At 44.5% G+C, this 55,200-nt stretch carries 66 protein-coding genes, 1 pseudogene, 2 riboswitches and 1 other annotated feature (2 of these 70 cut by a window edge); of the genes and pseudogenes, 47 read left to right on the forward strand and 20 right to left on the reverse strand.

What is annotated here, in order from left to right; translation table 11 throughout:
• Positions 1–20: the end of a galactonate dehydratase gene (gene dgoD, locus AS030_RS01525; protein WP_061967609.1), read on the forward strand. 1,129 nt of this gene lie to the left of the window's left edge; the window shows 20 of its 1,149 coding nt (coding positions 1,130–1,149); its start codon lies beyond the left edge, outside the window; it ends in the stop codon at positions 18–20.
• A gap of 59 nt (positions 21–79) precedes the next feature.
• Entirely contained in the window at positions 80–1,414 is a 1,335-nt protein-coding gene (locus AS030_RS01530) for an MFS transporter (protein ID WP_061967611.1), read from the forward strand.
• Positions 1,415–1,457: 43 nt separating this feature from the next.
• On the opposite strand, the gene AS030_RS01535 is transcribed toward AS030_RS01530, so the two are convergent.
• Complete coding sequence (locus AS030_RS01535; RefSeq protein WP_061967612.1) at positions 1,458–2,609, reverse strand: amidohydrolase; 1,152 nt, start codon at positions 2,607–2,609, stop codon at positions 1,458–1,460.
• A 190-nt stretch (positions 2,610–2,799) separates the two neighbouring features.
• Here AS030_RS01535 and AS030_RS01540 point away from each other — a divergent pair, with 190 nt between their 5' ends.
• From AS030_RS01540 to AS030_RS01575, 10 genes are all read left to right on the forward strand, one after another.
• Positions 2,800–3,252: an Lrp/AsnC family transcriptional regulator gene (locus AS030_RS01540; protein ID WP_061967614.1), complete on the forward strand. Its 453-nt coding sequence runs from the start codon at positions 2,800–2,802 to the stop codon at positions 3,250–3,252.
• A 56-nt stretch (positions 3,253–3,308) separates the two neighbouring features.
• The gene (locus AS030_RS23345) at positions 3,309–3,464 is read left to right on the forward strand and encodes a hypothetical protein (RefSeq protein ID WP_156412542.1); all 156 of its coding nucleotides are present in this window, start codon (positions 3,309–3,311) and stop codon (positions 3,462–3,464) included.
• 25 nt (positions 3,465–3,489) lie between these two features.
• The gene (locus tag AS030_RS01545) at positions 3,490–5,493 is read left to right on the forward strand and encodes a S9 family peptidase (RefSeq protein WP_061967617.1); all 2,004 of its coding nucleotides are present in this window, start codon (positions 3,490–3,492) and stop codon (positions 5,491–5,493) included.
• On the forward strand, positions 5,465–6,115 hold the full coding sequence (locus tag AS030_RS01550) for a pyroglutamyl-peptidase I (RefSeq protein ID WP_061967619.1): 651 nt from the start codon (positions 5,465–5,467) through the stop codon (positions 6,113–6,115). The genes AS030_RS01545 and AS030_RS01550 overlap by 29 nt, the downstream gene beginning before the upstream one ends.
• Entirely contained in the window at positions 6,091–7,296 is a 1,206-nt protein-coding gene (locus AS030_RS01555) for a M20 family metallopeptidase (RefSeq protein WP_061967621.1), read from the forward strand. Before AS030_RS01550 ends, AS030_RS01555 begins: the two co-directional genes overlap by 25 nt.
• 162 nt (positions 7,297–7,458) lie before the next feature.
• Positions 7,459–8,301, forward strand: coding sequence for an STAS domain-containing protein (locus AS030_RS01560; protein WP_061967623.1), 843 nt, complete (start codon positions 7,459–7,461; stop codon positions 8,299–8,301).
• Positions 8,302–8,319: 18 nt separating this feature from the next.
• Positions 8,320–8,490, forward strand: coding sequence for a hypothetical protein (locus AS030_RS23350; RefSeq protein WP_156412543.1), 171 nt, complete (start codon positions 8,320–8,322; stop codon positions 8,488–8,490).
• A gap of 155 nt (positions 8,491–8,645) precedes the next feature.
• Positions 8,646–9,269, forward strand: coding sequence for a YhbD family protein (locus tag AS030_RS01565; protein WP_061967625.1), 624 nt, complete (start codon positions 8,646–8,648; stop codon positions 9,267–9,269).
• Between the two features lie 13 nt (positions 9,270–9,282).
• On the forward strand, positions 9,283–10,005 hold the full coding sequence (locus AS030_RS01570) for a bactofilin family protein (protein WP_240482187.1): 723 nt from the start codon (positions 9,283–9,285) through the stop codon (positions 10,003–10,005).
• 20 nt (positions 10,006–10,025) lie between these two features.
• Entirely contained in the window at positions 10,026–10,739 is a 714-nt protein-coding gene (locus tag AS030_RS01575) for a hypothetical protein (RefSeq protein WP_061967627.1), read from the forward strand.
• 46 nt (positions 10,740–10,785) lie between these two features.
• Here AS030_RS01575 and AS030_RS01580 read toward each other — a convergent pair whose 3' ends face one another.
• Positions 10,786–11,616: a PP2C family serine/threonine-protein phosphatase gene (locus tag AS030_RS01580; protein WP_240482258.1), complete on the reverse strand. Its 831-nt coding sequence runs from the start codon at positions 11,614–11,616 to the stop codon at positions 10,786–10,788.
• Entirely contained in the window at positions 11,606–11,752 is a 147-nt protein-coding gene (locus AS030_RS23355) for a hypothetical protein (protein WP_156412544.1), read from the reverse strand. The genes AS030_RS01580 and AS030_RS23355 overlap by 11 nt, the downstream gene beginning before the upstream one ends.
• A 92-nt stretch (positions 11,753–11,844) precedes the next feature.
• Here AS030_RS23355 and AS030_RS01585 point away from each other — a divergent pair, with 92 nt between their 5' ends.
• Entirely contained in the window at positions 11,845–12,528 is a 684-nt protein-coding gene (locus AS030_RS01585; RefSeq protein ID WP_061967632.1) for a Dph6-related ATP pyrophosphatase, read from the forward strand.
• Here AS030_RS01585 and AS030_RS23360 read toward each other — a convergent pair.
• From AS030_RS23360 to AS030_RS01595, 3 genes are all read right to left on the reverse strand, one after another.
• Positions 12,515–12,766: a hypothetical protein gene (locus tag AS030_RS23360; protein ID WP_141687005.1), complete on the reverse strand. Its 252-nt coding sequence runs from the start codon at positions 12,764–12,766 to the stop codon at positions 12,515–12,517. The genes AS030_RS01585 and AS030_RS23360 overlap by 14 nt on opposite strands.
• 94 nt (positions 12,767–12,860) lie before the next feature.
• Positions 12,861–13,682, reverse strand: a complete 822-nt coding sequence (locus AS030_RS01590; protein WP_061967634.1) for a serine/threonine protein kinase — start codon at positions 13,680–13,682, stop codon at positions 12,861–12,863.
• A gap of 5 nt (positions 13,683–13,687) precedes the next feature.
• A complete protein-coding gene (locus tag AS030_RS01595; protein WP_061967637.1) occupies positions 13,688–13,876 on the reverse strand; it encodes a hypothetical protein in 189 nt (62 codons plus the stop codon).
• A 148-nt stretch (positions 13,877–14,024) separates the two neighbouring features.
• On the opposite strand from AS030_RS01595, the pseudogene AS030_RS01600 reads away from it, so the two are divergent.
• Positions 14,025–14,279: pseudogene (locus AS030_RS01600) on the forward strand (DUF3949 domain-containing protein); the annotation flags it as partial.
• A gap of 59 nt (positions 14,280–14,338) precedes the next feature.
• On the forward strand, positions 14,339–14,872 hold the full coding sequence (locus AS030_RS01605) for a GNAT family N-acetyltransferase (protein ID WP_061967638.1): 534 nt from the start codon (positions 14,339–14,341) through the stop codon (positions 14,870–14,872).
• Positions 14,873–14,917: 45 nt separating this feature from the next.
• Here AS030_RS01605 and AS030_RS01610 read toward each other — a convergent pair whose 3' ends face one another.
• Positions 14,918–16,276, reverse strand: coding sequence for an alkaline phosphatase (locus AS030_RS01610; RefSeq protein ID WP_061967640.1), 1,359 nt, complete (start codon positions 16,274–16,276; stop codon positions 14,918–14,920).
• A 331-nt stretch (positions 16,277–16,607) separates the two neighbouring features.
• On the opposite strand from AS030_RS01610, the gene helD reads away from it, so the two are divergent.
• Positions 16,608–18,944 carry an RNA polymerase recycling motor HelD gene (helD, locus tag AS030_RS01615; RefSeq protein WP_061967642.1) on the forward strand — a complete coding sequence of 779 codons (2,337 nt, stop codon included), beginning with the start codon at positions 16,608–16,610 and terminating at the stop codon, positions 18,942–18,944.
• Between the two features lie 78 nt (positions 18,945–19,022).
• Here the strand turns inward: helD and AS030_RS01620 are convergent, their stop codons facing one another.
• A complete protein-coding gene (locus tag AS030_RS01620; RefSeq protein WP_061967645.1) occupies positions 19,023–19,244 on the reverse strand; it encodes a hypothetical protein in 222 nt (73 codons plus the stop codon).
• 229 nt (positions 19,245–19,473) lie between these two features.
• Between AS030_RS01620 and AS030_RS01625 the strand changes: the two genes are divergently transcribed.
• The 8 genes from AS030_RS01625 to AS030_RS01655 all read left to right on the forward strand — a co-directional run bounded on the left by AS030_RS01625 (position 19,474) and on the right by AS030_RS01655 (position 25,534).
• A complete protein-coding gene (locus AS030_RS01625; RefSeq protein WP_061967647.1) occupies positions 19,474–20,106 on the forward strand; it encodes an SDR family oxidoreductase in 633 nt (210 codons plus the stop codon).
• A gap of 125 nt (positions 20,107–20,231) precedes the next feature.
• The gene (locus AS030_RS01630) at positions 20,232–20,687 is read left to right on the forward strand and encodes a DinB family protein (RefSeq protein WP_061967649.1); all 456 of its coding nucleotides are present in this window, start codon (positions 20,232–20,234) and stop codon (positions 20,685–20,687) included.
• Positions 20,688–21,128: 441 nt separating this feature from the next.
• Positions 21,129–21,239: riboswitch (TPP riboswitch) on the forward strand.
• A 137-nt stretch (positions 21,240–21,376) separates the two neighbouring features.
• Positions 21,377–23,134 carry a phosphomethylpyrimidine synthase ThiC gene (thiC, locus tag AS030_RS01635; protein ID WP_061967651.1) on the forward strand — a complete coding sequence of 586 codons (1,758 nt, stop codon included), beginning with the start codon at positions 21,377–21,379 and terminating at the stop codon, positions 23,132–23,134.
• A gap of 277 nt (positions 23,135–23,411) precedes the next feature.
• Positions 23,412–23,789 (forward strand): hypothetical protein, encoded by a 378-nt coding sequence (locus AS030_RS01640; RefSeq protein ID WP_061967653.1) that lies wholly within the window; start codon positions 23,412–23,414, stop codon positions 23,787–23,789.
• 277 nt (positions 23,790–24,066) lie between these two features.
• The gene (locus tag AS030_RS24180) at positions 24,067–24,159 is read left to right on the forward strand and encodes a beta-galactosidase (RefSeq protein WP_218061144.1); all 93 of its coding nucleotides are present in this window, start codon (positions 24,067–24,069) and stop codon (positions 24,157–24,159) included.
• An 11-nt stretch (positions 24,160–24,170) separates the two neighbouring features.
• On the forward strand, positions 24,171–24,383 hold the full coding sequence (locus AS030_RS01645) for a hypothetical protein (RefSeq protein ID WP_061967655.1): 213 nt from the start codon (positions 24,171–24,173) through the stop codon (positions 24,381–24,383).
• Between the two features lie 12 nt (positions 24,384–24,395).
• The gene (locus tag AS030_RS01650; RefSeq protein WP_061967658.1) at positions 24,396–25,160 is read left to right on the forward strand and encodes a sugar phosphate isomerase/epimerase family protein; all 765 of its coding nucleotides are present in this window, start codon (positions 24,396–24,398) and stop codon (positions 25,158–25,160) included.
• A 47-nt stretch (positions 25,161–25,207) separates the two neighbouring features.
• The gene (locus AS030_RS01655) at positions 25,208–25,534 is read left to right on the forward strand and encodes a Gfo/Idh/MocA family protein (protein ID WP_162264535.1); all 327 of its coding nucleotides are present in this window, start codon (positions 25,208–25,210) and stop codon (positions 25,532–25,534) included.
• 268 nt (positions 25,535–25,802) lie between these two features.
• Here AS030_RS01655 and AS030_RS01660 read toward each other — a convergent pair whose 3' ends face one another.
• Positions 25,803–26,288: a glucoamylase family protein gene (locus tag AS030_RS01660; protein ID WP_082635669.1), complete on the reverse strand. Its 486-nt coding sequence runs from the start codon at positions 26,286–26,288 to the stop codon at positions 25,803–25,805.
• Between the two features lie 90 nt (positions 26,289–26,378).
• Between AS030_RS01660 and AS030_RS01665 the strand changes: the two genes are divergently transcribed.
• From AS030_RS01665 to AS030_RS01700, 8 genes are all read left to right on the forward strand, one after another.
• Complete coding sequence (locus AS030_RS01665; protein ID WP_061967664.1) at positions 26,379–27,170, forward strand: SDR family oxidoreductase; 792 nt, start codon at positions 26,379–26,381, stop codon at positions 27,168–27,170.
• A gap of 401 nt (positions 27,171–27,571) precedes the next feature.
• Positions 27,572–28,429 carry a DUF1028 domain-containing protein gene (locus tag AS030_RS01670; protein ID WP_061967666.1) on the forward strand — a complete coding sequence of 286 codons (858 nt, stop codon included), beginning with the start codon at positions 27,572–27,574 and terminating at the stop codon, positions 28,427–28,429.
• 115 nt (positions 28,430–28,544) lie between these two features.
• Positions 28,545–28,991 (forward strand): hypothetical protein, encoded by a 447-nt coding sequence (locus AS030_RS01675; protein ID WP_141687006.1) that lies wholly within the window; start codon positions 28,545–28,547, stop codon positions 28,989–28,991.
• A gap of 87 nt (positions 28,992–29,078) precedes the next feature.
• Entirely contained in the window at positions 29,079–29,537 is a 459-nt protein-coding gene (locus AS030_RS01680; RefSeq protein ID WP_061967671.1) for a GNAT family N-acetyltransferase, read from the forward strand.
• 54 nt (positions 29,538–29,591) lie between these two features.
• Positions 29,592–30,257, forward strand: a complete 666-nt coding sequence (locus AS030_RS01685; RefSeq protein WP_420889629.1) for a GntR family transcriptional regulator — start codon at positions 29,592–29,594, stop codon at positions 30,255–30,257.
• Between the two features lie 15 nt (positions 30,258–30,272).
• Positions 30,273–31,244 (forward strand): DMT family transporter, encoded by a 972-nt coding sequence (locus AS030_RS01690; RefSeq protein ID WP_061967673.1) that lies wholly within the window; start codon positions 30,273–30,275, stop codon positions 31,242–31,244.
• 78 nt (positions 31,245–31,322) lie between these two features.
• Positions 31,323–31,742: a hypothetical protein gene (locus AS030_RS01695; RefSeq protein WP_061967675.1), complete on the forward strand. Its 420-nt coding sequence runs from the start codon at positions 31,323–31,325 to the stop codon at positions 31,740–31,742.
• Between the two features lie 123 nt (positions 31,743–31,865).
• Positions 31,866–32,480 (forward strand): DUF2238 domain-containing protein, encoded by a 615-nt coding sequence (locus AS030_RS01700; protein WP_061967677.1) that lies wholly within the window; start codon positions 31,866–31,868, stop codon positions 32,478–32,480.
• A 34-nt stretch (positions 32,481–32,514) separates the two neighbouring features.
• On the opposite strand, the gene AS030_RS01705 is transcribed toward AS030_RS01700, so the two are convergent.
• Entirely contained in the window at positions 32,515–33,021 is a 507-nt protein-coding gene (locus AS030_RS01705; protein ID WP_061967679.1) for a cupin domain-containing protein, read from the reverse strand.
• 172 nt (positions 33,022–33,193) lie between these two features.
• On the opposite strand from AS030_RS01705, the gene AS030_RS01710 reads away from it, so the two are divergent.
• Complete coding sequence (locus AS030_RS01710) at positions 33,194–33,793, forward strand: nitroreductase family protein (protein WP_061967681.1); 600 nt, start codon at positions 33,194–33,196, stop codon at positions 33,791–33,793.
• Positions 33,794–33,838: 45 nt separating this feature from the next.
• On the opposite strand, the gene AS030_RS01715 is transcribed toward AS030_RS01710, so the two are convergent.
• The 3 genes from AS030_RS01715 to AS030_RS01725 all read right to left on the reverse strand — a co-directional run bounded on the left by AS030_RS01715 (position 33,839) and on the right by AS030_RS01725 (position 35,718).
• Complete coding sequence (locus AS030_RS01715; protein ID WP_061967683.1) at positions 33,839–34,831, reverse strand: LLM class flavin-dependent oxidoreductase; 993 nt, start codon at positions 34,829–34,831, stop codon at positions 33,839–33,841.
• Between the two features lie 51 nt (positions 34,832–34,882).
• Positions 34,883–35,173 (reverse strand): putative quinol monooxygenase, encoded by a 291-nt coding sequence (locus AS030_RS01720; RefSeq protein ID WP_061967685.1) that lies wholly within the window; start codon positions 35,171–35,173, stop codon positions 34,883–34,885.
• A 119-nt stretch (positions 35,174–35,292) separates the two neighbouring features.
• On the reverse strand, positions 35,293–35,718 hold the full coding sequence (locus AS030_RS01725; protein WP_061967687.1) for an organic hydroperoxide resistance protein: 426 nt from the start codon (positions 35,716–35,718) through the stop codon (positions 35,293–35,295).
• 174 nt (positions 35,719–35,892) lie between these two features.
• On the opposite strand from AS030_RS01725, the gene AS030_RS01730 reads away from it, so the two are divergent.
• Positions 35,893–36,327: a MarR family winged helix-turn-helix transcriptional regulator gene (locus AS030_RS01730; RefSeq protein ID WP_061967690.1), complete on the forward strand. Its 435-nt coding sequence runs from the start codon at positions 35,893–35,895 to the stop codon at positions 36,325–36,327.
• Positions 36,328–36,357: 30 nt separating this feature from the next.
• Here the strand turns inward: AS030_RS01730 and AS030_RS01735 are convergent, their stop codons facing one another.
• The gene (locus AS030_RS01735) at positions 36,358–37,254 is read right to left on the reverse strand and encodes an AraC family transcriptional regulator (protein ID WP_061967692.1); all 897 of its coding nucleotides are present in this window, start codon (positions 37,252–37,254) and stop codon (positions 36,358–36,360) included.
• Positions 37,255–37,388: 134 nt separating this feature from the next.
• On the opposite strand from AS030_RS01735, the gene melA reads away from it, so the two are divergent.
• Positions 37,389–38,717 carry an alpha-glucosidase/alpha-galactosidase gene (gene melA / locus AS030_RS01740; protein WP_061967695.1) on the forward strand — a complete coding sequence of 443 codons (1,329 nt, stop codon included), beginning with the start codon at positions 37,389–37,391 and terminating at the stop codon, positions 38,715–38,717.
• 258 nt (positions 38,718–38,975) lie between these two features.
• On the opposite strand, the gene metG is transcribed toward melA, so the two are convergent.
• A complete protein-coding gene (gene metG / locus AS030_RS01745; protein ID WP_061967698.1) occupies positions 38,976–40,610 on the reverse strand; it encodes a methionine--tRNA ligase in 1,635 nt (544 codons plus the stop codon).
• Between the two features lie 104 nt (positions 40,611–40,714).
• Positions 40,715–40,988, reverse strand: a binding site (T-box leader).
• 224 nt (positions 40,989–41,212) lie between these two features.
• Between metG and AS030_RS01750 the strand changes: the two genes are divergently transcribed.
• On the forward strand, positions 41,213–42,730 hold the full coding sequence (locus AS030_RS01750) for a M36 family metallopeptidase (RefSeq protein ID WP_061967704.1): 1,518 nt from the start codon (positions 41,213–41,215) through the stop codon (positions 42,728–42,730).
• Between the two features lie 41 nt (positions 42,731–42,771).
• Here the strand turns inward: AS030_RS01750 and AS030_RS24505 are convergent, their stop codons facing one another.
• Positions 42,772–42,897, reverse strand: a complete 126-nt coding sequence (locus AS030_RS24505) for a hypothetical protein (protein ID WP_276203830.1) — start codon at positions 42,895–42,897, stop codon at positions 42,772–42,774.
• Positions 42,894–43,988, reverse strand: a complete 1,095-nt coding sequence (locus AS030_RS01755) for a tetratricopeptide repeat protein (protein ID WP_061967706.1) — start codon at positions 43,986–43,988, stop codon at positions 42,894–42,896. Before AS030_RS01755 ends, AS030_RS24505 begins: the two co-directional genes overlap by 4 nt.
• Before the next feature lie 208 nt (positions 43,989–44,196).
• On the opposite strand from AS030_RS01755, the gene AS030_RS01760 reads away from it, so the two are divergent.
• From AS030_RS01760 to AS030_RS01780, 5 genes are all read left to right on the forward strand, one after another.
• Positions 44,197–44,922: a hypothetical protein gene (locus AS030_RS01760; protein ID WP_061967709.1), complete on the forward strand. Its 726-nt coding sequence runs from the start codon at positions 44,197–44,199 to the stop codon at positions 44,920–44,922.
• Positions 44,923–45,003: 81 nt separating this feature from the next.
• Positions 45,004–46,437, forward strand: coding sequence for a bifunctional ADP-dependent NAD(P)H-hydrate dehydratase/NAD(P)H-hydrate epimerase (locus AS030_RS22830; RefSeq protein ID WP_074440442.1), 1,434 nt, complete (start codon positions 45,004–45,006; stop codon positions 46,435–46,437).
• A gap of 133 nt (positions 46,438–46,570) precedes the next feature.
• The gene (locus tag AS030_RS01770; protein WP_061967711.1) at positions 46,571–48,181 is read left to right on the forward strand and encodes an APC family permease; all 1,611 of its coding nucleotides are present in this window, start codon (positions 46,571–46,573) and stop codon (positions 48,179–48,181) included.
• A 140-nt stretch (positions 48,182–48,321) separates the two neighbouring features.
• Entirely contained in the window at positions 48,322–48,945 is a 624-nt protein-coding gene (locus AS030_RS01775) for a nitroreductase family protein (RefSeq protein WP_061967713.1), read from the forward strand.
• A gap of 159 nt (positions 48,946–49,104) precedes the next feature.
• A complete protein-coding gene (locus AS030_RS01780; RefSeq protein WP_061967715.1) occupies positions 49,105–49,518 on the forward strand; it encodes a DoxX family protein in 414 nt (137 codons plus the stop codon).
• A gap of 40 nt (positions 49,519–49,558) precedes the next feature.
• Here the strand turns inward: AS030_RS01780 and AS030_RS01785 are convergent, their stop codons facing one another.
• Positions 49,559–50,494: a M15 family metallopeptidase gene (locus AS030_RS01785; RefSeq protein WP_061967717.1), complete on the reverse strand. Its 936-nt coding sequence runs from the start codon at positions 50,492–50,494 to the stop codon at positions 49,559–49,561.
• 262 nt (positions 50,495–50,756) lie between these two features.
• On the opposite strand from AS030_RS01785, the gene AS030_RS23365 reads away from it, so the two are divergent.
• From AS030_RS23365 to AS030_RS01810, 6 genes are all read left to right on the forward strand, one after another.
• Complete coding sequence (locus AS030_RS23365; RefSeq protein ID WP_156412545.1) at positions 50,757–50,906, forward strand: hypothetical protein; 150 nt, start codon at positions 50,757–50,759, stop codon at positions 50,904–50,906.
• A gap of 153 nt (positions 50,907–51,059) precedes the next feature.
• Positions 51,060–51,695 (forward strand): pyridoxamine 5'-phosphate oxidase family protein, encoded by a 636-nt coding sequence (locus AS030_RS01790; RefSeq protein WP_420889630.1) that lies wholly within the window; start codon positions 51,060–51,062, stop codon positions 51,693–51,695.
• Positions 51,696–51,944: 249 nt separating this feature from the next.
• Positions 51,945–52,439, forward strand: coding sequence for a DinB family protein (locus AS030_RS01795; RefSeq protein ID WP_061967722.1), 495 nt, complete (start codon positions 51,945–51,947; stop codon positions 52,437–52,439).
• A gap of 211 nt (positions 52,440–52,650) precedes the next feature.
• Positions 52,651–53,877, forward strand: a complete 1,227-nt coding sequence (locus AS030_RS01800) for a threonine synthase (protein ID WP_061967725.1) — start codon at positions 52,651–52,653, stop codon at positions 53,875–53,877.
• A 30-nt stretch (positions 53,878–53,907) separates the two neighbouring features.
• A riboswitch (SAM riboswitch) is annotated at positions 53,908–54,011 on the forward strand.
• 148 nt (positions 54,012–54,159) lie between these two features.
• Positions 54,160–54,351, forward strand: a complete 192-nt coding sequence (locus AS030_RS01805) for a Fur-regulated basic protein FbpA (RefSeq protein WP_061967728.1) — start codon at positions 54,160–54,162, stop codon at positions 54,349–54,351.
• 126 nt (positions 54,352–54,477) lie between these two features.
• Positions 54,478–54,678, forward strand: a complete 201-nt coding sequence (locus tag AS030_RS01810; RefSeq protein WP_061967730.1) for a hypothetical protein — start codon at positions 54,478–54,480, stop codon at positions 54,676–54,678.
• 34 nt (positions 54,679–54,712) lie between these two features.
• On the opposite strand, the gene AS030_RS01815 is transcribed toward AS030_RS01810, so the two are convergent.
• Positions 54,713–55,132, reverse strand: coding sequence for a universal stress protein (locus AS030_RS01815; protein WP_061967732.1), 420 nt, complete (start codon positions 55,130–55,132; stop codon positions 54,713–54,715).
• A gap of 21 nt (positions 55,133–55,153) precedes the next feature.
• Positions 55,154–55,200 carry the 3' portion of an MFS transporter gene (locus AS030_RS01820; protein WP_061967733.1) on the reverse strand. It continues 1,144 nt past the right edge of the window, so only the last 47 of its 1,191 coding nucleotides appear in the window; the start codon falls outside the window, past its right edge; its stop codon occupies positions 55,154–55,156.

Raw genomic sequence — 55,200 nt, forward strand, 5'->3', positions numbered from 1 at the left:
GCAGTATTGCAGAATGGTGAGAATCTCACCATTCTTTGCCTGATCTGTAAGCGCTTCATCAAAGAAAGGGGTTTGCATCATGTACGAACAAAAGAAGGAAAGGCGTACAAGGGCGAGGTACGGGGTTCTTGCTCTTGTTTTTATAAATGTCATCATTAACTATATGGACAGAAGCAATATCTCGGTTGCCGCGACTTCTATGGGAAAAGACCTTGCGTTAAGTTCAGTGCAATTAGGCTTGATTTTTTCAGCGTTTGGCTGGGCCTATTCCGCCCTTCAAATCCCGGGAGGATGGATGGTTGACCGTTTTGGCCCGAGAGTAATGTATGCTTTAAGTTTATGTACATGGTCAATCGCCACCTTATTTCAGGGATTCACGAAGGGGTTTGCCGGTCTGTTCGGCCTCAGGCTTGCGACAGGAGCGTTTGAAGCCCCGGCATTTCCGACGAATAACCGGATCGTCACCAGCTGGTTTCCGGACAAAGAACGTGCTTCAGCCGTTGCCATGTATACGTCCGGCCAATTTGTGGGTCTGGCATTTCTGACACCGGTACTTGCCACCATCCAGCATTATACAGGATGGAGAGGGCTGTTCATCATTACCGGGATCATCGGTATTGTCTGGTCCCTCGTCTGGTATGCGGTTTATCGGGATCCCAATAAAAGCAGAAAAGTAAACAAGGAAGAACTGTCTTATATAGAACAAGGCGGAGGACTGGTCAATCCAAAAGGCAAAGAGAATCAGGAAAAAGAGAAGCTGAAATGGAGCGATTTGAAAGAAACCTTATCCCACCGAAAGCTTTGGGGCATTTATCTCGGCCAGTTTGCTGTCAATTCCACCCTCTGGTTTTTTCTGACCTGGTTCCCTACTTATCTGGTGGAATACAGGGGATTGGATTTTATTAAATCTGGTTTTCTGGCTTCTCTTCCGTTCCTTGCCGCATTTGTCGGTGTTCTGATCTCAGGATTTGTTTCGGATTACATGGCCAAGCGGGGAGTATCCATGGGTGTTGCGCGGAAAACACCGATTATTACAGGGCTTCTTTTATCCATCGCCATTATTGGAGCAAATTATGTCGACAATACAGCGATGATCATCTTTTTCATGACCATTGCCTTCTTCGGAAACGGTCTGGCATCCATTACATGGTCGCTTGTTTCCCAGATCGCGCCTCAGCGTCTGGTCGGGCTGACTGGCGGGGTTTTCAACTTTATCGGAAGTCTCGCATCCATCATTGTTCCGATTGCCATCGGATACTTGGCGAAAGGCGGAAACTTTGCGCCGGCACTGGTCTTCATTGGCGTTCTGGCGCTGTTTGGCGCGTTATCTTATATTCTTTTGGTTGGAAAAGTGGAGAGAATCGCAGAAAAAGGCGATGGTGGGAAACGTCCAAATCTATCTCATCAAGCATAGATAGAAAAAAGGCAGCGGTCATCGCTGCCTTTTTTCTATGATTCTACTTTTCTTTTGAACGATCATAAACAATAGTACCATTGATAATGGTCATTTCTACCATGCTCCGGGCATCAAACGGATCGCCATCCCAAATGACCACATCGGCGTCCTTTCCTTTCTCAAGGGAACCCACCCGGTCCTCCACCCCGAGATGTTTGGCAGCATTCAAGGTAATGGCCAACCAGGCGGTTTCCAGATCCAGACCGTGTTTAACAGCACTGATCGCGCTCAAAATCAAGCTGTCGATTCCCACTACTGGATGATCGGTGGTGATGGATACCGTCACCCCGGCTTCGTTCAGCTCTTTGAGCGTATGCCATCCTTTGTCAGCCAGTTCAATCTTGCTTCGTGTGGAAAGGGTCGGGCCGACAGAAACACGCACATCATGTTCTGCGATATAGGATGCAATCTGATGGCCCTCAGTACAATGCTCAATCGTCAGGTCAAATCCAAATTCCCTTGCCAGCCGGAGAATCGTGGCGATGTCATCTGCACGGTGGGCATGTGCCCGAATAGGTATTTCCTTTTTCAGGACTTTGATGAGCTGTTCGGTTCCTAAATCAGGTGTGAGCTCTTCACCCTGCTCAAGCTTTTTTAAAGCATGGTGCGCCGCTTTCATCTCCTTGCGAAACAGAGCTGCAATGCCCATTCGGGTAACCGGCGCTTTACCTTTTCCTCCATAAAAACGTTTGGGGTTTTCCCCGAATGCCGCCTTCATACCGGAAGGATTGCGGATGACCATTTGATCAATAACCGTTCCGGCCGTTTTAAGGACCACCATTTCTCCCCCGATAACATTGGCGCTGCCCGGCATCACCTGAACAGTAGTCACACCGGCTTTCCGGGCGTCTTCAAATCCTTGCTCGTTAGGATTAATTCCGTCGATTGCCCGCACATACGGAGTTACAGGATTGCTCGTCTCATTGTAATCGTGCCCCGCTGGGCCGATACCCTCTTCATGAATTCCCAGATGTGTATGTACATCGATCAAGCCAGGCGTTACAAATTTCCCTTCTGCATCGAGAACAGTTCCTGTTTCTGGAAGGTCGATGACTTTACCGATGCCGGCGATTTTTCCTTGATCCAGCAGAACATCCCCTTTATAAATCATTCCTGTACCGGTCATGAGCATTCCATTTTTGATCAAAAGCATGACAAAAATCCTCTCTTTTCAATTTTTTTCAAGAAATACTTGAATAAATATTCTGAAAAAATTATACTATTTAAAAATTACTCATTTCAATACAATTTTCTGAAAAAAGTATAGTTTTTAGGTAATGAATACTAATAATAGTACTAAATTAGTGATCTTTTGAAGTTTTTTATTACTGAAGGGTGGAAATATGGTGTCGGTGGAAATTATTGATACTCTGGATAAGGGAATTATTAAACTTTTATCCAAGGATGGAAGAATGTCATTTACAGAGATTTCGAATCGTTTAAATGTAACCGAGAAGACCGTTCGTTCCCGGTACAACAACCTTGTGGAAAATAACATACTCGAGGTCGTTGGAGTGGTTAACCCGATTTCTCTGGGTGTTAAGGTAGGAGCGATCATTCAGATCAGTGTGGTTCCACCAAATATGGATCAAACCATTCAGCAATTGAGCGACATTACCGGCATCCGGTTTATTACATTAACGTCTGGTGAGTATCAATTGCTCGTTCAGGCAAACGTCAGGGATTATGAGGAGATTACCGAGATTGTAAAAAGCATTCATCAACTTCCGGGTATCAACAAAAGCAATGTGATTTTACAGATGGATGTGTATAAAAATTCATTTGAATATATTTAAGGCCTCCGGGTCTTTTTTATATCAGCATCAGGTTCAGAAAACCTGGAATTCGTCGTATGAAAAAGCAACACGCACATTCAGCGGTACGGGCGGCTCAACTGGATATGGAAGCTTCGCTGGCCGAAAGAAAGCCATTCTTTGCCTCTATTTTGCTTGGAATAGGAACAGGATTCAGTACGGTATCCATACTCTTGCTTATGATTCAACACTAGAACGATACAGAGAGAAGGAGTAAACATGAAACAGGGAGTAAAGGCTGAAGATCTATACCGTTTGCGGTTTGTGAGCGATCCACAAATTTCACCAGATGGGGATAGGGTTGCTTATGTTGCAAAACGGATCAATCAGGACAAAGACTATGAATCTCATCTTTATATTTGCGGGTTTAATTCCGGTGCTTCTCTTCAGTGGACGAACGGTTGCCAAAAGGATTCCAGTCCCCGATGGTCTCCGGATGGCAAAACGCTGGCTTTTGTATCGGACAGGAGCGGCAAGAACCAAGTTTGGCTTATCTCTTCGGAAGGCGGCGAAGCAGTTCAGCTGACCAGCAGTACTCAAGGAGCGGGGAGCCCGGTATGGTCTCCGGATGGAAAGTCCCTCCTGGTGACAGTGACGGTGGGAGAGGAAATAGAAGAGGAAAACGCACTAAAGCCATTGGAAGTCACACACCTGAAATATAAAGCGGATGGAAAAGTCTTGCTTAACGAAGCATACAGCCAGCTTGTGCACATTAATCTGGAGACAAAGGAAGAATTACAGCTGACTGATGGTGCCCATCAACATTTTGACGCAGCATGGTCGCCCGATGGACAAAAAATCGCATATTGTAAAAGCCGGGGGCAGAGGGAAACGATTTCGTATGCTTCAGATCTTTTTGTTCGAACAATGAACGGAAAAGAAGCACGGATTAATCAAGAAACAGGCTCCTTTACCGATCCGGTCTGGTCAACAGACGGAGAACACCTGGCGTTTTTGGGGCAAACGTTTGAATATGGCAGTGCAACACTAGGAGATGTTTACACAGCTGAGGTGGAGAGCGGGAAGGTCTTGTGCCTGACCGGGGAATTCGATGATCATGCCGGAGATGCGATGGTTGGTGATATGCACTTTGGACATCCTTCGCCAAAACCATTCTGGTCAAAGGACGGAAAAGGGCTTTATTTCATTGCAAGCTGTGAAGGCAATGCTTCTCTTCATTATGTCTCGATGGAAGGAGAAGTCTCACAGATTACTCAGCAAAAATGCCATCTGTATGGCTACAGCATGGATGTAGAAAATGATTATGCCGTTTTCGCGGCAAGCTCTCCGACTGTGCCGGGAGATTTGTTTTATGCTTCGCTGTCCAATTTGAGCGAAGAAGTAAGACTGACGGATGTGAATGAGGAGCTGCTCTCAAGTATTTCCCTTTCACAGCCTGAGGAATTTACATTTATTAATGATGAGGGCTTTAGGGTGCAAAGCTGGCTTTTGAAGCCGCCTCACTACACAGAGGGTAGCAAGTATCCGATGGTGCTCGAAATTCACGGCGGCCCTCATGCCATGTACGGCAATACCTTTTTTCATGAACTGCAGCTGTTGGCAGCTTCCGGCTATGTGGTGCTGTACAGCAATCCGAGGGGGAGCTATGGCTACGGCCAGCAGTTTGTAAAAGCGTGCATGGAGGATTATGGAGGCGGTGACTACCGCGATTTAATGGCAGCCGTAGACCATGTGATAACGCACTGTGATTTTGTGGATCCTGATCAGCTTGTGGTTACCGGCGGCAGCTACGGCGGTTATATGACCAACTGGATCGTGGGGCATACCTCCCGGTTTAAGGCTGCTGTCACCCAGCGCTCCATCTCCAACTGGCTGAGCTTTTACGGTGTCAGCGATATTGGCTACTATTTTACAAAATGGGAGATTGGAAATCATCTGTGGGAAGACCCTGAGAAGCTGTGGCAGCATTCTCCTTTACGCCTGAGCAGCAAGGTGGAAACCCCACTTCTCATTTTGCATGGTGAAGAAGATTTCCGATGTCCGATCGAACAGGGTGAGCAATTATTCATTGCCTTAAAACAGCAGGGAAAACCTGTTAAATTTGTCCGGTTTCCAAAGTCCGACCATAATCTTTCACGAAACGGAGACCCGGGATTAAGGGTGAACCGCCTCCAGTATATTGTAAGCTGGTTTGATGATCATCTTGGCCAGGCGGAGCAAGGGGGGAGTTTGCATGAAAACATTGCTGCTGACAGGATTTGAGCCTTTTTTGGAGCACCCGTTCAATCCGGCGGAATATATTGTCCGCCAACTGAACCGAAAACAAATCGGCTCCTATCAAGTTGCGGGAAAAGTGTTGCCCGTAGATTACAGAAGGTCGGCTCTTGAGCTGCTCGATCACTATGAAGCGCTGCAGCCGGATGCTGTTATGATGCTCGGTCTGGCGGCAGGGCGAAACCGGATTACGCCTGAACGGATTGCGATCAATATCAATGACGGGCCAAACGATAATTCGGGCGCAGAGATGACGGATGTTCCGATTGCGGGGGATGGGCCAGCGGCGTATTTTTCAACACTTCCTGTCAGAAAATTTGTAAACCTGTTAAATGAAAGAGGATTTCCTGCTGAATTATCGAATACAGCAGGTGCCTACCTTTGTAATAATGTCATGTACAGTATGCTTCATCACATACATAAGGTGAAGCACAGTATTCCTGCAGGGTTTATACATGTTCCTCCGTCAAACGAGCTGGCGGTGAATGATCGCCGGTTGTCCGGTTGGCCGAAGGAAAACTTGCAAAAAGGCATTGAAATTCTCATTGAATCCTTGGATCAAAAAATAGCGGGAGATGAACGCACATGGAAAAGCTATACGACAGACTGAAGGAATGCTATCCGGAAATGGTGGAAATACGAAGACATCTGCATGAACATCCGGAGCTTTCGTTTGAGGAAGTGGAAACCCCGAAATACATTGCCGCTTATCATGAAAAATTAGGCCATGAAGTTCGCACGGAGGTTGGCGGAAGAGGAGTAGTCGCTGTCTTAAGAGGCGGGAAACCGGGAAAAACCGTTGCACTCCGGGCAGATTTCGATGCACTTCCCATTCAGGAAGAAAATGACGTAGAATACAAATCCAAAGTGGACGGAATAATGCACGCCTGCGGCCATGACGGGCATACGGCTACGCTTCTGGTCCTCGCAAAGGTGCTGAATGGCATGAGGGACGAGCTTGAAGGCAACATTGTGTTCATCCATCAGCATGCCGAGGAGCTCGCTCCCGGAGGGGCCATTGCCATGATTGAAGATGGCTGCCTTGATGGCGTGGATGTCATTTTTGGCACCCACCTTTGGGCGGTTACGCCGTATGGCCATATTCAGCACAGGACAGGTCCTTTTATGGCTGCCGCTGATAAGTTTGATTTTGTGATCCAGGGCAAAGGAGGACACGGGGCGCAACCTCACCTCACAAAGGATGCGGTTGTGATCGGTTCGCAGCTGGTAATGAATCTGCAGCAGCTGGTCAGCCGCCGGGTAAATCCGCTGGATTCCGCTGTATTGTCCATTGGCCGGTTTGAAGCAATTAATGCGTTTAACGTAATTGCCGATACGGCCAAGATCACCGGAACCGTACGTACCTTTAAAGAGAATGTGCGGGATTTGATGGAACGGGAAATTGAGCGGGTGGGAAAAGGAACCTGCCTAACAGCTGATGCAGAGTATACGTTATCGTATCAGCGGGGTTATCCGCCGGTTGTGAATCATAAGGATGAGACCGATTTTGTAGCGAGAGTGGCCGGGGATGTGCCGGGAGTAACCGCCGTCGTGGAATGTGAACCTGATATGGGCGGCGAGGATTTTGCTTACTATCTTCAGCATGTGAAGGGCACCTTTTTTTACACCGGCGCACAGGATGCAAGCCGTGATGAAATGTATCCGCACCACCATCCAAAGTTTAACATTGATGAGCGTGCGATGCTTGTGGCAGCCAACACCCTTGGAGCAGCTGCGGTGACATTTTTAAAAGAAGCTGCCATTAAGGAAGAAACAACCGTAAAAAAGTAAGACAGCAGGAAGCTGGAATGCATCAGGGGAGTTTAATATGCATTCCAGCTTTTTCTTGCTTGCTTTGTACCCATTCATCGTCTTTAATAAAACTATAGGAATGCTTTTAGTACCAAAGGAAATAGCGACGTCTTGTAAAATACAAAGTAAGGAGCATATCCCATGGAAAAAATATATAAAGATGAAATTACTTCATATATTGTCGGAAACAGGGAAGATTTTCACAGCAAATTGTTAAGCAAGGCAGACGGAGTAGCCTCCAAAATCAGTGAAATCTTGCAAAAAGGCAATATTGATTTGCTGAAGAATGCGGAGAAGCTTGTTCAGTTTGTGGTGGAAAACAGGGAAGCGGAGCTGACCGCTTTTGCCAGGCAAGAAGGAATTGCATGGGCCGAGCATTCGTTGACGCTTCAATTTAAACTGGAATGGGTCCATGCTATCCGCAGGACGATCTGGGGTTATTTAAAGGATTACGATGAAGAAGAAAATGCCCATCTTTCCATTTCTGAATTCAGAAAGCTCATTTATCAGATGGAAAAGCAAATCAATGACAGCCTGGACCAATTTCTCAATAGCTTTTTTATCAGTTATTCCGAATATAAAGACGAATTGATTAACTCCCAGCGTAAAACGGTTGAGCATTTGTCGGTTCCCATTATTCCGCTCAGCGCTCATGTCGCTGTTCTTCCTCTTATCGGGATTATTGACGTATACCGTATGTATACGATTGAAGAAAAAGTATTAACCGACATCGCCAGGCTGAAGATCAAGACACTTATACTTGATCTCTCCGGGATTACCGATATGGATATGGAAGTGATTCATCACTTCCAAAAGGTGCTTGATGGCACTTCGCTTATGGGATGCAAAGCAGTGATTACCGGGTTGCGGCCCGAGCTGGTGAGAAAAATGATACAGCTGGGTGTAACCTTTGATGACAAGGCAGAAATGAAGGGGACACTGCAGCAAACACTTCCTGAATATTACAAACCCGAACTATTCTAGGAAAGACGGAGGCAGCTAATGAAAGCAACAAAGCTGCCGATGCCGGCAGGGCTGAGGATTGAACTAGCCAGGGCGGCCGGATGGTGGATGATGAGACTCTTTTTCAGGCATGAAGAACAGAGATCGAGCCCTTGGCTTGTGAACTGGCAAGTTTCCGGTTCTTTTGCAAACGTGCAGATCAGCCCTTAAAATAAATGAATAGACTAAGAGTTTCAACGGCAGGAGCAGGCTCCTGCCGTTTTTTTCATGCTTTTGGAACAAGAAGAAGAGAAATCCATAACATGTGTTTACAAACGTAACAGTGTTATGTTACATTCTATTCATAAAAGAAAGGAGCATTTACCTTGAGCAATGAACTGATATCGAAAAAAGATCTGCTGGATCTGACTGGAATCTCATACGGACAGCTGTACCGCTGGAAAAGGAAGAATCTTATTCCTGAAGAGTGGTTTATCCGCAAGTCCACGTTTACCGGGCAGGAGACGTTCTTTCCAAAGGAAAAAGTGCTTGAACGTATTGATAAAATTCAATCGATGAAAGAGACGCTCTCGCTTGATGAGCTTGCGGAACTGCTTTCACCCTTATCAGCAGCAGGAGTGGAATTATCAAAGAATGAATTATTGAAACGAAACATTGTTACGAATAAATCTCTTGAACTGTATGTTACTGAAAATGGGATGACTGAGTCGTTCCCGTTCGATCAGCTTCTGAAAGTATTTATTCTGGATAAACTGTTGTCTTCCGGGGATATCAGTCTGGATGAAGGAAGGATGCTTCTCCAGGTTCTGAAAGAGGCCAGTGGAACACTGGGACAAAGCAAACATGAACTTTTACTGATCCGAAAGCTGGGTGTCACATCATGCCTGCTGGTGAACGGTGCAGAAAATATTATAGTGGATCAAGGTTCGAAAGTAACAGTCAGACTGTCTGTAATGAGCTGCATAGAAGAACTGAAAACAAATCTGTAGTGGAGGAAAAGTTATGGAAAACGGAATGAAAGGAAACCTTACGATCAATGGATACGGTTCGTCAAATGGCGGTCATTTTAATCAAGTTAAGCTGAATGGACGTGGCATAGTGAACGGAAACCTGGAATGCGTTTTGTTTGAATGCAACGGGTCAGGTGCTGTTCATGGTGATTTAAAGGTGGATAACGGAAAGATCAGCGGAAGCGGTAAAGTAAAAGGCGCAGTGGAAGGAAACAATTTTACCATTGAAGGGCATGGATCGGTGTCTGAAGGAGTGAGCCTGTTGAACAAAATGAATATTTCGGGCTCGAGTAAAATCGGAGGCAACCTTCGGGCGGATGAGATCCAAATCAAAGGGAAGGCAACAATTGCAACTGATTGCGAAGCAGAAAACTTTCGGTCGGACGGTCAATTTGCCATCGGCGGGCTGCTGAGTGCCGATCATATTGACGTCAGGCTTTATGGGGAGAGCACTGCTGCTGAAATAGGCGGACAGACCATTAAGATAAAAGGCAAAAAGCGGGGCTTTTTTCAATTGTTTAAACCCTTTTTTCAAACTAAGCTGACGGTAAGTGTCATTGAAGGCGATGAACTTCAACTTGAAAGCACAAAGGCGGAAGTTGTCCGTGGGAAAAATGTGAACATAGGACCTGATTGTGAAATCGATCTGGTGGAATACAAGGAAAGCTTTCTTTGCGACGATGACGCGAAAGTACGGGAGTTTAAAAAAATTTAACCATTGAAAGGAGGATGGAAATGACGAAAGCAAATAATTTAATGATGAATGGGTCCGGAAGTGCAGCGGGCGGTTTGTATAATAAAGTGAAAATTATGGGTGAGGGAACCATCACGGATGATTTTGAATGTACTCTTTTTAAGACGTACGGATCAAGTGAAGCGTCTGGAAATGTTAAAGGCGGAGATATAGAGATCTTTGGCGAAACCGAAGTGAAAAGAAATGTGCAGGCAAGTAATCTGAAGGTATATGGAACGCTCTCAATTGGACAATCAGCAACGATTGAAAACACGAAAATCCGTGGATCTGTGGACGTCGCCAAAAAATTTACCGGCGATAAAGTGGACCTTAAAGGAAGTATTACGGTGAAAGGCGATTTGGAGGCGGAGGAATTTATCTCCAGCGGGCTTTTTGAAGTTTCCGGCCTGCTGAATGCGGATGTTATTGATGTAAAGCTGAGGTTCAGTACGAGTCAAGTTCAGGAGATGGGCGGACAGACCATCCGTGTTCAAAAGAAGAAGGGGGCATTCCTGCCGTTCGTGAAGAATGAAGGCTTTCTGGAAGCCAAGGTAATTGAGGGAGATGATGTCTTCTTGGAGAATACCACAGCTGATATCGTGCGGGGGAAATCTGTACGAATCGGTGCAGGCTGTGAGATCCAGCTGGTCGAGTATTACGATGAGTTCAAGGCTCTTTCGGGATCGATTGTGAAAGAACACCGAAAAATTGGTTAAATAAAAAACGCGATGCAGGCCGATACGGCATCGCGTTTTTCGTTGTTTATTCTTCCCTGAGCTCCGGGGGAATACGTCCATCGCTTGGCTCACTGCCTTCAACCGAACAATCTATCTGCCATGCTATTAATGTTGCACTGTCACGGCCGCGGTTTTCTTCGACAGTTTTGAGCAGATGGTGCACACTGGCGTTGGCGTTTTCAGCTTGCTTAATCACTTGATATACGCTTTCTGCATTCTCATATCCGGCTCTAGGACATTCGATCATGCCATCAGTTGCCAGGAGGAGGATGGTTTTGCCTTTTCTCAGTTCACGGGTGCCTGAACTGAAACAGGGTACCGGTTTTTCAAACGTATTCACCTTTCCGATCCATTCATAAAAGTTCCGCTGGTTTAACTGGTATTGATCAAAAGCGGCAAGTTCCGGGTGAAAGAGATAGAGGACGCAGTCCCCGATGGAAAGCCACCATACATAGTTTTCTTTTCGAAAAACGAGCAGGCAGGCGGTCTCGCCTTTTACCTTCTGACACTCGTTACGAAACTCAGCACTTCTAAAAAATGAAAGTATACGGGTTTCCAGTTCTTTAAAACTCTCAGGGACATCCAGATGGATTGCTTTTAATAAATCCGCTTTGACTCCCTTAAGTCCTTTAATGATCAACTCGGCACTCTCTGCACTATGATGGGCGTCAAGAATGGCTGCAAACTCCCAATCTGCTTTTTCGCATGCCCAAACAAGGCAGCCATCTTCGTTTTTCTTTGCTCCTGAACGAGAATGGCCTCCATACCTTCCGACCATGATATGATAGAGAGCAGAAACATGGGGATGATCGATAAAGGGCTCCTGCCTTCCAACCCAGCTCATTTCATTCATCACCGCTCGCAAGATTGGCCTCCATATGAACTTTCAGCCTTTCGCATCCGATGTAAACATACTCATCTTCGTAGACCATCTTGCCTGTAGTATGTATTGTGCCATTATGCTTGCTGCAAATAAAACAGGAATCAGACATAGTTGGACAACCCCTTTTATTGGTATTTTAGAAAGTATATAGGAATTATTAATAAAAAGGAATAGTTATCCATGCGAAAAGGAGGAAACGAAATGAGTAAACGATGGGCGCTCTCATGGAGCGGAGGAAAGGACGCCTGCATGGTGCTTGATCAGCTGATTAAACAAGGAGATGAGGTAGCTTGCCTTATCACAACCCTTCCAAAAGAGATTGGACGGACATTTGGGCATGGTGAAAGAACAGAGCTTATCCAGGCCCAGGGAGAAGCAACCGGCATCCCGCTTGAATGGATCTCTTGTTCGTTTGATACGTATACGTTGGATTTCCTATCAACCTTCAAATCTTTGAAAAATAAATATGAACTGGAAGGGGTGGCGTTTGGCGATCTGTATCTGGACGAGCATAGAGAGTGGGGAGAAAACGTGGCTGAACAGGCAGGACTCATGTCATCATATCCACTTTGGATGGAAAAGGAAGATGCAGCTGCGGCCTTAAAGGTTTTTGTTGACTCAGGATACAAAGCAAAGGTGATCCGGATTTCAAACAGCCGGCTTGATGAAAAATGGCTGGGAAGAGAAGTGGATGCTTCGTTCTTGAATGGGATTCAGGAAACAGGTATCTGTCCGATGGGTGAAGCGGGGGAGTACCACACCTATGTGTATGATGGCCCTCTGTTCAGGTTTCAGGTTCCGGTAGAAAAAGGCGATATTGTGGAACTGGAAACAACAAAACGTATGGAGCTCACATTGCTAGAAGAGCGTGTTAATAAGGAATAAACCAGCCGGGATAAGAGTAGTAGGGATAAGAAGAAAAGGGATAGGATACAGAGTAGGATAAGTGATAGGGAGATGAATAGTAAGGAAGAGAGTAGGGGGAACCAAATGCTAACGGAACGGGTGGATGGGGAGCGGGAGTGAAAGGGACCGCCGGTACGGCAGGCACAGCTGGTACAGCTGGGACGGATACAACACGTCCGGTTGAATGATCATGAATTTGCCGTTGAAAAAGATACATAATAAATCCTCCGTAATCAGACTTTAACGTAATTTATTCATTATCCAAAAAAAGAGTGAAACAAAAAAAGAGAACTGAAAGCCAGTTCTCTTTTTTACATAATTTTGGTTGTCTCTCTGCGGTCACTGATCGACTGTATATGCGCAATAATTTCTTCTGCAGAAATGAAGCTTTCATCGATTTGCAGCAGGCGCCTCAGCATTCCGTGGACTTCCTGGGATAAAGAAAGCTCTTCCTCCCAGCTGTTTTCCTTTTTCGATTGAGGTTCATAACCTGAGTACAGAAGAAAAAGAAGGAAGTGGCCGAGTGCATAAAAGTCACTTGTTACCGATACCTCCCGCATGAGGTTCCGATGCTGTTCTGTTGGTTTGTCCTGACCCTCGGCGGAAAGTTTGCAGGCAAGACCGAAATCGATGATATGCAGCCTGCCGCCAGAAGAGATAATATTGGGAATCCGGAGATCTCGGTGAACGATGCCTTTTTCATGGATCTTTTGAACGATTTTCATTACTTGAGTAAAAATGGCCATCGCATCCTGTTCTGAGTAAACCATACCTTCTGCAAAAATCAAATCCTCAAAATTTTTCCCAGGCACATAATCCATAACAAGGAACCGGTCTTGTTCATTCAGGGATGGGTGATGAACAGCAGGAACTTCGGATAAGGAAAGCTGCTGAAGAATTTGCTTTTCCTTCTCAAAGGATTTTTTTCCATCCTCGGTCCAGGATTTCGTTCTTCGAAGTTGCTTTATTGCCACGTGGTTACCGGTCATGTAGTCGATCGCACGGTACGTAATACCGTAACTTCCCATACCGAGTATCTCTTTAATGGTATACCGCTCAAATAGGAGAGATCCTTTACGGAGCGGCCGGTCTATGATGAACCGGTAAATTGTTTTTGCCCAATGAAAATTCATGTTCTTTAGCTGCTGAAGAATCCGCTTTTTCGACGCTTCCCTTTGTAGTAGGAGTGGCCGTGGCTTTTTCCGTAATGATGCTTTTTGTAGCCGCTGCTGCTGCTGTATTTTCGGTAGGAATGTCTGCGGTGATCACTGCTGCTGTATCGTCTGTGGCTGCTTCCAAGTATGGATTTCAATAATTTTTTAATCATATCGATCAACTCCTTTTTTAACTATACGTGTTCTTGTGCATTTAGTTTCATTTTGACCAAAATCGAAAACAGGCAATCCATAGAAGGGAAGGAAAAAGAAAGCGGGTTTCAGTCATGAATGTTATAATATGGTAAAGGAGGAAGAGATATGATAACGGTTTACTGCTTTTTCGGAGGCATCGCCCTTTTATATTTCTTAGTCATGATTCCTGTACAGTATGCTTATATTACCGGCTTGAAGGAAAGAAGCAAAAGCACCGTACTGAATCAGCAAGAGATGTATTACGCGATGCCGGTTCAGGAACAACAGCTTCATTATCACGTACAAGGCAACCTTTTCAATCTTCCATCGGCTCTTGTCGCACGCTTGATATATAAAGTAAAAACGGAAAGTCGCAGTAGTTGTCTTTGGAGCAGATCCTTGATAGTTTTAATAAGAGAGAAGAACAGAGGAGGATCAGCTTGGGTACTTTTACCATTGTTAAACGAGAAGTAAGTAAGGATGTAGTTGCATCTCAGGCTGTTGCAGCAGAGACCGATGAAATTATGGGGCTCCTTGTTCGGACCGCTCAATGGCTTCAAAGCAAAGGATCATCTCAATGGAGTGAGCTGCTTGAAGGCAAAGATGTCCACGGAATGGCCCAATCCATTGCAGACGGAGATGTATTTGTTTTTAAAAAAGCCGGCAGGATTGCCGGAGTGGTGATGCTTCCGCTAAGTGCCAGAGAATGGGATATCCAACTATGGGGTAATGAACAGCCTGAAGCCATTTATCTGCATCGCCTCGCCATTGACCGGAGTGTTGCGGGGAAGAACCTAGGGAAAGAAATTCTTAACTGGGTGACAGAAGGAATTGTTTTTGAAGGGAAAAACGTGATTCGTTTAGACTGTATTGCCACAAATGAGAGCTTGAATACGTTTTACCGTGAAGCAGGTTTTACATATAGAGGTACAAGTGATACCGGATTTAACATCTATGACAAACCGAAAAAATAAGAAAAAGCAACCTTCGGGAACTCCCGTTGGTTGCTTTTTTTCTGGTTATTTCCCGGTGTGAACAATCTTGAAGACCTTTTTCGCCTGGTCTGTGTTGTTGATTAATCCCGCAAACTTTTCTTTGCCTGGTCCGTATGCATATACGTTCACATCCTCGCCGGTATGGCCGGTCGTTGTCCATCCGGTATTGGAACGAAGGTCGGCAATTTTCTCGATGGTGGCGTCGATTTTTGTTACATCTTTTGATTTAGCCGCTTCCTTTACACTGTTGATTTCTTCCGGTGTCAGGCTGAGGTCGACATACTTTCCGAGTGTTGCTTCAACATCTGCTCCGGAAGCAATGGTTTCTGAGAGAAAATCGGGAGTACGCTTGAACGCTTTGATCGGCTCAGTGAACCAGTTATATTTTCCGTTGGCCCCGACCGATATTCCGCCTGTCGCATGGTCTGCTGTAGCCACGACAAGAGTATGCTTGTCTTTTTTTGCGAACTGAACCGCAGCCTGGAACGCCTTTTCAAAGTCCTGCATCTCGCTCATGGTGCTGACGATATCATTGTCGTGTTCTCCCCAGTCAATCTGGCTTCCTTCCACCATGAGGAAGAAACCATCTTTGTCTTTATCAAGCTGTTTAATGGCGGAGGTCGTCATGTTCTTGAGTGAGGGCAAGTCATGATTACGGTCAATCATTTTCGGCATTCCGCCTTTTGCAAACAGTCCCAGTACTTGCTCGTTTTTGTTGCGGAGCAATTGATCCTTTGTGGTCACATAGCTGTATCCTGCATTCTTAAATTCATTCACCAGGTTTCTGTCATTGCGAATAAAATTGGATGAGCCACCTCCGAGAAGGACATCGACCTTATGCTTATGGCTGATTTTTTCATCGAAATAATCGTTGGCAATCTCATTCATGTTCTTACGGTTGGGATCGTGTGCGCCGAAAGAAGCAGGGGTGGCGTGAGCGAGCTCAGAAGTGGCAACAAGCCCGGTAGATTTTCCTCGGGCTTTGGCAGCCTCAAGCACTGTTTTTAATTCCTTTTGATTTTTGTCCACGGCAATGGCGGCATTGTATGTTTTTTCTCCGGTGGACATTGCTGTGGCGGCGGAAGCAGAGTCAGTGATATTCTCATCGGGATCATCAGCATAGGTCATTTGTTTTCCAACGAAATAACGGTCAAAAGCGGTTTTTTCCATTTCCATTGTATCTGGATCATCTTTCCAATACCGTAATGCTGTGGTGGCCGAAGGGCCCATCCCGTCCCCGATCATGAAAATAACATTCTTTATTTTAGGTTCTTTCTTGGTGAGGTTCTTTGCATCGCCATGCATCGACATGGAAACGGCTCCGAGCCCGACGGCGGTACTAAGGGCAATAGGAAGCCATTTTTTAAAGCGGTCCTTTTTCAATGTCGTTCCCTCCTGTAAAATTTTATATTTATCTGTCAATTTAAGTATATGCCATCCTTAAGAGTTCCCTCAATGGACCATAGGTATTGCATAGAATGTACTAGAGAGACAAATGGAGTGAAAAGAGGACATAAAAAAAGAGCCGAACAGGCTTCGGCTCTGGGGTTTATATGTAAATAAAAGGTTGCTTTGTTTATGATAGCTGTGCTAAAATAAAGGTTGTGGCTTACGAGTTTAAATAATATTATAACTATCCAAATTTATTATACTATGTAAGCTGATCTGTTGTCAAGTGATATACGAAAAAATTTTTAGATAAAGGAGAGGGGCCATGAACCAGTGGGAAAAAGAATGGCAGACAGAGCAAGAGCGTGTGAATTCCGTTGTTGAGAAGGCTGCTCATAAGATCCGGAGGCTGGAGGCACATCTCGGCGGTAAAAAAGTAGACGTGGTTGACATCCGGAAAAACTTCTGGGAAGACGTGACCGTCAATTTAGAAGATGCCGATGAAGCGATCGAGACTGCGGCGAGCATTAAACAGCAGGCGGAATTGCTTTCAGAACTTGAACGCAGCCACAAAAATGCAGAAGATCAAATGAAAAGCCTGGTGCGCTTGAGTGATTCTCCCTACTTTGGAAGAATCGACTTTAAAGAGAAGAGTGATTCCGATTCTCAGCCGATTTACCTGGGCATTGCCTCTTTTTATGATGAAGAAAAGGATCAATTTTTGGTATATGACTGGCGGGCGCCCATTTCAAGCCTGTATTATGACTATTCTCTGGGCAAGGCGGAATACGAAGCTCCTGGCGGTGTTATTTCAGGTGAGATGGAGCTTAAGCGCCAATATATCATTCGAAACGCTATCATCAAAAGCATGTTTGATACGGGTGTAACCATTGGTGATGAATTGCTTCAGGAAGTATTGAGCCGTCAGGCGAACCCGCAGATGAAAAGTATTGTGGCGACCATTCAGAAAGAGCAGAACCAGATTATTCGAAACACGAAGGGGTCCCTGTTGATCGTCCAGGGTGCTGCGGGATGCGGAAAAACCTCCGCCGCCCTTCAGCGTGTGGCCTACCTGCTATACCGTTACAGAGAAACGCTGACAGCCAACCAAATCGTTCTTTTTTCTCCAAACAACGTATTTAACAGTTATGTATCCAATGTCCTTCCTGAGCTCGGTGAGGAAAATATGATGCAAACGACGTTTCAGCAGTATATTCACCATCATTTGGGAAGCTCCTTTCACCTTGAGGATCCGCTCGAACAAATGGAAGCGGTGCTGACAGCTGGAGAGGGTCCACAGGATCAGACAAGGCTGGCCAGTATCCAATACAAAGCGTCTCTGGACTTTATGGATATGATTGAAAAGCTCATTTCTCGTCTTCGTAAAGAGGGAATAATCTTCAAACCGATCAAATTCAGGGGGAAAGTACTCATCCCGGCTGAGGAGATTAAAGAAAAGTTTTATTCCTACGCTCCATCGGTCTCGATTCCGAACCGGATGAAACTTGTATCCGAATGGCTAGTCCGTGAGTTGCGCAAATTCGAAAAAGCCGAAAGAAATGAACCGTGGGTAGAGGAAAAAATACAGCTGCTCGAAAAGGATGTATACGTAAAGCTGTATCAAAAACTGCAAAAGAAAAAGCAGTACTCAGAAAATACATTCAACGATTTTGAAAGAGAGCAAAAGCTGTTATCGGCTTATGTCGTATCAAGAGCATTTAAGCCGCTGAAGAAAAGGATTAAAGCTTTAACTTTCATTAATTTAAAAGCACTCTATATGGCGTTGTTCAAAGAGGATGGATTGGTTTCACCTGCAGAAGTCCCGTCCAGATGGAAACAAATATGCCTGCTTACTGCAAAAACTCTTGCCCAGGGAGAATTGTATTATGAAGATGCTACTCCATTTTTATATTTAAAAGAACGGATGGAAGGCTTTCAGACTAATACTGCTGTAAGACATGTATTCATTGATGAAGCCCAGGATTATTCACCGTTTCAGTTTGCCTTCATACAACGGCTGTTTCCGCGGAGCAAAATGACAGTACTGGGGGATTTAAACCAATCCATCTATGCGCATTCCACAGGAGCCGCTTTTCAAATGCTGTACGACCGTTTTGGCAGGGAGAATACAGAGCAGATTATTCTGACCAGAAGCTACCGGTCAACAAGGCAGATTGTAGAGTTTACAAGAGAACTGCTGGATGAACCGGATAAGGTGGTTCCATTCAACAGGGATGGAGAAAAGCCGGTACTGAAGCAATTTTCCGCTTCTAAAGACCATTCCCGCTCAGTTGCAGATACGATTGCGCATCTTCAAAACGAGAAGGTTAAAACGATTGCCGTCATTTGCAAAACCGAACAGGAGTGCAAAGAGGCCTATGAAGCATTGAAGGAACAGGTAGAGGTAGAATTGATGCTGAAAGAATCGTCCGCGTTTAAGCAAGGAACGCTGATCATCCCGTCCTATCTCGCCAAAGGGATTGAGTTTGATGCTGTTCTTGTTTATGACGCGTCAAACGAAGTGTATGGAAAAGAAAGCGAACGAAAATTGTTTTATACCGTTTGCACCCGTGCTATGCATGAATTACATCTTTTCGCCAAAGGAGACCTATCGCCGTTTTTTGAACGAATTCCTGAGGATACCTTTCATGCTGAAAACTAAATGATCAGTTTGTCGAAGCTTGCCGAAATGGCAAGCTTCTGTTATTTTGCAAAAAAAAAACACACCCGAATGGGTGTGTTAATTGGCGGCTAGGACTTTATAGCCAATTTCCTCTAACTCCTGAATATCCTCTTTGCTGGTTACGCAAACGGAATCATCATTAACTCTGCAAACAACTGCTTCATTTTCGTGACAATTCTGTAAGGCGCCTACCACCGATTCGTATTCTTTTCCTTGTATCTCTTTTTGTCCAACTGACCAGGAACGCTGCCGGCAAACGTGATTGACTAACGAAACCATGACGGGACCACCTCCGTATTGGTTTATATAAGGGTAATACCACAATTTTAGCATTTTACTCTTGTACAGGCAAAAAGAAATTTAATTGTAACAATTTATCTTTTTATGGCGAAAATTCAGTTATTATGCAACTGAGCATAACGCAGAGATGAGAAGACAAAAGCAGACTAGGAAAAGGTTTAAGAGGGTATGAAAAGGTAATAGCTAGAGTAGAAGGGAGTTTTGAAAAATGATAGTAGCAGTTGCAGGAGCAAATGGAACAACCGGCAGGCTGATTCTGCAGGAGTTGGCCAGAGCAGGACATGAAGCAAAGGCGATCATACGAAAAAAAGAACAGGCCTCAGAACTCGAAAAGCTGGGAGCAGAAACCAGGCTGGCCGATCTGGAAGGGGATCTTTCAGATGCGATCAGAGGGTGTGATGCGATCATATTTGCGGCAGGCTCAGGTTCCAAAACAGGTCCAGATAAAACTATGGCGGTTGACCGGGACGGGGCCATCAAGCTGATGGAAGAAGCGGAAAAGCAGCAGGTGAAGCGGTTTATCATGCTAAGCAGTATGGGTGCCGGAAGTCCTGAAAAAGGCCCGGAAGAACTCCAGCATTATTTGAGGATGAAGGGTGAAGCAGACGACCGGCTGGAATCCAGCAGGCTTCACTATACCATCGTGAGGCCTGGCGCCCTGACCAATGACGAAGGAAATGGGAAAATAAAAATTGGTGAGCAGCTGGGCCAGGGAAGCATCTCCCGGGCAGATGTGGCGAAAGTCATGGTTCAGTCGCTGGACCTGGAGAATGCCAATCATAAGATTTTTGAAATCCTTGAAGGAGACCAGCCAGTAGCCGATGCCCTTAAATCCCTATAAATAAAGAATGGAAAAGGCATGCTCTGCAGGGCATGCTTTTTTCATTTGAGACCTTCTGCACTGCATTTTGAAGGTGTTTTCTGTTAGTGTAGGGAAAGAAGGTTTTTGAAAGGAGAATAAAAGAAATGAACCAAGAACTTTACAGACAATTCGAAATGACAAGAGGATTTTTCGTAAGAAGCATCAGCAAGATTTCACCTGAACTGGTTGATATTCAGCCACAAGGGTATAACAACACGATACACTGGCACATCGGGCACGTGTTAACCGTTACCGAACAGTTTTTATTTGGTAAAGCTTTTGCTTTGCCCGGGAAATATGTCGAATGGTTTGGCAAAGGCTCAAAGCCGTCTGACTGGCAAGGAGATGTTCCGTCCCTCGAGGAATTGACTCCCGAGCTTGAGAAACAGCTTCTCCGCATCAAGGAAATTCCGGAAGAAGCCCTTGAGCAAAAGCTGGAAAAGCCGTTCCTTGGGTTGGAAACGTTCCGGGAATTGGCCGCTATGTCTCTTTTCCATGAGTCCAACCATTTGGGCCAGCTGCATTCCATGAAACTATTGCTCGAACGCACACAGAACTAAAATAACCCGGAGAACCTGTTCATGTTCTCCGGGTTATTTATATACACGCAAAAGGCAGAAAGTTACAGAGGTTTTAAGTTTTATGTAAAGTCATCCACCACAAAACGTTAAGTCAGGAGTGAATGACTGAATGTAAAAAATCGATATCATCTTTAATTTTTTCTTTTAATAGATGATCTCTGCAACGTATATATTCGCCAGTGAGCGTAGCGATTTCTTTCATAAACAAAACAACCTCTGTATGTTTTAGCATGCATTCTCCCTGCCTTTATTTGTAATGTATAGTTCTTCTACTCTGTCCCTTCCTCTTTTTTCGTCAAATTAAACCATGTTCTGCGACATTTTTATGATTTAAGAGAAAAAGGTGTACATCAGCCTGTGACAAAAGGCGGATTGCGTGAAAGTTGAATAGAAGCTATGATAACATGGAAAATAAAATATATTTTCTGCTAGGGGAGCCCGTAGCCGGGCTGAGAGAGGGGAGAACGATCCCTTTGACCCTTTGAACCTGATCTGGGTTATACCAGCGTAGGAAAGTAGGAGTCGAAGATAACGGTGTATTTGTATGTATGTTTCTTTGTCTATCCTGTCGGGTTCTATTCATTAGAACCCGGCTTTTTTATTTTACCCGTTGCTTCGCCATTCCCCGCTGCGTGTAGCTCCGACTTTTAACAAGAGGAGGAAGTGGCATGACAGTACAGAACGAAAAAAAGGTTTCATTGAAATCGCAATTCCCTAACAGTGAGAAGATCTATCAGGAGGGAACTCGTGCCGATATCAAGGTGCCCATGAGAAAGGTCAATCTGAGTACCACCCGCGTTTCTGGAGGGAAAGAGGAGAATCCGCCGGTGCTTCTTTATGACACAAGCGGACCCTATACCGATCCGCTTTATACATCGGATGTTGAAAAAGGACTTCCTGTTTTAAGGAAACCATGGATTCAGGAAAGAAATGATACAGAAAATTATGAAGGACGTAATGTGAAGCCCGAAGACAATGGATATAACGAAAAGAATGAACGGAATGCCTATGCTTTCCCTGTTGCTGTAAAACAACCACTGCGTGCACGAAAAAATAAAAATGTAACCCAGATGCATTACGCAAAAAAAGGCATCATCACGCCGGAAATGGAATTCATCGCCATCAGGGAAGGATTGGAGTCAGAATTTGTCCGCAATGAGGTGGCTTTCGGAAGAGCGATTATTCCGGCAAACATCAACCATCCTGAGTTAGAGCCCATGATTATCGGCCGGAATTTCCACGTGAAGATCAACGCAAATATAGGCAATTCAGCAGTAACTTCCTCCATCGAAGAAGAAGTTGAGAAAATGACCTGGGCGACTTACTGGGGAGCGGATACCATTATGGATTTGTCCACTGGAAAGGACATCCATACGACCAGAGAATGGATTATAAGAAATTCACCGGTACCTGTTGGCACAGTCCCGATTTATCAAGCGCTTGAGAAAGTGAATGGCATAGCTGAAGATTTATCCTGGGAGGTGTACAAAGATACGTTAATTGAACAGGCGGAACAAGGGGTGGACTACTTTACTATTCATGCAGGGGTTTTGCTCCGATATGTTCCATTAACCATCAACCGGGTGACGGGCATCGTTTCGCGTGGCGGCTCCATCCTGGCCCAGTGGTGCCTGGCTCACCATGAGGAAAACTTCTTGTACAGTCATTTTGAGGAAATTTGTGAGATCTGCAAACGCTATGACATCTCCATCTCCCTTGGTGACGGTTTGCGTCCAGGATCGATTGCCGATGCGAACGATGAAGCACAGTTTGCCGAGCTTGAAACGCTGGGTGAGCTGACGAAAGTCGCCTGGAAGCATGACGTCCAGGTCATGATTGAGGGACCAGGACATGTGCCGATGCATCAGATCAAGGAAAACGTGGATAAACAAATGGAGATCTGCCATGAAGCGCCTTTCTATACACTCGGGCCGCTAACAACGGATATTGCCCCGGGCTATGATCACATCACTTCGGGCATTGGAGCCGCAATGATCGGCTGGTTCGGAACTGCGATGCTTTGCTATGTGACACCAAAGGAACATTTGGGATTACCCAATAAAGATGATGTACGCGAGGGGGTAATCACCTATAAGATTGCAGCCCATGCAGCCGATTTGGCCAAGGGCCACCCGGGAGCCATGGAACGGGACAACGCACTGTCCAAAGCCCGTTTTGAATTCAGATGGGAGGATCAGTTCAATCTGTCACTTGACCCGGACCGGGCAAGAGAATACCATGATGAAACCCTGCCTGCACAAGGAGCGAAAACCGCTCATTTCTGTTCAATGTGCGGACCGAAGTTCTGCTCTATGCGAATTTCTCACGATCTGCGGAACATGCCTGAACTAAAACAAGAAGCCGAGAAGGAAATGAAGAAAAAAGCAAAAGAGTTTCAGGAACAGGGCTCCAATCTGTATTTATGAAAAACTGTGAGGAGCTTGCCGAACAGGTGAGGCTTTTAGAAAAACAGCTGAAGGAAATACAGTCCCATTGTTCTCACGTTTTCTTTGAAACCTCTGAATCGGACAAACGGACCTGTGTAAAGTGCAGCTTTACTGAAAGAATTTTTTACCGATTTCCTGAAAAGCATTCCTGAACTAGCAGGTGGATGCATATTTCTGGTAAAGGGCACTAAACTAGATATAGTGTGTTTATACAAAGCACTAGATCAAGAATGCAGGTGAAAACGGAGGAATCGGTATGAATAATTGGCTGCAGCAAGCAATAAGCTGGACAGAACAAAGACTGGGACAAGCTTCCGAGGGATTCAGGGAAATTTTCTACAAGGTGAAGCAGGAATCCTCAATGAGTGTGAATGACTTGGCTACATTTATCATGCTCCATCCGGAAACCGTAAAAAAAAGGCGGGAATTGCTAGGGCTCACCTTTGCCACCTATACTTTGAAAATGGGAGAGACGGATTTGATTTTGGAGGCAAAAGAGAATTCGTTGCCCAAAGTACTGGAATGCCTGGTGATCAACAAGAATAAAGTCATTTCCCATTATCGTTCCTATGACAAAAAGAACAAAACAATAATGGCTGTGCCGGATGACATTAAAAACTATCATAGTCACTGAAGAACCGTCTGCCAAAAGGCAGACGGTTCTTCTTATTCAGGACATAGAAAGATTTTTGAGAATATTTTAAAAAGTACTTGTAAGAAAAGAGGAATCATATTAAGATTAAATCGATTTCACTTTTTGCCCTCCTATTTTTTAATCATCAAGAAGACTGATTACCTCAACAATGTAAGCGATTCCAAATAAATGAACCGAACACCTTATTTTTTTACACTGTTTCGAAACGTTTCTATCATAGAAAATTTTGGAACAGGGGGGGATTGGAGGAAAAGATATGATCGAAATCAAAGAAAAACAAATATGGATTGATGGATCTCCTCAGACCATTATGTGCGGTGAAATTCACTATTACAGACTCAGATGGTGAAGTGGTTAAATATGAGCTCGATAAAATACAGACCAATGATACGGGGGGGCCAGGACAGCTCTCACGTCATCGACGCCTTTGCCCGAAGTGTTGTTAACAATGAAGAACTGCCGGCGAACGGAGAGGAAGGCATGAAGTCGCTGAATGTAGTTCTTGCAGCACTGGAATCGAGCGAAACAAAGGTCATTGTAAATACAAAAGAAATGACAGCATTGCTGCAATAAGGAGGGGTCAATATGCAAAGAAAAGCCTTACAGCTTTATACGATCAAAGAACTGTGTGAGAAAGACTTTATCGGAACGCTGAAAAACGTGGCGCAGTGGGGATATGAAGGTGCCCAGTTTGCCGGATTTTATGATACACCAGCGGGTCAGCTGAAAAACACGCTGTCTGAACTGGGATTAAAGCCTGCAGGAAGTCATACCGGTCTGGACCAATTAAAAGAAGATTCCCTTAAGCGGCAAATCGAATACAGCCATGAAATTGGGAATGAGCTTATCATTCTGGCTTATTTGACAGAAGAGAACAGACGGAACCTGGATGATTATAAACGGGTGGCCGATACACTGAACAAAGCTGGCGACCTTTTAAAATCCGAAGGCTTGAAGCTCGGCTACCACAACCATGATTTTGAGTTTGAAAAGCAGGAAGCGCTTACCGGTTATGAGATTCTCTTATCAGAGACCGATCCGTCACTTTTGTCTTTTGAACTGGATGTGTATTGGGCGGCCTACAAAGGCTATGACGTTGTTCAGTTTATGGAAACTCTTCGTGACCGTCTCGTTACTCTCCATGTAAAAGACATGGCAGTAAAGGGATCAGAGCGCACAAGCACGATTTTCGGTACTGGCGAACTGGATCTTGCGTCCATTGTAGCGAAAGGCAAAGAAATGGATGTTTCCTGGTTCGTTGTCGAGCAGGAGCATTTTGAAACCGATCTGGAGACAGCGGCAAAGGAAAATGTCAGAGTCCTTCAAGAACTTTTAAAGCAGAATGTGTGAACAGATGAGGAAGACGAAAATCGGAGTCATTGGGACAGGGAGCATCAGTGATCTATCTGTCCTCGCCCCAGAAATTTTCAAACTATGAAATTGCAGGGGTGGCAGATTTAAATGTAGAACGTGCACAGGAACAGGCTGTAAAGCACCAGTTTCCGTTTGCTGGCAGTGTATCAGAGCTGCTAAAAAAAGAAGATATCGAACTTATTGTGAATTTGACCATTCCGGCTGCGCATAAAGAGGTCAGTAAAAAGTCCCTGCAGGAAGGAAAACACGTGGATTCCGAAAAGCCACTGGCAAGTGATGGAGGAAGCCCGGCGGTCAGGACTTCATGTCACACAGCGCCGGATACGTTTTTAGGAGCCGGCCTGCAATAAATCCAGGAAAGGGCAGTTGCGTAACCGAACCCGGTCATGCTTGTCATTCTGCCGCTTCTGGTGCTGTATTTTGTAGGACAGCGATGGTTTGTGGAAGTAACGGATAAAACGGGAATATCAGGAGAATAAGCAAAATGCCTGCCAGCTTGTGCCTGGCAGGCATTTTTTTATAGGGGTTTTTCGGTGAAACCGGTCAGTTCCAATCCTTTTTTGGCAAATTTATTTTTCATGAACCATTTCCAGACCAGTCCCGTCCGGTGATTTTCGATCATGAGCAGGGAATGCCTTTATCAATTCCGATGACATCACGGCCATACCAGGGAGGAGAAACATCCAGATTGTAAGCATCTCTGAAGCCGTATTCTCCCCAAACCTCAGGAACATGGTTATAGTAATGCTGCATTGCATCAAGGCTTTCTTTTGGCGTAAAAGGAATGGAACCGATAGCGCCTGCAGGAGGAACGGTCCCATCAGGATGATGCTGGTCATTGGCTCCTGACCGTCCGGAAGGTGGCGCTCCGTAATCCCCTCTGTAGCCGGAAGGGCCATCGCATGCCGTCAGGCCCCACGAGTTGGGACCAAAGGTCTTGAAGGTTTCCGATTCATCCATGCAGTACTGACGGTGGGCAATCGAGGCTTTAACCGAGTTCTCCCACCAGTCCAGGCCGTCCCGGTCCGTCTTGTTCTGTAAATCAAACCAGGCATGGGAAAATTGATAGGTAAACAGAGAGCCTGTCCAAGTGTAAATGAACAGAGGAACATCGCCATAAGAAAGTTTCTAAATTTTATAAAAAGTGCAGAATAAGTGGGTATATATGTAATAAATCCAAAGGAGGAGATACATATGGGAACCGTTTATAACCAGGAAGAAGGCAAAGTGGCTGTTGTCACAGGAGGAGGATCGGGAATTGGAAAGGCCTCATGCATTGCATTTGCGAAAGAGGGGATGAAGGTCTGCGTCCTGGACGTCAAAAAAGAGCGTGCGGAAGAAACCGCAAAGGAAATCAGGGAGGCCGGCGGGGTAGCCATTGCTGCAGAAATGGATGTTACAAACGAAGATCAGGTGAAGGCAGGCATTGAAAAAGCGGTAAAAGAATGGGGCAGGCTGGATGTTCTGTATGCCAATGCCGGAATCAATGGAACTCTTTCCTCCATTGAGAAATTTAATCTGGAAGACTGGAACACGACCATTTCCACCAATTTAACGGGAACCTTTTTAACGGTTAAGCATGCGGTTCCTCATTTAAAAAAAGAAGGTGGAAGCATTGTCATTACGGCATCCATCAATGGAAACCGAAGTTTTTCAGGATTTGGGATGTCGGCATACAGCTCTACCAAAGCAGCACAAGTGGCTTTTATGAAAATGGCGGCGCTGGAACTTGCCCGATATAAAATCCGGGTCAATGCCATCTGTCCGGGAGCTATCTCCACGAACATTGGGCAAAATACCCATCCAACAGATGATGTAAAAGAAATCAGCATTCCTGTCGAATACCCGGAGGGAAATCAACCGCTTGAACATAAGGCTGGTGAGCCTGAACAAGTAGCGGATCTCGCCCTGTTTCTGGCGTCCGAACGGTCCAGCCATATTTCAGGAACAGAAGTTTATATTGACGGAGCAGAAACCCTGCTGTAGACAAGAATTTTTTCTATGGAAGAAAGAGCCCCTGAGGCTCTTTCTTTTTTGCTGAATGATGTGGAAAAAAGAGGAATTAAGATGATTTTGAAGAATTAGATGGAGTAAAAAAACTTTGTAATAGGGAGACGATCAAAGCGAAGGTTTGTTTTTCACCTGGGGGTCATTTAGGAGGTTCTGAATTATCCGATTGGGAAGTGTACCGCTCACGTTCTTTAATGAGCGGCCAGGGATATACTGAAGAGAAACTTAAGGAAATTTTTAATGGCTTTACCATAATAGAAATCAGAAAAATGAAGGCAGTGGAAGAAGACGAGAGATTATTTGGTCTCAGACAGCTTTGTTCAGAAAAGCATAATATCTAGCATTCTTACATATTAAAAGACAGGAGAGATTTTGTAATGACATATTCAATTGTAGGCTTTGATCCTATTGAAAAAGAATGGGGAATTGCGGTGCAGTCCAAATTTTTGGGGGTGGGTGCGGTAGTTCCCTGGGCAAAGGCAGGAGTAGGGGCTGTTGCCACACAGTCCTATGCCAATACCTCATACGGGCCGCAGGCACTGAACGAGATGGAGCAAGGAAAGTCAGCAGAGACAACGCTGAAGATGTTGATCGAAAAGGACGAGCAACGGGAAATGCGCCAGGTCGGCCTGATCGATGCCAACGGAAATGGTGCTACCTTTACAGGGAAAGAATGTTACGACTGGGCGGGAGGAATAACGGGTCCTTATTTTGCCGCACAGGGCAATATCCTGGTTAGTTCAGCAACAGTGGAAGCCATGGGGAAGACTTTCTCTGAGGCGGAGGGAACACTTGCTGAACGGTTGCTTGCAGCCTTGCAGGCAGGACAAGAAGCGGGCGGGGACAGCAGAGGCCAGCAGTCCGCCGCTTTGCTGGTTGTGAAAGACCGGGGCGGCTATGGCGGATATAATGACCGCTATATTGATTTGCGAGTGGAAGATCACCAAGAACCCATTAAAGAACTGAAACGAATCTATAAGCTGCACCAATTATACTTTGCTCCTTCCAAGCCGGAAAATATTATAGAGATTAGTGAAGAAGTGAAGCAGGAAATCAGCAGGGAGCTGCTCAGGTTAAACTATCTGAAAGGCGCATCGGCTGACGACAGCAAGGTGTATAAAGCACTCACCGCCTATATCCACACAGAAAACTTTGAAGACAGGGAACAGGAGAAAGGAAAGATTGATACGGAAGTTTTGACGTCTATGAAATTAGATAAAAAGATTAAAAAGTAGTACAATCTTACCAATTAACGTTATTTTGCAAAAATTTTTAAAAAACAGGTTTAAAATTCAGATTGTTTTTTGTATGATAAGACGATAAACATATAAGTCATTTTTTGGGGGAAAGATGATGCATTCATGGAAACGGAGATTACAGAACCATAGAGGCATGGAGTTTGCTTTGTTTTACCTTGTACTGCTGTTTGGAGTAGGAGCGTATCAAACCATTAAAGTATTTATGAATATCGATTTGTATTCCGAGCAAGTGCTTTTCGGTTTGTCGTCCCATTCCTTTATTGCAGCTCTTCTTTTTTTCTGGGCGGTTGTCAGCATTTTTTGGATCACAGCTCTGCGTGTTCTTGATTGGGCACACCGCACTTCACTGACAACGACCAAAAATGCGCTTTTCGGTTCCGCTGTTTTATTTTTAGGTGTTCCAATTGGCATTTCCATTCAAATCTACAGCGCGATGGCCTTTAGTCCGCTTTTAAGCTCGATTACTGAGGCGCTGCTCATTACGACCATTATCTCTTTTGCGATTGGTATTTCAGGAAAGTACAGTAAAACAGCATAATCAATAAAAAACCGGTTGACACCGGTTTTTTTTGTTTTTATAAAGGAAGGTGCAAACCTGGTGAGCTGATTGGCAGGAGGAAACTAGATGATGGAACTCAGGAAAGTCGATCGTGATAATTGGGAAGAAGCATTACGATTGAAGGTGATGAAAGAGCAGGAAAAACTGGTACCGTCAGTCGCAGTCTCTCTGGCTAAAGTGTATATCAAACCCGACGGTGATGACGTTGAATATCTGCCTTTCTCCATTTATGTTAATGACAGGATGGTCGGCTTCATTATGCATGCGTATGTGCAAAAGACAGAAAACATGTATTGGATTAATGGTTTTCTTATTGATGAACAGCAGCAGGGAAAGGGATATGGAAAGCAAGCGTTGAATGCAATGATTTCCTGGATTGAAAGGAAATTTCCACATTCTATGGAAACACGGTTAACCGTAAACAGGGAAAATAAACATGCCAAAGCTCTTTACGAGAAGTTGGATTATGTGCCGACAGGAGAAGAGTATGATGGAGAAATCGTTTACAGACGAAAACGGGTATAAGCTTTTGAAATCAGTTTCGCAGGAAGCTGATTTTTTATTGAGCATTCAATTGATATGCGATATATTGGTTTTATGAAAAACATTCAACGAATTAAACGACAATCATTGCGGGATGAAGTGTATCAACATTTAAAGGAAGCGATTCTCTCACTGGAGCTGGCACCAGAAGAAAGGCTCAATGATAAGGATTTAGCCGAACAATTTGGAATCAGCCGGACACCGGTAAGAGAGGCGCTCAAACGACTGGAAGATGAGGGCCTGGTGGAAGCGATGCCAGGTTCTGCGACACGGGTAGCCCCGCTTCATAAAGAGGAGGCAAAACATGCCTTTACCGTAGTCGCAGCTTTGCATGCACTTGCAGCCAGGTTGGCCGTTCCTGTTTTCCATAACGAGGATGTTCAAAAACTGAAGGAATACAACCAAAGTCTGAAAAAAGCAATGGAAGAACAAAACGTAAGTGCTGCAATTGCAGCGGATGAACGTTTTCATGAAGTGTTTTTGGAGACCGCCGGCAATCCGGAGCTTAGAAAAGCCCTCGAGTCCAGTACGGTAAAAATCAGGCGGCTGGAGATGGCACAATTCGGTTCATTAAAGGGAATTCAATCTGTGAAGCAGCATGAGCAAATCATCTCTGCCTGCATAGAAAAAGATAGGGAGAAGACGGCACAGTTAACGGAAAAGAACTGGCTCAGTCTTGGAGAACTGCTCATACAAGAATAAAACAGAGGTGTTGTCATGCGTCCGGTATTGATTGGTATAGGTTCAGCGTTCTTTTTTGCCTTTACATTTATACTCAATTCATTAATGGAAGTTTCGGGAGGAAGCTGGATTTGGAGTGCTTCACTCCGGTATTTGTTCATGGTGCCGTTTCTTCTTATTATTGTGGGCATTAGAGGGAATTTACGGTCTCTTGTACAGGTGATGAAGGAAGACCCAAAAGCTTGGGGAATTTGGAGTATGGTTGGGTTTGGCCTTTTTTACGCACCCATTTGCTTTGCCGCGGCTTACGAGCCGGGATGGCTCATTGCCGGGACCTGGCAGATTACCATCATCTCCGGATCACTCTTAGTGCCTTTTTTTAAGGAACAGGTTCAAACACCAAATGGGATGGAAGCGGTACGGGGGAAGATCCCATTTAAAGGCCTTTCGATGTCGCTCATTATCCTGCTCGGTATTGTTTTATTGCAGCTGGAGCAGGCGAGAACATTGTCGTTTAACGATGTTCTGCTTGGTGTCCTTCCTGTGATTCTGGCTTCATTTGCTTACCCGCTTGGAAACCGGAAAATGATGGAGGTCTGCAGGGGAAGGCTCGATGCATATCAGAGGGTGCTCGGTATGACACTGGCAAGCTTGCCATTATGGATCATTCTCTCTGTAATAGGGATAGCAACTGTAGGGCCGCCTGCCAAAGCACAAATCTTACAAACAGGAATTGTGGCTCTCTCTTCAGGTGTCGTCGCAACGGTGCTGTTTTTTTATGCAACTGACCTGGTACGGGGAAGCATGCAGCAGCTTGCAGCGGTGGAAGCGACTCAGTCGGCAGAGGTTTTGTTTGCGGCAGCTGGCGAGATTTGGCTGCTGTCACTGCCGCTGCCAACTGCTTTAAGCTGGCTTGGCATGTTTTTGGTTATGCTTGGCATGGTGCTTCACAGCTATTTCTCCCGTTCTTCTGTAAAGGAGACGCTAAGAAAGGCAAGTGCATCGTGATAAAAGGAAGTTCTTTCCTTGCCTACTTTCTGGATAAATGGGGTAATATTCTGATAAAAAGGAAGGGATGACAAAATCATGGCTTGGTTGGAGAATCATCTTCTGCTTGTTATTCTGGCTGTCGTCGCCATACTTGTATTTATATTCTTGCTGAAGCTTGCTGTACGTGCTGCTATTGTTTTTGGCATTATTGCACTCATCGCCATTGTTGTATTTGGAGTCAGCCCGGGAAAAATTGCAGATATTGGTAAAGAAGGCGCAAATTCCGCCTCGAAAGCTTATGAAAAAACGATTGAACCTGTGATTAACAAAGAGCTGGGAAATGCCAAACATGTGGAAAAGAAGGACGGAAGCTTTGTCATCGAGAGCAAAAGCGTAAAGATTACTGGCAGGGATGGGGATGACAAGGCCAGAGTGAAATACAACGGGAAGACATACAATGTGGATATGAACGTGATCAAACCGATCAGAAATCGTATAGAAACAACCAAGCAATAATAGGTTATAGCGTTCAGGCCCGGAACAAAGTTTGTTCCGGGCCTTTCCATGTCGCGGAATCATTCATATTTCTGGAGGGAGTGGCAATAATTTATAAGAAGGAAGAAACAAAGAGGTGTTGTTATGAAACGAAAATGGGTGCTTATGCTCAGTCTGGCTTACACCGTTTTTATGGCGGTTTTGTTTTTTTACTATTTCTCAAAAGGAACAACGCACAGCTATCAGGTCGCGATTGGAGGAGTATTATGCGGCGCCATTCCGCTTGTGCTGGCGAAGTTCACGAGACTCGCGTTTAACCTTTCGATTACACTTTCCTATCTTGTGTTTCTTTTTGGCTCCCAATATTTAGGATCCATTCTTCATTTTTATGGATTGGGATGGTGGGATACCTTTCTTCATTTGCTGAGCGGGGCGCTGCTGGCATTTGTGGCCATCGCTCTTTATGAACGACTGGTCCACAGGGAAGGAAAAACAGAAATCTCCCCCTGGCTTCTGTTTTGGTTTGTGTTTTCTTTTGCTGTGTTAGGCGGGGTAGTGTGGGAAATGTATGAATTCAGCATGGATCAGCTGTTTCACATGACACTGCAGGGCGGAGGCAACAGCGATACAATGGTGGATTTAATCGCGGATACGACAGGTGGTTTAGTGATTGCCGTCATTTCTCTCATCAAAACGAAATCGAAAATAGGAAAACCAACGCTAAAAAAAGCGCCGCTGCCGCCAGAATCAATGGCATAAGAAAGGCCCGAATCGCTAATGATTCGGGCGCTTTTTATTTTACCTGCCAATACTGGAGCAAAGGGCCGTCTGTTCCGAATAAAGGGTCTGTTTCAGGAAGCGGAACCGCACCAATCTCCTCAAGAACACGTGGACGTTCCCCGTCAACACCCCGCATCAGGTTATAGTCCATCCCCTCTGGATAGGCACCGGCCACTTGAAAATCGGAGCTGGAATCGACATTCATATGTCCGGTTCCCGCAGGGAGAACAAGTACATCTCCGGTATGAATCTGAAGTTCCTCACCTGATTTACCACCAATTTTAACTGTGGCAAAACCCGAAACCACACCCAGGGCTTCATGAGTATTGCTGTGATAGTGGTGAAAGTCGTATACTCCTCCCTGCCAGCTGTTCAGCCAGTTGTTGGAAAGGAAAATTTCTTCTGCCTGCTGAGGTTTTTCGGATAAAACACCTTCATAAAACAAAACGGGCAGACGTGGGTTGTTGGGAATAAAGCCATCGTCCTCAAGAAAATACGTTTTAACTTCATATGTTTTCATGGTGAATCCTCCTCATTAGGGTTTTAAAAAGAATTCCCGCTATTGATCAGAATTAACCATGCTAATCGGCTAATTTATTTATTTCTTTGTACTTTACGTAATTAACTATAATAATTATAATAACTTATATAAAGTAATTAAAATTAAAAATTGTTGGAGGGAATACACCATCATGGCAAAGGACTTTTTGAAATCTGTTGAAGATCGACGCACGTATTATGGAATCAGTAAAGAAACAGTGGCTTCCGATGAAAGAATTCAGGAGATTATGGAGCATGCAGTAAAGCATACGCCTTCTTCATTTAACTCTCAAAGTGCACGTGTTGTTGTGCTATTGGGTGAAAATCATGACAAGCTATGGAACATTACGAAAGAAACACTGCGCAAAATGGTGCCTGCAGACAAATTTGCTCCAACCGAGGATAAAATGAATGCTTTTGGCAGCGGATATGGTACGGTATTGTTCTTCGAAGACCAAAAAGTGATTGAAGGACTTCAGGAATCATTTGCAGCCTATGCGGACAACTTCCCAATCTGGTCTCATCATTCTTCAGGGATGCTTCAATTGGTTATCTGGACTGCTCTTGAAAACGAAGGCCTTGGGGCTTCACTTCAGAACTACAATCCACTTATCGATGAAGAGGTTAAACGGGAATGGAATGTGCCTGAAAGCTGGAACCTTATTGCACAAATGCCGTTTGGCAAACCTGCTGCAGTACCAGGAGAAAAAGAATTCCAACCGCTTGAAGACCGCGTGAAAATCTATAAATAATTAAAAAGAGACCCTAAAAAGGTCTCTTTTTTGTGCAATGAAGTATTAAAGAAAAATATCTGCCAGCTTCTCATACGATTTCTTTCGTTCTTCAAAGGAATGTAGATTGGTCAGCACCATAAATTCATTCGTTTGATAACGTTCAGCCAGGCTTTCCAGCTGGCGTTTTACCGTTTGGGATGAGCCAATTACCATTCGCTTTCTATTGATCTTGATTTTTTCCCGGTCGGCTTGTGAAAAGGAATAGGCATGCGCTTCCTCCAGGCTCGGTATTCTGCTGTCGAGCCCTTTTTCCACACGAAGAAGCCATAAATCCTGGCTTAATGCGAGCTCTGCCGCATGTTCATCACTCTCCCCGCAAATAACAAAGATGGCCGTGATCCCTGCCGGTTGTTTAAGAAGTGGGGAAGGAGCGAAGTTTGAATAGTACGCTTTGTATGCCTCCTGTCCACGGTCAGGGTGGATAAAATGCCCGAAAACATATCCAATTCCGAGTGAAGCTGCCTGCAGTGCGCTGTTTTCTCCGAGACCGAGCTCCCAAACCGGGGGAGGTGAAGGAACAGACGGGGATGCCTTTATTCCGTAATACGGATGATCAGAAGGAAGAGATCCTGATAAATAGTAAGTTAGGTCCAGAAGCTGACGGGGATATTGCGTCATGCTTTTTTTGATGCTGTCCGTCAGAGCCAGCCTCGTTTTCATCGTTCCTCCAGGTGAACGCCCCACGCCGAGGTCAATTCGCCCGGGATACAATGCTTCAAGCTGCAAAAAGGTTTCTGCCACTTTAAAAGGGCTGTATTGTGGAAGCAGCACTCCGCCCGAACCCACCCGGATGGTTCTTGTCCGGGCCGCGATATGTGCCATCATAATCTCAGGAGCTGTACTTGCCAGCCCTTTTGTACTGTGATGTTCAGCAAACCAGTAGCGCTTGTAGCCCCATTGTTCGGCAAGCTTTGCGAGCTCTGCACTTTGAAGCAGGGTCTCAGATGCGGTTTGCCCTTTAGGAATGGGAACTTGATCAAGTATGCTTAAGTGCATGAAGAATATGCCTCCAAGTATCGTCTTTTGTAGTCAGTCAAAAGGCTGCTTTCAATCGATCTGATTCCACTTATGAACCTGACGATCATGTATAAGAGGTTCGATGTTGGTCCGATAGGCTTTGTAATGAGCGGTATCCATATGGCGGTCGATGGACTCCTGGTCGCTCCAAAGTTCGTACAGCATAAACGTTTGTGGGTCAGCCTGTTCTTGATGCAGGTTATAGTGAAGACATCCTTCTTCATTTCTGGAATTCTTCATGACTTCGAGCAATACATCCTGTGTTTGTTGTTCTTTTCCCGATTTGGCTTTCAATGTAGCTAAAACAGCAATGGCACTCATTTTATTTATTCCTCCCGTTTTTGGTTGTTTAAGCTACTATACCGGACACGAATTAAAAAGTCATTTGATTTGCCCATGAAAAAGCCAGTCTCTAAAAGGTTAGAGACTGGCCTTAATTATTATTCTGCTGAAACGTGGAGAGTAACCGCAATATTTCCGCGAGTCGCTTTAGAGTATGGGCAAACCTGGTGAGCCTGTTCGATCAGTTGCTCTGCTTCCTCCTGGCTTGTTCCGTTCACTTTGGCATGTAAAGCTACGGCAAGGCCAAAGCCCCCATCTGTATCTTTTCCGATACTGACTTCTGCTGTCACGCTGGATTCAATCCGCTTTCTTGCCTGACGGGCTACAAGCTGAAGGGCACTGTCGAAGCATGCGGCATAACCGGCTGCGAATAATTGTTCTGGATTGGTTGCACCTGCTTCTTCTTTTCCGCCAAGAGATTTTGGCATGGACAATGAAAAGTCGATGGTGCTGTCACTGGATTTAACTTTACCCTGTCGTCCACCGTTTGCCGTTGCTTTTGCTGTATATAATGCATCTAACATAAAAGATCTCTCCTTTTTATCATTTGTATTGTGCACAATTTAATTGCTTGATGCTAATCTATCACACGTTTTACTGATTGTCAAAAATTAAATTTTTCGCAATTTAATTTGACGCATTTTTTTTTGTCATTTATAGTGTAGTAAGGAATTGGAAAGGGAAAAGAGGTGTTAGAAATGGAACAGGATCCATTAAAATTGGAAAATCAAATCTGCTTTATGGTTTATGCTGCAGCAAGGGAGATAACCAAACAGTATCGTCCGCTTCTGGAGAAACTCGATGTAACCTATCCGCAGTATCTGGTATTGCTGGTGCTTTGGGAACAGAGGGAAGTGTCGGTCAAAGAACTGGGAAAGAAATTGTTCCTTGATTCGGGTACGCTGACACCGATGCTGAAGCGTATGGAGTCTCATGAGCTGATTCTTCGGCAGCGTTCAAAACAGGATGAGCGGAGTGTAATGGTCTCTCTAACCGAAAAGGGGGAAGCCCTGCAGGAGGAGGCGGCATGCATACCAGGTGCCTTGCTCGAAAATATGAATCTTGATGACCAAGAGCTTTTCCAATTAAAGAAATCACTCGGAAAAATACTCAATAGCATACAGGAAGACTAAAAACCTCATTCCATCTTGAATGAGGTTTTTTTAATCCAAAAATACATTTGTAAATTTGCGGTGTCTGGTGCGTTCCCGAAAACTGCTCGGCGATTCACCAGTATACCGTCTGAATACCTTGCTAAAGTAATTCGAAGTATCAAATCCGCTTTGGCGCGAGATTTCCTTTACCGGGATGGTGGAATTCGACAGCCAGGCCATCGCCTGTTCGATTCTTTTCTTTGTAACGTACTGCATGGGTGTCGTCTGGAGGTGGGATTGAAACAGTTGGATAAAGTAAAACTTAGACAAGCCGGCCACAGCAGCCAATTCCTCCAGATGAAGCGGCGAGCTCATATTTTGATGGATATGTGTAATGGCCCGCTGCAGGCTTTCCGGCATGGGGGCGGTATCCTCGGTATACCCCTGGCCAAAACGGTGCAATGCCATGACAAACTCATAGGCGCGGCTTGAGGCCATATAGGCATCCTTGATTTCTTTGTTGGCAGCTTCCTGGTTGATTTGATGAAGAAGCTGGATCACGCGGGAAGAGTAGGGGATCTTCTGGACGGGTCCCCTTTTTTCCGTGAATGCCTCCCAGCACATTTTGGTGCTTTCGCCCACCAGAGTGATGAACATGAATTCCCATTCACTGCTCTCATCAGGCAGCCAATATTCGTGGTCACTTGGAACATCCACAAGGAACGCGTCTCCCGGTAACAGCGAATAGGTTGTTTCATTCACCCTGATCCTTCCTTCCCCCTTTGTTGTGTATTGAAAGATAAATGTGTTATCACCATCATTCCGTGTATTCCCATTCCACCGATAGACGGAAGAGGTTTGGAGCTCCCATCCTGCATACCACAGGTTGGCAGGCATGGATATATCCTTTTTGCGGTATTGAAATACGCTATTGCCATATGGCTTCTCTAACACCTGGTTCAGCAATTTATTACCCTCCAAAAACAGTATTTTACCATTGATAATAGAATGTAAGCGATTTAATATTGAGTATAACAAATATTCTTACAAATATCTTTGGAAAAACGATAACAATAAATTGCATGTTGGAGGAGAGCGTAATGAAAAAGATTAGCTTTATCGGAGCGGGAAGCACCATTTTTGCTAAAAATGTATTGGGAGACTGCATGCTGTCACCTGCGCTGCAAAGTTTTGAATTTGCGCTGTTTGATATTGATCCTAAACGTCTCAGCGAATCAGAGGCGATGCTGAACCAGCTTAAAAAGAATCTGAAATCTGACGTTATAATTAAGTCGTATACGGAGAGAATTCCCGCTTTATCAGGTGCTTCCTATGTCATTAACGCAATTCAGGTGGGAGGCTATAAACCAAGCACAGTGATTGATTTTGAAATCCCGAAAAAATATGGCCTGGAGCAAACGATCGCAGACACGATTGGGATCGGCGGGATATTCCGTGCCTTGAGGACAATCCCGGTTATGCTTGATCTTGCAAAAGACATGGAAAATGTATGCCCTGACGCCTGGCTTCTGAACTATACCAATCCGATGGCTTCCCTTACAGGTGTTGTTTTACGCTATACATCCATAAAGGCTGTAGGGCTATGCCACAGTGTGCAGGTATGTACAAGAGACTTACTGGAATCGCTGGATCTTCCGGCAGATGGCATAGAAGAGCGCATTGCGGGGATTAACCACATGGCTTGGCTTTTGGAGATCAAGCGCAACGGAGAAGACCTCTATCCGGAAATCAAGCGCCGTGCAAAAGAAAAGCAAAAAGAAAAGCACAATGACATGGTGCGCTTTGAGCTCATGGATAAATTCGGCTACTATGTAACGGAATCTTCAGAACATAATGCGGAGTACCACCCTTACTTTATTAAAAGAAATTACCCTGAACTGATAGAAAAATTCAATATCCCGCTGGATGAATATCCAAGACGATGTGAGCAGCAGATCGCAGACTGGGAAAAAATGCGCGACAGCATCGTGGATAATGAACAGCTGACCCATGTGCGTTCACATGAATATGGATCAAGGATCATCGAAGCAATAGAAACGAATCAGCCGTTTGTGTTTGGCGGAAATGTGCTGAATGAAGGAAACTTAATCTCCAATCTTCCGTCAAAAGCGGTCGTAGAAGTTCCATGTGTCGCCGACCGGAACGGAATCAAACCATGCTATATGGGTGAGCTTCCTGAACAGCTGGCCGCCCTTAACCGTACGAACATCAACACGCAGCTGCTGACGATCGAAGCAGCAGTCACAGGAAGCCGAGATAATCTGTACCAGGCAGCATTTTTGGATCCTCATACCGCTGCAGAGCTTTCACTGGATGACATCGTTGCGCTATGTGACGATCTCATTCAAGCTCACGGTGACTGGATTCCGGATTTTCCTAAGGAAGAGGCAGAAGCCATTAATTCATAATCCGTAAAAAATTTAAAATGGGATTAAAAGCTCATAGCAGTGCAGAGTAAAACGGGTGGAAATCTTCCACTCGTTTTTCACCTGATCGATTTAACAATCGGTGCCCTCTTTTATGTGACGTCTTTTCTTTACTTCATTGGTGGGGTTATCCTTTGGACGAAATCAGATCTTGAAGATGGATTAAACACATGAATCAAAAAGCTGTATAAACAACGAAAGGAACGAACCGATATAAACGGTTTCGTTCCTTTTTGTGTGTTAAAACTCTTTTCCCAATCGTTTGAACTCCTCATCAATTTGCTTAAGGTCAATTCGTTCAAACAGCGGGGATACTTCGGAAACCACAATATCTTTCGGAGTAACCATCTCCCAGGATGCACCGTCGAGCTTGAGCGTCTCACGTACTTTTTGACTGGAAAAAGGCAAAAAGGGTTCCAGGAGCTGAGTGAGATTGGCAATGATAACGACACAGGTGGCGAGTGTCCCGTTGACCCTGCTTTGATCTTTATCTTTGATTTGTTTCCAGGGCTGCTGCTCATCAAAGTATTTATTGGCAGAACGGATGTAGGAAAAAATCTCGTCCAGTCCTTCTCTAATACAGGACTCTTCGATGAGGGAGCCAATTCTATCATAGAGAGTAGGCAGCCCGTCTCTTGCAATGTTGGCGATTTCTCCTTCGGGAACCTGTCCATTGAACGACTTTTCGATAAACTTCAAGGTTCGGTTAACGAAATTTCCGTAGGCTCCAAGCAGTTCGCTGTTGTGGCTGTAAATAAACTCACGCCATGAAAAATCTGTGTCACGATTCTCTGGTGCATTGATTGTCAGAAAGTAACGAATGGAATCGGGATGATAGCGTTCTAATAGATCAGGAACCCAAACCGCCCAGTTCTTGCTTGTGGACAGCTTCTTCTTTTCCAATGTCAAATATTCATTGGAAACAATATGGCGGGGAAGGGCAGGATTCCCGATTCCATGGAGGATCGCCGGCCAGATAATGGTGTGAAAGGGAATGTTGTCTTTGCCGTGGACATAATAGGTTACGGTATCCTCCTGCCAGAACGGAGAATCATCTTTCCCTGTTAATTGCGCCCATAGCTTACTGGCAGAGTAATATCCCGATACGGCTTCAATCCATACATAGACTTTCTTCTTTTCATAGCCTTCAATCGGAACAGAAACACCTACGGAAAGGTCACGCGAAACGGCCCGGTCGATCAGCCCTTCCCGCAAATAACGTTTGGTCAGCTGAATGGCATTAGTCCGCCAGGTGTGCTTCTTTTCCGCTTCTTCCACATCGTTTTCCAGTACCTGCTGAAAGGAGCGAAGAGCAAAGTATAAATGCTCGGTCCGCTTGAAGACGGGTGGCTTGCCGCAAAGCTTGCACGTTCTGTCAAGGAGGTCTGAAGGATCAAGAATCGTCGAGCAATTGTCACATTGGTCTCCCCGTGCATGGCTTCCGCAAACCGGACAGGTGCCTTCAACATAACGGTCAGGAAGAAATTGTTCGTAGGTTTCGCAATACGCCTGTTCGATTTCTTTTGGATAAATGTACCCTCTCTTATAGAGAGAAAGAAAGATTTCCTGAACGATTTTGTGATGATGAGGATGATCTGTGCGGGTATAACAGTCATACGAGAAACCAAGCGCGTTAAAGTTATTTTCAAACTCCGTGTGATAGCGGTCCGCCACTTCCTCAGGCGTTATGCCTTCCTGTCTCGCCCTGATCGTGATAGGTGTTCCGTTGCAGTCGCTGCCTGAGACATACAGCACCTTTTCACTCTTTAACCGGTAATAGCGCGCCAATATATCTCCGGGCAGCAAGCTTGCAATGTGCCCGGTGTGAAGAGATCCATTCGCATAGGGCCACGCTCCTCCAATAAAAATAGCCATCAGTATTCCTCCTCATTGTTGAGCCCGGTCTCTACTACCCTTTCCCGAAACTCCTTTTATTCATACTAAACAACAGAAAAACCCCGCCCATATCTAAAAAAACAGATAAGGACGGGGCCGGTCTGCCCGTGGTACCACCTTTATTCATGAGAGGCTTGCGCCTGTCATCTCAGCAAGTACGGAGTGAGTAAAAAGAACACTCTTATACTGTGGTTTTGATAACAAGTGCCACCACTCGCTGCTCCCTACTCACAAGGTTCTGAATTCAGGACAGAGCTCTGAGACCATGTTCGAATCTTCATTAGTGCTTCTTTTCAGCTGCCGAAGCTCTCTGTGTAAAAATGGTGAGATTCTACTCTTTCTCATCATCGCCTTTTCAATAAAGGAATTGTTTCCTTATTATAGCAGGTTATTCTCTTTCAGTGAAAGCCTTTGTATATTCGGGTAAAAGAAGTACTTTTATATTTTTGAAAAGTACTTTCCCCTGATTGCTCAATATCCAAAACTTGTAAAAATAGCTCATTGTGTCTATTGCCTGGTTCTATTTTCACAGCGTACAATTAAGCTGTCTGAAAATTTAAAAAGAATAGGGGAAAAAAGAGATGATGAGAAAGAAAATGATCTGGTCCGCTGCAGCAGCCCTCGTAATTACATTGGGAGTGCCTGTCTGCCAGCAAGGAAGTCCCATGGCTCAAAGTTCAATGGTTAAAGCAAAAGAAATCAATGCGAAAGCAAGAGCAGATGCCTATTTAAAAGAACAAGCGGGCGCATTAAAGCTTCCTCAGGATCTTTCCGGTCTTTCTTATGTCAATACTGTGCAGACACGGGCGGGGAGCTACGTGAGATACCAGCAAACGGTCAATGGGTACCAAGTATTCGGCAGACAGCTCGCAGTAACAGTGGATCCTTCAGGAGAAATTTCTCTTGTGGTCTCGGACTATATTCCCTACACATCAGTAGAACGGGTGGAGGACAAGCTTTCCAAAGGGCAGGCAGAGTCCAAAGCTCATAAGTTGATAGGAGACAATGGAGAGGGAGATTGGGGAACGACAAAGAATACGTTTGGGTATGTGATCCAAAATAGAAAGGCCATACCAGCATACAAGGTTATTGTGCATGCAAAAAAACCTTTTGGCGCATGGGAAACCATCGTTCACGCAGGAACAGGGAAATTGTTGAAAAAGAAAGACTTAAACCAAAAAGCGATAGGATCGGGACAAGTATTTTATCCGAACCCCGTAGAGTCAAGCGGAAGTGCCTCCAATCTTGCAGATAATAACGATGCCGATTCCCCGGAATTAACCGCACAGCTTAAACCGGTGGCGCTGCAGGGACTTGATGGATCAGGTACACTTACAGGTGATTTTGTTAATGTTTATTCCAAAGCAAAAACAAATAACAAAAGCAATGTTTTCCGTTATACCCGTTCCGATGACCGGTTTGAAGATGTAATGGCCTACTATCATATCGACCGCCTGCAGCGTTACATTCAGTTGCTCGGCTTTACAAACATCAATAACCGCTCCATAACAGCCAATGTGAATACATATAAAGGAGATAACTCTTTTTACAGCCCGACCAAAAAGGATCTGACCTTTGGATCAGGCGGTGTGGATGATGCGGAGGACGCAGGGGTTATTGCCCATGAATATGGTCATTCCATACAGGATAACCAGGTTCCGGGGTTTGGAGATTCCATTGAAGGAGGCTCCATGGGTGAAGGCTTTGGGGATTATCTCGGTGCTGTTTATGAAGACGCACTTTCCGGAAAATCCTTTGGCAGAGCTTGTGTAGCCGAGTGGGATGCGACCTCGTATTCCGCAGGCGATCCCCCTTGCCTGCGCAGGCTCGATGAAAACAAAGTGTACCCGAACGATGCGATAGGTGAAGTTCATGCCGACGGGGAAATCTGGTCTCAGCCTCTTTATGAATTGGCAAATGCAATGGGACGGGATGCTGCCACTAAAATCATTTTGCAGTCTCATTGGTCGCTGACTCCAAATGCATCCTTCAATGACGGTGCACGTGCCATTAAACAGGCAGACAAGCTCCTTAACAACGGGAAAAATGGAACGTTGATTGACCGGATCTTCAATGCCCGGGGATTATCTACAAAATAATGAATGCATCAAAAAAAAGAGCCAGCCGGCTCTTTTTTTGATTAAAGATGTGTTGGAGTGTCGCGGATGACGCCGTGCTCGGCCTCTAAGCTTCCGTTACTTGCAACTGCGCCGATAAGCGCGGTCAAAACCAAAAATGTTCCCAAAAGAATTTTTGCTTTTTTCATCGTAAATACCCCATTTCTTCGATTTTGGTTTTAGCGCGGAACGCCTGGTAAAAATAAGTACTGGCTTTTTCAAATTGTTTTTCATGATGAAGAAGGGTAGCAAGAGATTCTGTATAGTCCTGCACAAAACCCCAAAGCTGTTTTTCTTCAAAGTATTTCAAATGCTCAATAACAATCTGTTCAATTTCCCCGAAAGGAAGATCAGAGTACTGGGCATTTAAAATTTGCAGGTGATGGAGATACTCTTCATTTTGAACGCTGCAGCACACATCCATGCCTTGATGAAGATAATAAAATCCATTTTCCTTATCATTCATCTTGAAGTATTCACGTGCAAGCAGAAAGGAAAGCTTGTGAGGGATAAACTTTTTACTGTACAGTTCGCCGAGATGCCGGATGGCGATATCGGATAAATTTTGTTCAGAATAAAGAAATCCCAGGTTATAGCGAATAAAGTTGAGCAATTCTTCGCTTTTAAATTTTTCTGCGATATCCAGTGAATCTAAAAAATGCTCTTCTGCCTGTTCATATTGTTTGAGGCTGAGGCTGCACAAGCCCAGGATGTTTTCACAATCAGCGCATCTTAAATCATTCTTTGAAACTTCTTCGAACGTCTCCCTGGCCATTTTTGCATAACTGATGGCAAGCAAAAATTTGCGGGTATGGTAGAAGGCGGCAGCCGCTTTATAATAGAATTCGGCTACTTCAATTTTATCCTCCACACAGCCTAAAAAACGCTCGGCGATCTGATAACTGGAAACAGCATCCACGTGCCGGTTCATGCTGGATGCAAACATGCCGTTAAAAAAGTGATAATAAAATGCCATTTCAGGGGAAAGTTGTCCTTCAAGCAGTTCCAGTTGCTTCAAAAGGACTTCGGTGTCGTCATACCTTTTATGGATGAGTGTATACCGCGTCTCCAGCAGAGAGTGCCATAGCAGTTCCTGATGATCCAATTGGGCAGGATCAAGCAGTTCCTGTATCTCAATATTTAATTCCTCGACAACTGCCAGATTCCGATCCCTCATACTTACATTCCATCGACTGAGCAATTCAATGACTTCAGACGCCTTTTCTGTTTGTAATATCATGATAACTCCCCTTAAGAAGGTTATATAAAAATAGTAGCATATAATGGAAAAAGTAAAATTGGGAAAGTGAACCGGAAAATATTATAATAAGTGAGGGGTTTTTGATCTCATTTTCCCAAGTTTTTATAAAATTTCGATTTATTTGTTTGGCCATTGGTGTTTATGATTGTTGCTGCCGTGGTATGTAGCTATGAGGAAGGTGTAAGTAATGTATAAGTTTTTGGTGGCCATACCGCTTCTTCTGTTGGGGATATGGCTTGGATACGAAGGTCAGGATAAGGCGGAAACCTCCGAAAAAAAGGAAACGGCAAAGGATTCTCAGTCCATCCACACGCTGTCCAGTGTAATTGTTTCTACCGATCAATTACATAATACGGACCAAAGGATTTTGTTTGAGCAAGTCATTTCAACGGATCAGCTTTTTCAGAAGCAGCCGGTAAAAAGACCTGAAGGTAACCGGAAACTGACTGAAAACGTAAAGGTTGCAAAGGCTGAACCTAAATCAGCAGAATCAAAGCCAGAAAAAAAGGAGCAAAAAAATACTGGTAAAGAGAAACTAAAAGGTAAAAAACAGCTTGCTGGGAAGGTAAAAAAGGATAACGGTAAACACAAAGGTAAGCAAAAAGGTAAGCAAAAAGGTAAGCAAAAAAAACAAATCAAAAATATAAAAGAAAAAGAATCTCCACTGCCTGATAAGCACCCGTCAAAAGTAAAGCCGGAAAAAGCGGAAAAGAAACCGAAGAAACCGGAACCCCTGCAAAAGGCAAAACCAATGGATAAACCGGTTGTCGAGAAGCAGCCGGATCCGGCAGGAGATGAAGAAGCAAATGATCCTGGTGATGAAAACGGGTCGCTGCCAGCAAGCGAAAATAATGGAAATGATCAGCAGGAAGACTCAAATCCAACAGCCATGGAAAAACAGGATACTGAATAAACAAAAAAGCCTTTATTAAAGAAAAGGCTTTTTTAATTCCAAAAAAATCAGCTGTTTATTGAATGATTGGAGGCACTCTATATGTATATATTTACCGGAACTGAAATTAAACAAATCGATCAAGTTGCCCAAAAAAGCGGGCTTGATGTTTTCGCATTAATGGAAACCGCCGGGAGAGCCTTGTTTGAGGAAATGAAGAAGCACATCGGCAAAACAGACAGGATCCTGATCATGTCAGGGAAAGGAAACAATGGCGGTGACGGAATTGTGCTGGCCAGGTATTTGCAGCAGAATGGCTATTTGTGTGAATTGGGTTTTCCTGCAGGAAAACCCAAAAGTGAAACCGCACTGAAGCATTTTGCCCACTATACCTCTTGCGGACGTAAAGTATCGGAGATTGAGGGGACATACGATGTAATTGTTGATGCCCTTCTAGGGGCAGGAGCGACTCCTCCTTTACAAGGTGAAATACAAAAGGTGATCCGCTGGGCCAACGAACAGCATGCGCTTAAAATTGCAGTTGATCTTCCAACGGGTGTATCGGCAGATGAAGGAGGAGCCGACGAAGCGTTTCAGGCTCATTATACGTACTGCCTCCATGGCTATAAGCCTTCCGCTTTTTTGGAAGGCAGCACGGACTTTTATGGAGAGAAAAAGGTCCTTTCCATTGGCTTGCCTCAAGAATCGAAATGGCGGGTATGGACGGAAGAACAAATGAAACAGACCTTTCAAAAAAGAGAGCAGGGTGCTCATAAAGGAACGTTCGGGACTGGCCTGCTGCTTGCGGGTTCAGATGAAATGCCGGGAAGTGCTCTTCTTGCAGGCATTGGCGCATTGAGGAGCGGGATAGGAAAACTGATGATAGGGACAAGCCGGTTTGTGGCAGGTATTCTGGCAGGCCGTATTCCGGAAGCCATGTACGCGCACGACGGGCTTAAAAAAGTAGTGGACGGTCAGGTGCCAAAAGGAATGAAAGCATGTGCCATTGGGCCAGGGCTTCCAGATCAAAAAGCCATCGAAGGGGCATTACAGGTTTTGTTTCAAACCGATCTTCCCCTGATTATTGATGCAGGAGCACTTGGAGAACGCCAATATCCGAGCAGGAAAGCTGAGATTATCTTGACTCCCCATCCCGGGGAATTCAGCAAAATGACAGGAGTTCCGGTACCTGATATTCAAAAAAACCGTCTGCATTTTGCCCTAAAGTATGCACAGGAACAAGGAGTTATTACCGTATTAAAAGGAAGAAATACCGTCATTGCCTTTCCGGATGGAGATCTATTTGTCAATGAAACTGGAAATGCGGGTCTTGCCAAGGGAGGCACCGGCGATACATTAACGGGGATGCTGCTTGCTTTTATCTCTTCGGAAAAAGACATCAAATCGGCCGTGGCAAATGCTGTTTATTTTCATGGCTGCTGTGCTGACCTCTGGGACAAAACAAAAGCACAGCGCGGATTATTGGCCAGTGATGTAAGTGAACTGCTTCCCGAAGTCATGAAGAATTTTGAATAACCAGAGCAAGAGAAAAAGAGGTTTTAAACAGGGTGCTAATGGATAACTATTGATTATGTATGTTTTGTCAGATTAAGTCGAAAAATATCGGAAGGAGGAGAAGAAGGGTAACTGAAATCACTAAGGAGGAATTATGTCAGACCAAGGACCATTCAAAAAATCGATATCATTGTTAGATCTTATACTCATTGGACTAGGAGCTATTTTTGGATCAGCCTGGCTGTTTGCTGTAAGTAATGTGGCATCAAAAGCTGGACCGATCGGCAGTTTCTCATGGATTATCGGCGGCGTTATCGTTCTCCTCATCGGGTTTGTTTATGCCGAACTCGGCGCGGCTCTCCCGCGAACTGGAGGTATCTTGAGATATCCTGTTTATTCTCATGGACCGCTGGTAGGCTATTTGATTTCTTTTATCACCATTGTAGCCTACACAAGTTTAATATCAATTGAGGTTACAGCAGTACGACAATATGTTGCCTATTGGTTCCCGGGCCTGACAAAGTCAGGATCGGATTCCCCCACAATCGCAGGGTGGCTGCTGCAGTTTGCTCTGCTATGCTTATTCTTTCTTTTAAATTATTGGAGCGTTAAAGCTTTTACCAAATCCAATATTATTATTTCGATCTTTAAATATTTTGTTCCGCTCACCATTATTACCGTGCTAGCGTTCCATTTTAAATCAGGGAACTTTTCGGTAGAAGGTTTTGCACCATTCGGTTTTCAGGGAGTTCAAGGAGCCATATCAACGGGCGGTGTCATGTTTGCCTATCTTGGTCTTCATCCCATCGTTTCAGTAGCTGGAGAGGTGAAAAATCCACAGCGGAATATTCCGATCGCGCTGATCGTATGTATTGTGCTCGCCGCCATCATCTATACACTTCTCCAGGTTTTGTTTATTGGAGCGATTCCAACCGATATTCTTTCAAACGGATGGCCTAAAATTGCACAAGAGTTCTCGCTTCCCTTCAAAGATATTGCAGTTGCACTTGGATTGGGCTGGCTTGCCACCATTGTCGTGCTGGACGCCATTATCTCTCCAGGTGGGAACGGAAATATTTTTATGAATACCACATCCCGCCTTGTGTACGCCTGGAGCAGGACGGGGACGCTCTTTAATGTCTTCTCAAGAGTAAATGAAAAGACAGGGATTCCACGGCCATCATTGTGGCTGTCTTTCGGAATGGCGGTTTTTTGGACGCTTCCGTTTCCATCCTGGAATGCGCTGGTTAACGTATGTTCCGTTGCATTGATCCTTTCTTATGCGATTGCTCCGATTTCTTCGGCAGCGTTCCGCATTAACGCCAAACATCTTCATAAGCCTTTTACGTTAAAGGGAATGAATATTATTGCACCTTTATCGTTTATCTTTGCCACTTATATCGTTTACTGGTCGGGCTGGAAGACGATTTCATGGCTGATTGGCTCGCAGCTCCTCATGTTTATTATTTATTTGTTATTCTCCAAATATGTTCCGAAAAAGGATGTCAGCCTTGCTCAGCAAATTAAGTCATCCTGGTGGCTCATTGTCTACTACGTAATGATGTTGCTAATCTCTTACATCGGATCGTTTGGAGGCGGCAAAGGAATATTGAGCAATCCATGGGATTTGATTATTATCGCCGTCGGTGCGCTAGCCATTTATTTCTGGGCGAAGCATTCAGGTCTTCCGAATGCTATCATTGATAATGATGACGAAGATCTTGCGGGGGATGAGAATCCAGAGTTAAAAGGACCTACGGTATAGAGCTAAGTAAAGAACGGAATAGTCTTCTCTTACTATGGGGAGGCTCTTTATCCATTTAAAGCTTTTAAAGTTGACAAGTGTGTCGTAAAGAATTATATTTTTGGTTGCAAATGCAGATAGGAATACTGGAGGGAATATACATGACATCACGAGAGTTTACAGATGTGCTAAATGAACGGCATTCCGTTAGAAAATATGATCCTGAAGCAGAACTGACAACAGAGGAGATCACAGAATTATTAGAGGATGCGGCAAAGGCTCCATCATCATGGAACCTGCAACATTGGAAGTTTCTTGTGATTCATGACCAGAAAGCCAAGGAACAATTATTGCCGATTGCCTACAATCAGCAGCAGGTGGTAGAGGCAGCGGCTGTTGTCGTAGTTTTGGGTGACCTTGAGGCAGACCAAAATGCTGACAGGGTCTACCAGGGGGCAGTAGATGAAGGTTACATGTCAGAGGAAGTAAAATCGACTCTTGTGAGCCAGATTAAAGACGCTTATGCTACAAAACCTGATATGGCAAAGGATGAAGCCATTCGTAATGCTTCTCTTGCATCTATGCAGCTTATGCTGGCAGCGAAAGCCAGAGAACTTGATACTTGTGCGATGGGCGGATTTAACGCCGAGGAGCTCGTCAAATCATTTGATATCCCTGAAAGGTATCATCCTGTCATGTTGATTTCCGTTGGAAAAGCGGTAAAGCCTGCTCATCAGACGGCACGCTTTCCCATTCAGGAAGCCATCGTCTGGAATAAATTTTAATACGTGAGCCATAAAAAACAACTTTCCTATGGGAAGTTGTTTTTTATATATACTTTTGTATACATAATTACTTGACGTAAATTAGTTATTTATTTAAACTAGCTAACATTAAGTAATTTAGTAAGACAAATATTAATTAGTTGGAGGTTATTTGAAACGATGAGAGGGAAGGATGCAGGAGCATTTATTTTAAGAATTTTTATCGGGATTGCTTTTTTAATTCACGGAGCTTTAAAATTTCAGGGGGGAATTGGAAATACAGCAGGCTGGTTTGAAAGTATCGGTTTACCTGGCTTTTTAGCCTATGTCGTTGCGGTTATTGAGCTGGCAGGTGGGTTCTTAATGATTCTGGGATTGGGAACCCGGTTGGTCGCCTTTTTGTTTGCCGTGGTACTGATCGGTGCGATCCTCACGGTAAAAGCACAAGCGGGCTTTACCGGAGACGGCAAGTCAGCCGGATATGAACTTGATTTAAGCTATTTGGTCATCTCTGTATTTTTGTTGTTGAATGGCAGCCGTTTGTTGTCAGTAGGTGCCTTATTCCGAAAAAATAAAACCGTTCATTACCAATAAAAAAAGTACCAGCTGGATAAAAGCTGGTACTTTTCTACGTTCATTCGCCGTTTGTTACAGGAACAGCGTTAAAATATTCTTCGAGTGTTTCATGCTTGGCTACAATCTTTTTGGAAACGGATGTTCCGACGTAACGTATATGCCAAGGTTCGTACTTATAGCCTGTGACGTTTTCCTTGCCTTCGGGATACCGGATAATAAAGCCGAAATCAGGAGCATTCTTTGCCAGCCACTTTGCTTCTGAGGTGCCCCCGAAACAATCCTGTGCAGGGCACTTGCCCCCATCGCCAGCTACATCAATGGCCAATCCGGTTTCGTGCTCACTGGTGCCGGGCAATGCGCTGTATGAGCGGGCTTTTTCGTAGCCATCCCGTTTGACATAGTTGTTAAAAAGAGCCGTTTGGGTGGCATGTGAACGGTAGGCGGATACGCCGGTAAGGTTAATCCCGTCTTTTTTTGCAGCCGCAAACATGTTTTCAAGAGCCGTTGCAGCTTCTTTGCGCATCATTCGTTTTTCAATTTTCTCACTGAAAATAAAAGGAACATCTGGATACACAAGGTCTGCCGGCTTATAGTCTTCCGGAAGCTTCGAACGCTTGTTTACAAGAACCGGGATGCTTTCAGGGTGCGCAACAACAGAAACACTTTCGTCATTCTTGGCTGGAGGCTTTGGCTTTTTGTGATCCTGAGTCGGTTCGCTTGGATCGTTCTTCTTTTGCTCTTGTCCGTCCTTTGGTTCAGGATCCTGGCTTACTTTTCCTCCATTATTTTTTGAATCATCGCTTGGCTTGTTTTGATCTGCACTTTTGTGATCTTCATTTGTTTTGGACTGATCCTTATCTTTTTGTGTTTCTTTTGCATGGTCTTCAGTATGATGAGATGTGCTTTCTTTTTGGGAAGGCTCATCATTTGAGCAGCCTGTAAAAAGAACTAAACTCAAGGCTAAAGATATGCCAGACACCAATTTCACTTTCATATGTAAAACTTCCTTTCAGATGACGTTCAAAAAAATACTTTACCATCATTTAAGATGAATGAAAAGAGGAATTTGACCTTATTATAACTTAAATTCCCACAAGACCCACGGATGAAACCGAACGTTATATGAACTTCTGATGATTCAATGAACCCATTCGTTAAACTTCCATAAAATAAATCATTAAAATGATTAATTTTTATGTTTATCCCCAGTATAGAGAGGGAATAGAGTTAGAAACTTGTTAAGGAGGGATGGACAAATGGAAATCAATCAAGTTGAGCAGCCCGTTTCGAAGCAAATAACGCAGTCCGTTCCTAAGCAGCCGTTATTAAGGGCAGCGGGGACATTGGAAAAACCGGATGAAAACAGAAAACCTGAGTATGAATTGACCTTTCTAAACCCAAATTGATCTTTCAGGAGACTATGCCAAGGTTGAATTAAAAGGTCTGAACTCAAGTTTCACAGGAGTTCAGGCCTTTTATTATGGGTTAAAAAAGATATTCCAGCAGAGAGCACTCCGTGTTATCCTGAATATGGAAGAAAGTCCAAAAGGGGGATGGCGATGGAGTTCCAGGAGGTTATTACGACCGAAGAGCAATTTGAAGAGCTGCAAGCCCAATGTGGCAGCCCCAGTATCCGCGCAGCCAATAAAGTCATTGAACGGTTGGATGCAAACTGTGTACATTTTATTTCAAAGTCTTCATTTCTTTCATTGGCCACTTATGGTGCGGATGGGCGTTGTGATGTTTCACCCCGTGGGGATCAGCCAGGCTTTGTAACCGTATTGAATGAACAGTACTTGTTCATTCCTGAGCGCAAAGGAAATAATCGGTTGGATTCAGCAAAAAATATTATAACCAATCCTGCAGTCGGATTGCTGTTCATGATTCCGGGCATGGGAGAAACCTTGCGAATTAATGGCAAAGCGATGTTATGCCGTGATCCCAAACTGTTGGAGCAACACGCGGTTAACGGAAATCCTCCGCTTTTCGGTGTGGTTGTAAAAGCAGAGGAATGTTTTATTCATTGCGCCAAGGCTTTTATCCGTTCGGGAATCTGGAATCCGCAAACGTGGCTTTCCAGGGAAGAACTCCCTTCTGCAGCCGAGATCATGGCAGCCCACATGAATATACCGGCCATGGGTGAGGAGCAAGTGGCTAAAGGATTGGAAGTGAGCTATCAAACCCGTCTATATTAAAAAAGAATGCCCTTTGGCATTCTTTTTTAATTGGCTATTTTTTAGGATGAATAACGTTTGAAGGCATGATTCCAGCCCTTATTTGGTAATGGAAGTAACATAGTAGCTGTACTTGTCGGCTTCCTCATCGGTAAAGGTATTTGGATCATTTTCTTTTAAAAATTTTTTTGATTTTACAAAAATAAAGGAAAATCCTAGAGTGCGGGAGAAGAAAAGTAGAACGTATTCAGAAACGGGGAGGCGGTCCATGTGACGCTTAATGAAGAAATCAGAAATGAAGTGCTGGAAACGGTAAGTAACTTAACGGACGACCAATTAAATGAGCCGGAAGAAAAGGGAAGATGGTCCATTATGCAGACTCTCCACCATCTCTACCTCATGGAACGGTCAGTGGCCATCATTGTCTCCAACCGTCTGAAAAGCAAAATAACAGCTCCTGCCGAGAGGAAGCCGATTGACAGGACGGTGGATCGCAGTGTGAAAGTAAGCGCGCCAGTTTTTGTGGTTCCCACGAAAAAGTACATGACGCTGGAAAAAATGAAAAATAAATTGGAAGAATCGAGAAACGAGCTGAATAAGGTAGCTGCCAGCGCAAATCAGGAAGAGCTGAAACAAAAATCTTATCCGCATCCTGTTTTCGGACCGATGCCGTTGGAGCAATGGATTCCATTTGTCGGATATCACGAAAAAAGGCACTTGGAGCAAATAAAGGAAATCAGGGACAAGGTGGTGGCCAGAACATAAAAGAACCTAATATAAAACTAAGTTGACTTATCGGGATACCTACCTTAAAATGATACACAACAAAAACACAATATGAAAAGCTGATCAGAAAACTGAAGGCACTTCTTTGCGATGCAGGGCAGTGTCTCTTTTACTGTGCTCTGCGGAGTTGCAAAAAAAGGATTTCAGCAACTAGCTCCAGGCTTTTCTCAACTTTGGAGGAGTTTTCGATATGTCATTTAGCTTTGTAAGCCATCTTGTATGTCCAAAATGCTCTAAAACCTATGATCACAATAAGCTTCACCAGCTTTGTACCTGTGGATCGCCGCTTCTTGTGGATTATGACCTGGAGAGATTGAAAGAGGAAGACGTCATTATTGATCAAGCACGCAATGATCTTTGGCGTTATCACAAGCTGTTGCCGGTTACGAGTGAGGAACATGTTGTTTCTCTCGGTGAAGGAATGACTCCTTTATTGCCGATGCCCGAACTGGGTGCAGAATTGGGAATCGAATCGTTATTTATGAAAGACGAAGGTCTCATACCTACGGGTTCATTCAAAGCAAGAGGAGCAGCGGTAGGTGTTTCAAAAGCAAAAGAACTGGGAGTGGCCCAGCTCGCTATGCCCACCAATGGGAATGCGGGAGCCGCATGGTCGCTTTATTGCGCGAGAGCAGGAATTAAACCAACGATTGTAATGCCTGTCGATGCACCTGTCATCACCCGGAAAGAAACGGCAATTTCCGGAGCTGAGCTTTACCTTGTGAACGGCCTGATCAGTGATGCGGGAAAAATGGTTGCCAATCTGGTAAAAGAAGAGGGACTCTACGATGCTTCGACATTAAAGGAACCATACCGGATCGAGGGCAAGAAAACGATGGGGTATGAAATTCTTGAGCAGTCCGGAAGCGAAACGCCAGACGTCATCCTGTATCCTACCGGCGGTGGTGTTGGTCTTATTGGTATTTACAAAGCATTAAAGGAATTTAAGGAACTTGGTCTTTTTAAAGGAAACCAGTTCCCGCGCCTTGTAGCCGTTCAGGCAGAGGGATGTGCTCCCATTGTGAAAGCTTGGGAGGAGCATAAAAATGAATCTGAATTCTGGGAGGACTCCAAAACTGCAGCGTTCGGAATTAATGTACCGAAAGCCATTGGAGACTTCTTAGTTCTTGAAGCCATTTATGAAACTGAAGGATGTGCGGTAGCCGTTTCAGAAGAAGAAATTCAACAAGCGTTGGGCCATGCGGCTGAACTGGAAGGAACTTTCATTTGCCCGGAAGGAGCAGCTACATTTGCTGCAGCCAAAAAATTAAGAGACAAAGGATGGATTCAGCCAGGGGAGCGCGTACTTTGCCTGAATACCGGCCAGGGGATCAAATACCCGGATACTGTGGAAGTTGATCCGCTTGTACTCCAGCCGGGCGAGGATCTTCAAAGAAACAAAGAGAACGTTAAATAATAAAAAATAAAATAAAATAACGGTTTAATGTTCTTATGAAGAGAGGGGGAGGGAATGGCCCGGTGAAGCCTCGGCAGCGGACTCGTTTAGAGTACTGTGCCAATTCCACAAGCGTATTGCTTGAAAGATAAGAAGAGCCTCATACTTTGATATCCGCCTCTTCTTGCTTACTATTATGCAGGAAGAGGCTTTTCCATTTTGAACACCTGCTGATTGGTCAACCAAAGGCGCCATGTCAACATATGACATGCGTTTATTTTTTGTCCAAAAGGAGGAAAAACCATGGGAAATCAATTTCGTAAAGCAGTAGAAAGCAAAAGAAACCAGCTGATGACAAGCCTCATCGAAATGGGTGTGTACAAGAAAGAAGAACGGCATTTGTTTCAGTTGACCTTGACCGACCTGGAAGAAGAATACGGCAAAGCCGTCACCGATAAAAAAATACGGCAAGAAAAGGATGAATTAACCTATTGAAGATACGTGCTTTCTTCAATCCCCGTTTTTTGTTTGCAAGGCGTATTTATGTATTCATTTGATAGTGGACATACCAATGGGCGTTGTGGTGTACTAAGGTGAGCAGAAATATTGGAGGAAATGATAATGAACGAACATTTGGCCAATGAAATTCTATCTGATTTGCGAAATGGAAATCTCAGTGAATATATTGTGATAAAAGAGGAATTTCCTTTATTTCGTGATGTTCTTGTAAAGCAGGAGGACAAAAAGGCATTTAGAGGAATTATTGTTCCGGGCGGCGGGGGAGACATTAAATATTTTTACCAGCCAGGCTGGACAGCATAAAAAAATCGGCTCCTTTTTAAAGGAACCGATTTTTTTATTTGACGATGATGACAGGGCAGTCTGCCAATTGGGCAACACTGTGACTGACACTTCCGAGAAGTGCTTGTTTTATTAAGCCTTTTCCTGTGCTTCCGATGACGATTGCATCATAGCCATGCTCGTTTGCATAAGAAGCAATCACATGGCCGGGATCTCCCTGGAATGTGTGAGTTTCATAATGGATTCCCGATTCGGAAAGAAACTTCACTGCCGGAAGCAATAATTCCTTATCTTCTTCCTCAATCAGTTCATCAAGGTTTATGGTCATTACCGGCTCTTGCATGGGAAGGTTTTTATTCACATGAACGATGGTCACCCGTCCGGATTCGAATTTTTTTGCCAGTTCTGTTCCGTGCATCAGTGCACGGGCGGAAGAAGGTGAGCCATCAAAAGCGATTAGAATTTTATTGTACATAAGTATGACCTTCCTTTTTTATTAGTGAGATGCTGTATCAACGTGTGCTAAGTGTTTACGTCCAAATG

Source organism: Fictibacillus enclensis (assembly GCF_001457035.1).
GTDB classification, from domain to species: Bacteria; Bacillota; Bacilli; order Bacillales; family Fictibacillaceae; genus Fictibacillus_C; species Fictibacillus_C enclensis.

Bases quoted from the DNA above. Each gene is read 5' to 3' on its own strand.
- AS030_RS01530 (WP_061967611.1), top strand. From the start codon at position 80: ATGTACGAACAAAAGAAGGAAAGGCGTACAAGGGCGAGGTACGGGGTT.
- AS030_RS01535 (WP_061967612.1), bottom strand. From the start codon at position 2,609: ATGCTTTTGATCAAAAATGGAATGCTCATGACCGGTACAGGAATGATT.
- AS030_RS01540 (WP_061967614.1), top strand. From the start codon at position 2,800: ATGGTGTCGGTGGAAATTATTGATACTCTGGATAAGGGAATTATTAAA.
- AS030_RS23345 (WP_156412542.1), top strand. From the start codon at position 3,309: ATGAAAAAGCAACACGCACATTCAGCGGTACGGGCGGCTCAACTGGAT.
- AS030_RS01545 (WP_061967617.1), top strand. From the start codon at position 3,490: ATGAAACAGGGAGTAAAGGCTGAAGATCTATACCGTTTGCGGTTTGTG.
- AS030_RS01550 (WP_061967619.1), top strand. From the start codon at position 5,465: ATGAAAACATTGCTGCTGACAGGATTTGAGCCTTTTTTGGAGCACCCG.
- AS030_RS01555 (WP_061967621.1), top strand. From the start codon at position 6,091: ATGGAAAAGCTATACGACAGACTGAAGGAATGCTATCCGGAAATGGTG.
- AS030_RS01560 (WP_061967623.1), top strand. From the start codon at position 7,459: ATGGAAAAAATATATAAAGATGAAATTACTTCATATATTGTCGGAAAC.
- AS030_RS23350 (WP_156412543.1), top strand. From the start codon at position 8,320: ATGAAAGCAACAAAGCTGCCGATGCCGGCAGGGCTGAGGATTGAACTA.
- AS030_RS01570 (WP_240482187.1), top strand. From the start codon at position 9,283: ATGGAAAACGGAATGAAAGGAAACCTTACGATCAATGGATACGGTTCG.
- AS030_RS01575 (WP_061967627.1), top strand. From the start codon at position 10,026: ATGACGAAAGCAAATAATTTAATGATGAATGGGTCCGGAAGTGCAGCG.
- AS030_RS23355 (WP_156412544.1), bottom strand. From the start codon at position 11,752: ATGTCTGATTCCTGTTTTATTTGCAGCAAGCATAATGGCACAATACAT.
- AS030_RS01585 (WP_061967632.1), top strand. From the start codon at position 11,845: ATGAGTAAACGATGGGCGCTCTCATGGAGCGGAGGAAAGGACGCCTGC.
- AS030_RS23360 (WP_141687005.1), bottom strand. From the start codon at position 12,766: ATGTATCTTTTTCAACGGCAAATTCATGATCATTCAACCGGACGTGTT.
- AS030_RS01590 (WP_061967634.1), bottom strand. From the start codon at position 13,682: ATGAATTTTCATTGGGCAAAAACAATTTACCGGTTCATCATAGACCGG.
- AS030_RS01595 (WP_061967637.1), bottom strand. From the start codon at position 13,876: ATGATTAAAAAATTATTGAAATCCATACTTGGAAGCAGCCACAGACGA.
- helD (WP_061967642.1), top strand. From the start codon at position 16,608: ATGAACCAGTGGGAAAAAGAATGGCAGACAGAGCAAGAGCGTGTGAAT.
- AS030_RS01620 (WP_061967645.1), bottom strand. From the start codon at position 19,244: ATGGTTTCGTTAGTCAATCACGTTTGCCGGCAGCGTTCCTGGTCAGTT.
- AS030_RS01625 (WP_061967647.1), top strand. From the start codon at position 19,474: ATGATAGTAGCAGTTGCAGGAGCAAATGGAACAACCGGCAGGCTGATT.
- AS030_RS01630 (WP_061967649.1), top strand. From the start codon at position 20,232: ATGAACCAAGAACTTTACAGACAATTCGAAATGACAAGAGGATTTTTC.
- thiC (WP_061967651.1), top strand. From the start codon at position 21,377: ATGACAGTACAGAACGAAAAAAAGGTTTCATTGAAATCGCAATTCCCT.
- AS030_RS01640 (WP_061967653.1), top strand. From the start codon at position 23,412: ATGAATAATTGGCTGCAGCAAGCAATAAGCTGGACAGAACAAAGACTG.
- AS030_RS24180 (WP_218061144.1), top strand. From the start codon at position 24,067: ATGATCGAAATCAAAGAAAAACAAATATGGATTGATGGATCTCCTCAG.
- AS030_RS01645 (WP_061967655.1), top strand. From the start codon at position 24,171: ATGAGCTCGATAAAATACAGACCAATGATACGGGGGGGCCAGGACAGC.
- AS030_RS01650 (WP_061967658.1), top strand. From the start codon at position 24,396: ATGCAAAGAAAAGCCTTACAGCTTTATACGATCAAAGAACTGTGTGAG.
- AS030_RS01665 (WP_061967664.1), top strand. From the start codon at position 26,379: ATGGGAACCGTTTATAACCAGGAAGAAGGCAAAGTGGCTGTTGTCACA.
- AS030_RS01670 (WP_061967666.1), top strand. From the start codon at position 27,572: ATGACATATTCAATTGTAGGCTTTGATCCTATTGAAAAAGAATGGGGA.
- AS030_RS01675 (WP_141687006.1), top strand. From the start codon at position 28,545: ATGATGCATTCATGGAAACGGAGATTACAGAACCATAGAGGCATGGAG.
- AS030_RS01680 (WP_061967671.1), top strand. From the start codon at position 29,079: ATGATGGAACTCAGGAAAGTCGATCGTGATAATTGGGAAGAAGCATTA.
- AS030_RS01685 (WP_420889629.1), top strand. From the start codon at position 29,592: ATGCGATATATTGGTTTTATGAAAAACATTCAACGAATTAAACGACAA.
- AS030_RS01690 (WP_061967673.1), top strand. From the start codon at position 30,273: ATGCGTCCGGTATTGATTGGTATAGGTTCAGCGTTCTTTTTTGCCTTT.
- AS030_RS01695 (WP_061967675.1), top strand. From the start codon at position 31,323: ATGGCTTGGTTGGAGAATCATCTTCTGCTTGTTATTCTGGCTGTCGTC.
- AS030_RS01700 (WP_061967677.1), top strand. From the start codon at position 31,866: ATGAAACGAAAATGGGTGCTTATGCTCAGTCTGGCTTACACCGTTTTT.
- AS030_RS01705 (WP_061967679.1), bottom strand. From the start codon at position 33,021: ATGAAAACATATGAAGTTAAAACGTATTTTCTTGAGGACGATGGCTTT.
- AS030_RS01710 (WP_061967681.1), top strand. From the start codon at position 33,194: ATGGCAAAGGACTTTTTGAAATCTGTTGAAGATCGACGCACGTATTAT.
- AS030_RS01715 (WP_061967683.1), bottom strand. From the start codon at position 34,831: ATGCACTTAAGCATACTTGATCAAGTTCCCATTCCTAAAGGGCAAACC.
- AS030_RS01720 (WP_061967685.1), bottom strand. From the start codon at position 35,173: ATGAGTGCCATTGCTGTTTTAGCTACATTGAAAGCCAAATCGGGAAAA.
- AS030_RS01725 (WP_061967687.1), bottom strand. From the start codon at position 35,718: ATGTTAGATGCATTATATACAGCAAAAGCAACGGCAAACGGTGGACGA.
- AS030_RS01730 (WP_061967690.1), top strand. From the start codon at position 35,893: ATGGAACAGGATCCATTAAAATTGGAAAATCAAATCTGCTTTATGGTT.
- melA (WP_061967695.1), top strand. From the start codon at position 37,389: ATGAAAAAGATTAGCTTTATCGGAGCGGGAAGCACCATTTTTGCTAAA.
- metG (WP_061967698.1), bottom strand. From the start codon at position 40,610: ATGGCTATTTTTATTGGAGGAGCGTGGCCCTATGCGAATGGATCTCTT.
- AS030_RS01750 (WP_061967704.1), top strand. From the start codon at position 41,213: ATGATGAGAAAGAAAATGATCTGGTCCGCTGCAGCAGCCCTCGTAATT.
- AS030_RS24505 (WP_276203830.1), bottom strand. From the start codon at position 42,897: ATGAAAAAAGCAAAAATTCTTTTGGGAACATTTTTGGTTTTGACCGCG.
- AS030_RS01755 (WP_061967706.1), bottom strand. From the start codon at position 43,988: ATGATATTACAAACAGAAAAGGCGTCTGAAGTCATTGAATTGCTCAGT.
- AS030_RS01760 (WP_061967709.1), top strand. From the start codon at position 44,197: ATGTATAAGTTTTTGGTGGCCATACCGCTTCTTCTGTTGGGGATATGG.
- AS030_RS22830 (WP_074440442.1), top strand. From the start codon at position 45,004: ATGTATATATTTACCGGAACTGAAATTAAACAAATCGATCAAGTTGCC.
- AS030_RS01770 (WP_061967711.1), top strand. From the start codon at position 46,571: ATGTCAGACCAAGGACCATTCAAAAAATCGATATCATTGTTAGATCTT.
- AS030_RS01775 (WP_061967713.1), top strand. From the start codon at position 48,322: ATGACATCACGAGAGTTTACAGATGTGCTAAATGAACGGCATTCCGTT.
- AS030_RS01780 (WP_061967715.1), top strand. From the start codon at position 49,105: ATGAGAGGGAAGGATGCAGGAGCATTTATTTTAAGAATTTTTATCGGG.
- AS030_RS01785 (WP_061967717.1), bottom strand. From the start codon at position 50,494: ATGAAAGTGAAATTGGTGTCTGGCATATCTTTAGCCTTGAGTTTAGTT.
- AS030_RS23365 (WP_156412545.1), top strand. From the start codon at position 50,757: ATGGAAATCAATCAAGTTGAGCAGCCCGTTTCGAAGCAAATAACGCAG.
- AS030_RS01790 (WP_420889630.1), top strand. From the start codon at position 51,060: ATGGAGTTCCAGGAGGTTATTACGACCGAAGAGCAATTTGAAGAGCTG.
- AS030_RS01800 (WP_061967725.1), top strand. From the start codon at position 52,651: ATGTCATTTAGCTTTGTAAGCCATCTTGTATGTCCAAAATGCTCTAAA.
- AS030_RS01805 (WP_061967728.1), top strand. From the start codon at position 54,160: ATGGGAAATCAATTTCGTAAAGCAGTAGAAAGCAAAAGAAACCAGCTG.
- AS030_RS01810 (WP_061967730.1), top strand. From the start codon at position 54,478: ATGAACGAACATTTGGCCAATGAAATTCTATCTGATTTGCGAAATGGA.
- AS030_RS01815 (WP_061967732.1), bottom strand. From the start codon at position 55,132: ATGTACAATAAAATTCTAATCGCTTTTGATGGCTCACCTTCTTCCGCC.